Below are 55,324 nucleotides of genomic sequence, written 5' to 3' on the forward strand. Positions count from 1 at the left end.
CGGCAAAGGAATGACTGATTTCTATCAGGATCCATTGCAAAGCCGCTTGGCATAAGGCTTATGGCCCTTTTTTAGGCCTCACGCATACCCCAGGAAACACCGTATTCCCCCGCATTTTACCCCTCGTTTTGCCCCAAAAATGCCCCAAGAATTTCCCTCAGGATCTCGTATCACGCAGGCATAGAAAAGCCCGCACAGTGGCGGGCCAATCCGAATCCTTCCGCATCACGCTGACACGGTGGCTTCATCGCGTAGTTTTTCCAGAATGCGCGCGATCTTGCTCTCCTCCTCAGGCGCCAGGTCCAGCGTCTCAACAAACTCTTCCAGTTCGCTTAGTAGTGATTCCATCCGATCTCCCCCTTGCTCTCCCAGTCTCTCGACTGTGAAACACTGTATACCCATACAGTAACCGCATGAATTTACCACTTTTTGCGGGCTCACGGGAGTACAATTTTGCCCTCCTACTCCTATCATCTTGTTTGCTGAAGAAAAATCCCGTTCTCTGTGACTCGTCATACAACCGAACACTCCGTCGCTTCTGGTGGTGATGGTGTTGACTTCACTGTGCGTTCGACTTCATTTTTTAACCTACAATTTATCTGACTCTTATGTGCCAATACTGAGCATTTGAACCGTAGGAGTCCCAAATTTGAGACAGATAACAAAGCCATGATCTAGAGCACGGGTTGGCGCCAAACAAGGAACACCCATGAAACGCTACTTGACGAGCTCTAGCCTTGCCTATGTCCATCGCACGAAGCAGAAAGTCCGCCTTCTACTGGCGGAACGGAAGCTGACGCAAACCCACATCAGCAAGATAACGACGATCCCTAGGTCGAGCATTTCACGATGGCTTTCCCCCCACCATGACGACTTCATGGGCTTGGCTGAGGCAGTGATGGTATCGACAGCTATGGGCATCTCGGTTCAAGCCATCTTGGCCGATCCCGACTGGCACGTGTCAGATGATGAGCACATGGGACTGATCAACCGGGCGGCGATGCTGCCAAAGCCTCACCTGGCATCAATGCTGAACTGCTACGCGGAAATTTTGGGGGTCAGGGTGGGGTAAAGGGGCCGCAGCCCCTGAGTGTCAATCTGCCTGGATCAGCATCATCCGTCGGATATGCTCGGTGAGCACCCATCGATCCTGTGGGGCCAGATCGATGGACTCCAATAACGCTAGCAAGGCTACCAACCCTACTTGAATTTGAGCAACACTCATTGTCACCGCCCACTGCCAAGATAATGGCTGTTCGTGTGAGGTTCGGTAGCGCATTGCTTAAATGGCCCTGTCAAAACTTTGGTTTGCTGATACCGTTGTTGTATAGTCATCAAGTAACTCCAATCATTAGCGTGCTTGGTTTACATCCATCGGCCTTTGCGGGTGCAACCGCTTGGGCCGATTTTTTTATGCTAGTGGTTTTCATCTTGCTTGCCTTTAATGCCCACATCAATTCCTTTTGTGACTTTCGTTTAATTACTATTAAATAAACACGCAAGGGAGGAAATAATTTCCTGCGGCACGGAGAATATTTCCAATTTATCCATTGCTCCCCCTGCACCCACTAATTCTCCTGCAACAAGGTATGCAGATTCCTTGCCCTAGTCAATAGCAACAAGGGGTTTTGCGGCATAATGGCGGCTCGCAAGTGGCTGTTTTTTATTAACAAATACTTACTGAACGCATCTCTTATCATGCGGAGTTTTATTTAAAACCTCGTGAACGCCATGGCCAACAATCTATAAGCTCATGTTTACACATTGAATTTCACCATAGATATCCGGTGGGGATAGTTGAATGTATTTTTAATAACTCAAGATGGCCGCCAATGAGACCTGGCAAGCATTTTGATTAGCCACAAGCGCACACCTTGACTTAGGGGGTTGGAACTACTGCCAATCGAAAAACGGGGGGCTATCAGAGAGCTCCCTTACATTCCATCACCAGATACTAATGAGAAAGTTCAACGCAAACCCTATCAAGACAGCGAAGAAACTGAACGCCATGAAGGTGTCCAGGTCATCGCGACTGGACTTACTGAAGCACCAACAACCGGCCGCAAAGGGTATCAGTGCCAGGGTGAAGCTGAAACTGAACGCTTTCAGCGCCACCACCATCATTATCAGAGCAAGCAGTATCCACATGGTCAGGGCCCTCAGCGGTTAAGGCCCCAGATTACCCCTATCACAGAGGCTCAGCCAGGGCCGCAATTCCCACTTACTCCCAGTTCGCCTTGTTCTTGTTGACTGCCTGATACACCAAGTCGTTACGGCGGGCCAGCATCTCATCAATGCGCCGGCGCTTCTCTTCTGCGGCCAGTGTGCGGTCGCGCTGGATCAGCTCGATCTTGTTGCGCACCACCCGGACCTGCTGTTGAGTGCGGCTCAGGCTGCGGCGCGACTTCAAGATCCCGCCCTGATCCTCCAGTAGCTCGTTGGCCTTATCGGTTAGCCCCTCACTGCGGTACTGGTCAATGGTGCGCTTGAGCTGGTTCACCTCGTTCAGCATCCGGTAGAACTCCTCCATGTGCTGAGTGGACTTTGCAGGGCCAGTGCCGCGGTACACCGCTTTCACCAGCGGGATCTCGTCGGCACGCCAGCTTGCTGACTCTCCTGGCCTGGCGGCCCGGATCAGACCGTCAGCAGCAGCCATCACATAGCTGCCCATGGTACCGGTGTAACCGATAACCAGGTGCTCAAGCTGCTTGGGCGAGAAGCCAGTGAGCTCCCCCAGCTCGCGCATCAGCAGACTGGTCTGCTCGTTGTAACGCGCCTCTGCCTGGACGTTCAGGTCTTGCGGACCGTCAATGGGGCCACCTCGGAAGCTGTCATAGTTGAATGCAGCCTCCACCATCGGCTTGACGAGCTGGGGGGTCGGGTTGAGGGCGAAGGTATCACCTATCGCCCTGGCTACAGCCTTCCCGAACTGGGCCCCGGTGTCCTTGTCACCCAGGGCCCGGACCATGCGCTCGGGGATGGTACCGAACAGCACGCCAATCTCGAACGGCTTGGGGATCCGCCAATGGTGCTCACCAAACCAGAAGTGCCAGTTGGCGTCTTTATCCCAGTCCGGCAACCCCTCATAGCGCTCATCGTCCCAGTTGTGGGCCAGCAGCGCCAGGCTCGCAGCCGTGATCATGCCTGCACGTTTGGCTATGGCTCGCGGGTTGTCTCGCAGTTCGCGGGTCAGCTTGCCAAGACCCTGCACCCGGGCATTGAAGAACGGCAGAACCTGGGTCATGACCTGCATGGTGCGTGATGCCCCCAGCATGGAGAAATCCATCAGGTCCTTCGACTCGAACGCCGCCTGGGCGTGGCTCTTTCCGGCCTTGATGGCGGCGTCATAAACGGCCTCACGGTTTCCGTTTTCAATCGCCTCACCCACCCTGCTGTATTTTTCCCATGCGTCAGCCACCACGCCCTTGGCATGCGCCGTATTGCGGATGATGCTCTTCTCGTAGCGGGCGATTTGCTCCGGGGTCATCCCCTTGCGTCGCAGCGACTTACGCACGGTATCGGCCATCGCCTCTGGGTCATTGCCATTCACGTAGCCGCCCAGGAAGGAGGCTCCGCTGAACATTACGTCAATGGTGCTGCCGTCCATGCGCCAGGTTTTCCTCACCCCCTTGATGGAATCAATCATCGGCTTGAAGCCATCCTTGCTGATGGCCCAGCTGGAGAGGGAGTCGCGCAGGAAGTTGCGCAGCATGAATTCGGGGGATGCGGTGATGCCAGCCGTTAAGATGCGCTTGGCCTTGGCAGCCACATTGACCATGGCGCCGAACGGCTTGCGATCAAAGAAGGTCATAGCCCGGTAGAGGTCCGGATCCTCAACCCGGATCATGTAGTCCTCCCCCTCCAGCTTGACCATGATCCTGTCTTTGCTGTTGGCAAGGGCCTGGTAATCCATTTTGTTTGGCTTCGGGATGACCTCGATGATGCCAGTGTCGGCCAGGTTCCAAACCGTCTTTTGAGCCGCCATGTTCTTCATGGAGGCGTCGATCAGCTTGGAGGTCGAGGTGAAGATGTTCTCGAGCAGGTCGTTGGTGTTGGCCTCCCCTCCCTTGAGCTTCTTGATGCCGGCGTTCTGGTTGGCAATGCCCCTCGGCTTGAAGGGGGCGATCACATCGCCGTCGTCGGATTCACGGAAGAAGGGGATATACCACTCGCTTTCGAACTCCGCCCTCGCATCTGCGGTGAATAGCCCCGCCTCTTGCGCCAGATCCAAAGTGGCGGCGTTGAGGCGGTTCCAGCGCGCTTTGGCATCAAGGAACTTGGCCTCTTTGCCTTTACCCTGAGCCTTGAGGGCCGCGATGTCCTGGGCGTCGAGCAGGTTCTCACGCCCCTGTGCCAGCAGGATCTCGGCCCGGTTGCCAGCCATCCAGCCCAGCCAACTGTGCAGATCGGCCCCCAAGTCAGCAAAGATGCCCAGCAGCGCGTCCTTTTCCCCAGTGCCGGCCTTGCGCTGAATCACCCCTTCCTTCCACTCCGGCAGACCGTAGAGCATGGTCGCCTGCATGGTGGAGGCGGCCCCCGTCGCCATCCGTGCCGCCACATAGCCGGAGTCGGCAGCATCCGTAATGCCGGCAGCCTCCTCGGCGTACTTGATGGGGGCCAGCGCGTCGAGCACCTCGGTGTTGGCCTTCTTGATGACGCGATCAACCCAGGACTCCACCACGCCACGATCCAGCGCACGCAGCTTGTCCAGATTGGCCTTGGACTTGTCGATGATGTCGGGCTTTGCGCCGAGATTCAGCTTTCCCATGGCCTTGTCTGCGGCGGTGGCCGTCTGGCTCATCCTGACACCACCTTTCTTGATCGGCGCCTGAGCATCCTCCTGACTGAACTTCTTACCACCATCAGGGCCGTTGTCATCTGGGCCAGTCCGCTGCAACTTTTTACCCAGCCCCTCGATAAGAGAGCGGGTCTCCGCAGCCGTGATGCCATCCGACACGAAGCCGACAGCCCGCAGCGCCTTGGTGATCATGGCAACCACCCGATCCCAACCACGGCCCCAGGCCCCCTGCTCCAATTCCGCCAGATGAGCCACCACTTCCTCGGCTTTGGTGCCGATGTCCTCGTCGGCGTAATGGGTGTTTACCCAGTCCCACACCGGCTTCATGCTGGGGTCCTTCTGCGACTGGATGAGGCGGCTCATCAGCTTGGTGTATTCCCCGTCGCCCAGAACGTTGGCAAGGCCGTAGTGGGCCAGCACCTCATGGCGCAGGATCTCGCGCATCCGCTTGGGGTCGGAGATGGTGTCGGCAGCCACATGGAGAGTGCCGGCATCGTCGTCAAACGCCGCGCGACGGATCAATCCGTCCTTGGCATCCAGCCCCAGGGCCCCTTCAAGCTCCCCCTGAGTGGAGTGGATCTGCACCTTGATGCCGCTCGCCCCCCGGTACTGCTTGAACCAACCATGGGAAACCAACTCAGCCTCTTTACGGGTCAGGTGCTTGGCCGGCTTGTCCCCTTGTGCCATCGCCTGCTTTGAGAAGCGGACCGACTTCGCAGCAATGCCAGCAGGCTGGACAGCAATCGGAGACTTCGTATCCCCCTCGCTCACCCAGCGCTTGAACGACTCCACCGGCATCGCTTTGATGGCACCCAGTCCTTTCCAGCCCGCCTCGTAGTTGCCAAGGTAGCCTTCCTGGGCGGCCTGCTCATCGGCAAAGCCCATCATCACCTTGTGTTCGTCAAACTTGCCGGTTTTGGGGTCAACCTGGTCAACCACATAGACCGTCTCGCTATCTGGCTTGTCACCGATGAACACATCGACATGATCACCGTCCGCCCCCAGGGTGCGTTTGATGTAGCCGTAGTCATGGGCCATGGTTGACTGCCACACTTTGCCATCCTGATCGGTACCGGATCTGGTGGAGCCTTTGGGGTTCTCGAGCGCAATGTCCAGCCCCTGCAGCTTGAGGTGACCCTTCTTGTAGTTCCCAGCCTCTCTCTGTGCCTTGGTGGGCTCCGGCGCTACCTCGGCGCGGGCCGCTTCAATCTGCCGCACCGGTTCACTGGTGGCAGGCGTGGTGAGCTGTCGCACCTTCGCTACCGATGTCATGGACACTACCAGTCCACCCTTGCCCGGGATCGCCTTCACGCCGTTATCCTTCGCCCACGACTTGAGGGCCGCCACTTCCCCTTCCAGGGTGATGGTGCCGTCAGGGTTATCGATCATCCCCGACCAGGGTGTCGGCGCCGCCGCTGGCCCAGCAGTCGCGCGGGCTTGCTCAGGTTGCCCCCCTTCAGATACAGCAACCCCGGCAGGTGCCGGGGCTGTCAGTGCATTTTCCTCTCCTGGTTGGGTGACAGGTACAGGTGCAAGAGAAGCGCCATCTGCCGGATCTCCGGGTCCAGCTCGCTCCGCGAGTTCGGCAGGGGTTGGTCCAACACCTGTTGCAACCGGATCGCCTGCGCCAGGCTGATCACCTGGTCGCTTACTGCTGATTGCAGGTATCGGGGTAGGCTGGCCATGGGTCACCTCGGATTGTTCGCTGGAAGGGATAACATCGCGGTAGCCGGTATCGACGGCCGGTGCGAGTTGTTGGGGCTGGCTAGGGGTGGGCTGTTCGGCCTTCACCTGCTCTACCTCGGCAATCTCTGCCACGCCGAAACCACCGCCATTGAGGGGAACCGGGGTTTCCTTGCCCTTGCGGCTGGCCATGGCGGCCTCTTTCTCGCTGGCGAACGGCTTGCCTTTGCGGGTAATGCGAAGGGTCTTGAGCGGGCCAAAGATAGAGTCGGTCTCCGCGCCGGCAGGCACATCCTCCTTGATCGGCGTTGCATCCGGCTGGCGCTGATCGCCGCCATAGATCACATCGCGGTGAGGGAGCTCGGTGCCGACCTCACGCCCCTCCCCCTCAATGGTCGCCCCAGGCAACGCGATACTGGCTTGCTCCGTAACCACCTCAGGCGGGAGCAGATCACCCTCCTGCCCGCTCTGCCACCGGGTGCGCTCGCTGCCACGAAACTGCGGGCCTGGGCCGGACTGGCGATCATCGTGATCTCCCGGCGCGGCCACCCCGTCCCCTTTGTGCTTGGCATTGGCGTTACCGGCAAAGATCACATCCTTGAGCGGCAAGGCGGGGCGCTGCCCTTCCGTCGCCACCTGCAACGCGCTCTTGTTGCCAGCGAACGGATCAGCCCCCAGCTCACCACCCTGCACGCGCTCATAGAGACTCTTCCCCTGATCTCCCCCCTGGATCTGGGTAATTACCAGCTCCTGCACTGAGGGGCCAAATTCCCCCGCCAGTGCTCGCTGCACCTCGCTATCCTGGGCCATCCCCTTGAATCGCTCGGTGGTATCGTCGTGACGCAGATAGGCAGGCACGTCACGCAGTTCGTCGAACTGGCTGGGGCTTGGCCCGAGCGGGTTCTGCTCCCCGCCGCCCTGCAATGGCATCTCCAGAACATCAACATCAGCAGCCAGTTCTGATTCTTGCTCGGTCATTTGAGCCGGGCCGGAAGTAGGCACCGGATCCACTGAAGGGTCTCCCACCGCCTCCATCACCGGCGTGGTGGCGTCGATAACTGGGTCTGCTGCGGTTTCGTCCTGTTGGTTGGCATGCTTGCCGCCCCGCATTCCGCCAACTGCCCCTACGGCACCACCGGTGCCCATCCCGATCAATCCCCCCTCGAGTGCGCTCGACACAACCCCCTTCATCGGGTCGATGTCTGCTGCGGCCACCTCGTTCAGCGCCTCATTCACGGCATACTGCTGAACCCCTTCTTCCAAGGTTTCACCTACGCCCTCACCCATGGCTCCTTTGGCCGCACCTTTCAGCACACCACCTGCAGCAGCCTTGCCCGCCAGCATCTTGAACAACATGGCATCGCCCATCATGGATCCCATGGCGGCGGCGCCCCAGGTCTTGGCATCACTCATGGTGGCACGACTGGCCAGGTTGGCCGTCTCCTCCCGGGCCAGCGCCAGCTTTTCCTCATCGGAGAGGAGTTCAGTCTGCTGATCCTGGTCGATGCGAGTGAAGGCCTGGCGGAAGGTGTCGCTGGCCGCCAGCTCGTCAAAGCTCATGCCCAGCACTGTGTCACGAGTGTTCATCCCCGCACTGCCGACTGACCCGGTCGCACCAGTGGTGACGGCGGCGCCGGTGGCAATTTTGGACACGGCCTTGGCGGCAACCGCTTCGGCTATCTCCTGGGTCGCGCCACGCTTGACCATGGATGCGGTGACAGCGCGGCCAATAGAGGCTTTGGCGGCCACCCCTGTCACCCCGCCTGCCGCCAGTGTCGGCAGCAAGGAGCCAACCCCCTGCGCCATCTTCATGGCCCAGACATCGATATCCCCCGCGCCATCCCCCAGGGTCAAGCGTCCCTCCGGCGTTTCATCGACCAGTCGGCGGCTCATGGCCTCTTTGGCATCAGGGCTCATGCCTTCGGAAAGCGACTCGGCGCCAGACTTTGCCAGATCACCCGCTCCCGCAACGAAGTCCAGCACAGGACTGAGTTTGCTCGCCAAGTTGGCGCGGGACTGATCCAGGTAGTCGCCACCCTGCTTCCCGGCATTCTCCTTGCCGAAGTTGCTGGCCTGCCGTGCCAGCTCGCCAATGCCGCCCACGAGATCCAGTGCGCCGGCACCCACCCCGCGGGCGACATCGCCTAGGCCTACATCAAGATCACGTTTGGCTACAGGCTCGGCTGGCTGGGGTGGTGCAGCCGCTGCGGCAGACAGGCTGCTATCGAGCGTGCTCCAGAAGGGGTCATTTCGGGTGTCAGATTGTCGCGGTTGCGGCAGGGCGTCACGCAGTCCAGGCTTGTCCATGGTGTCCTCGGCTTTCGGGCAAAAGAAAAGCCCTGAGCGGCGAACCGATCAGGGCTTTTGAGATGGGGCGATCAGCATGCAGACTGACCGACGATGGAGAGATGCTAACGCTGGGGTAGGTGAAAGGCAACTATCGGCGGGCCTGGGCTAGGCTCATTGCCTGATAGGCGTTGGTCTCCGTGTCGCGGAGTCGATTGGCCGTGACGGCTGCCTGCTCAGCCTGCCTCTGTTTGGCTGCCTGCTGGCGCCAAAGCTCAAAGGCCGTGTTCATCCTAGTTGGGTTATCCAGCAGGCTGCTCAGCTTGCCATGTTGGTTTGCCTCTTTGACGAACTGTAGGCGCTCGGGATCGCCGCCAGTCCACTCTTTGATAGGGGCCCCCGCCTTCTGCTCCTCAGCTTTGGAGGTCATGCTGAAAGTGTCGGCCAGTGCCGCCTTACTCTGCTCCAGCTGGGCATCCAGCGCTTCCAGCTGCATATCCTTGTCCTCGGCGTTGCTGGCGGATATGCGCGCCCGGTTCTGGCCGTGTTGCTTCTCCAGCTCGGTGACCGCCTTCTTGTAGCCAGCCTGGTCTGGACCAGCCGTTAAACCGAGGGAAGTCCGCAACTGGTCGGCATTGCCGATCATGTGTTTGGCCAGTGCCGCCCGCTGGTATGCCGGCTTCAAGAAGTCGTTGATGGGGATGACCTTGGGGTGATCGTCAGGCGCGGAAGTGCGGTTGTTGGTGATGGGACGGACATCCTTGCTGCCATCGTCATAGGTGACCTCCACCCCCAACACTACGCCACGCCCATCCGGGGTGATCATGATGTTGTTGAGCTGCTTGCCTGTAATGGCCTTGCCGCTGTCCGGGTCGATATCGCCCACCCCTTTGCTGACTTCATCCTGGTAGAGGGTGCCGGCCGCCTTGATAAATTGCGGGTTGTTGACCGCGGCGTGCCCTTCCGGCGTGCTGGGGTCCAGTTTTCCTTCCTGCGCCTGGCGCACCAGGTTGCCAGCGTAAGTGACGAAGGTCTTGCCGGCCTCGGCATAATCCTGCTGCAGATAACGCTCAGGATTGAACGAGCCTGCACGCGGATCACGCACTACCCCCCAAAATTGCTGGCCTGGGTCTTTGCCCTCGGATACAGCCTGCCAGCCAGACTGGATGATCGGCAGGTTCTCCTGCTGGAACACCTGCTTGTCTCGCAGATCTTTTTGCCACTCGTACTCCTGTTGCTGGCGAGCCTCCTGTGCCGTGGCACGCCGCTCAGCAGCGCCAGCTCGCGCCTCGGCAGATTTCACCTGGCGCTCGGTGAGGGCGAACTGTCGATCAAGTCGCGCATCAGCCAACTTATCGCGCCCCTTGCTGTACTCCAGCTCCCCCTTATAGCGCTCGTCTGCCACCTTCTGCCGCTCCTGCTCGTTCTGCCACATGGCATCTCGCAGGCCCATGGACTTCTCCATCCGCTCATCTTCTTTCTGACCACGTAGATATCTGTCCGTGGTGCTGAACCCTGCCAGATAACCTTCTGCCAATCCTGATATGCCCATCACGCCCCCCTTAAAACAGACTGTCCGCCAGAAAACCAATCCCTGCTCCTGCCAATGCGCCCAGTGGACCACCGAGTGAACCCGCCATGCCCAGCACGGCGCCCATAGAGGCGCCGGTACCAATCGCACTCATGGTCTGCCCCTGGCGGGCGGACTTGAGGCTCTTGTTGGCAGCCTCCATCTCCGACTCTCGATTGGCCGCATCGCGCAGACCTGCCAGACCCTGCTGGCGAGTCTGACCGCCGATATCCAAAATTCCGTACCCCATCACACACCTCCCCCGGTTTTGATTGCTTCACGCAGCCCAGCATCCGCGCCGGTCAGGATCCCCATTTGCCGGGTCTGCTCCTGTTCACGCAGGCCGTTCTCGGTACCCGCAGTCATCAACGCCATGCGCAGCCCCTGGCTGTTATCGTTGGCGTTGCTGTTGGTACCAAGCCCCATCCGCGCATTGCGATTGGCCGTGGCCTGCTGAGCAGAGCGCAAGGCGTTGGTGTTGTTCTCGTCCACCCGGCCCAGTTGTTCCCGCAGCAACTGGCCGTTGGTGGCCAGCTCCATCAGCTCCTGCTGCTTGGGATAGAAGCGAGTCTTCCAGTCCTGGTACTGCTCTCGGGTGATTTTGGCGTAAGTGTCTGCGGCGTAACCCATGGATCCCCCTTAGTAACCCCTGCCCTGCAGCACCGATGCTGTAGGGCTTATTTTCTTGATCTCCGTTGCAGCCGGCGCTTTCAGACTGGCCAGCCCATACGAGGTGGCGGCTCCTGCCAGGGTCCCCACCAAACCAGCCGTCGCCTGCTGACTTTGGAACGAGCTCTGTGCATCACTGGTTGCCTTGCGCAAGCTGGTTGTGGCCACATCGCCCATACCAGCCATGGATTCAGCCTTCTGCCCTGCGCCAATGCTCACCACATCCTTGAGGCCTGCCACATGCTTGTCTTGCTGGCTGGACTGCGCCCGGTTGGCGGTATCGGTCTGGCTCAATGCCTGGTCAGTTGCCAGGCCTTCCATTGCCTCCTGGTACCGGCCACTGGTCGGGTCTGCCCCGCTGGCAGCCATTGAATCATCCAAGCCAGCTCGGGCCTCGCCAAAAGTTTTCGCGGTGCCAAGCGCTGCGGTGCCCGCCAGTTTGTCGAACTCCCCCTCGCTGTTGAGGTCATTCACCTTCTCGATGAAGATGTCCTCGTACTTCTGCAGGACGTTCTTGTAGAGATCCCACTGCTCCATGGCCACACTGGCCGCGGCCTTCTGGGCCTCGGTCTCCTGAATTTCGTTCGAGCCACCCTTTCCCATCGCTCACCTCACAAGTTGATCTGAAACACATAGAGCCCATCAGCATCATCCGGCTGACGTACCCATCCGATTCTTGGTGCGACCTTGAGCCAACCCTTGCGCGCTGAGTGGAAGCGCAGCCAGCGTGCTCCTATCAGGCGCGCCAGGCGCTTCACTTCCGGCAAGTGCCGCTCAGGCGCCCTGCTATCTCCCCACCCCACCCAGACCAGGACGCCGATCACGCCTTCTTCGGCCAGCGGCTTGAGCACGAAGCCGTCATCACCACGCACAAACAAAAACGCCACCCGGTTTCGGATGGCGTCTTGCAGTTCAGTCGATAGATTTGGATTGCCGGTATCGAGGGCAATACGGTGCAAAGGATTGCCCATCAGAACAACCCCATAAGCCAGATACTGCCGCCTTCGATTTGCTGATTAGTAATGTCACTGACACTACCAAACGGCACGACTTCGAAAGTGATGCTGGCGCCGGTATAGGCCGGAATCACAAAAGCTTCCTGCAGCGATACCCGCATAGTGATTCGGTTAATCCCTGTTGGATAACTTGCCTGAGCGGTCGCCCTACCCTGTTCTACACCATTCATCCTGCAGATCAGCGTAACCCCGATGGTGCCATAACCAGACACAGCAGCACTGCCCGACACCGGCCTGATACACACGATGTTGCGGGCACGCTTGTAGGCAGGAATGCTGAAATTTCCTGATGACTTAATCAGCGTTGTCACATCACCAACAATCCGATCGGCCTCAAGGGTACCCAGAATGGTGCAGTTCTGATCTATGGTGCAATTGCCAAGCGTCATGTTTCTGACGTAGCCACCTTCGGCATAGAGCCTGTTGGTATAGATCCCGCCATCTGCATAGATGATGGTGTGCCAACCCCACCCCCACCCCCCGTATGGCCCACCCTTACCAAAACCTGCAGCACCGCCAGCCATGAAGGCATTGCCCATGTCAATCTGACCTCCGTTGATCAACGGCGAGCTGATGCTGACCCCGGCCTTCACATAATCAGCGGTGATCTTCTCAGAGTTCAGGATCTGAATGGTGGCCTTGCGGATGATGGCCTCTGCAATCACGGCCTGGCCATTGTCGATAGCGAAAAGTGGCGCCATCGGTGTTGAGCTGTTCGGGTCGAATACAAAAACCTGACTGGCAGAGATTGCCACCTGACTAGTGCCGTCAGACTTGGCAATCAGGCCGATCCCGGCGGTGATCTGGCCTGCGCTGGCTTTCGCCGTCCACATTGCCTGGGCCCCACTTTGCAGGTCGGCAATAGCCTGACTCTGGAGCTGCACGGCCGCAGCATTGGCGGCAATCCTCTGGTCGTCTGTGGCAATCCAGGCAGTACCGCTGTAACGGTATGGCCGGTTATTGCTGGCAGTATCAAACCACAGGTCGCCGGTGCCCATCCCAGATCCAGGAGCTGTGGCCTGGAAGAACGTTTTATTTTTGCTACCCGCAACAGCGGACACCGTATTTATCTGACTGCCAAGGGCTTGAACCGCATCGGCACGAGCGACTGACTCTGCCGTGATCTGGCCTTGGAGTTGCTGATCTCCCTGCTGATAGTTTGCCGTTACCTGCTGGATCTGCTGGGCCATGGCCGAATCTGCATCAGCCCGCGCCTTCGCTTCTTCATTGATTGCGGCACTGTTCTGGGCTACGCCCTGATTCGCCAGGTTCGCACTGTCCTGTGCCCCGGCAGCTGAGTGACCAGCAGACTCAGCAGTTGCCTTCACCTGACTCAACTGCTCAGAAAGGGCCTGGTTTGCCTCGGCACTGACCCTGGAAACCTCGTCGATACTGGCAGCCAGCTCCTGCTCTGCCCCCTTGAACTCTGCATCCAGGGTGAACAACTGTTCAGCCAACGCGATATCGGCATCGCTCCTCGATCTCACTTCAGCAGCAACGGCGGCATTCGTCGCGGCGTCTGCCGCTTTGAACTCGCTATCAACAACACTGATCCGCTGTGACAGCGCCTCATCAGCCGTCGCCCTGGTCAACTGCTCATTGGTGATCTGCGCCCTGATCTCCGCATTCTCGGCATCAAACTCAGCGGTCAGTTGCTCAACAGTCCTGGCCTGCGCCTCCTGTTGATTCGCCAGCGTGCTCTGCTGCTGGAGAATGACACCTCGAGCCTTTCGGTTCTCCCGGTCGCGTTCATCCCCGGCCAGGGCACCTTCAACCTGGCTGACGGCACCGATACCTATCTCCGACTCCATCTTGTCCTGGCGTTGGCTGAGCGACTCCTCATTGCTCACCACGGCCTGCCGGAGCTCGGTGATGCTGGCCGAGTTCTCTCCGACCGTCACATCAAGGGTGCTGATCCGCTCACCAAGCGCTCGGTCGGCATCTGCCAGGGCCTTGTTCGACTCGGAGAGGGAGGCTGACAGCGCCGTATCGGCGGCCTTGAACGCAGCATCCACAGTGCTGATCTGCTGGGCAAGCGCCTCATCTTTTGTTGCCCGAGCCAGCTCCTCGGCCTCAACCCTCGCATTCGCATCCTCGAGGTCGCTGCTGAACTGCGCCTCCACTTCGGCAACTCGCCTCGAAATGGCCTCATCGGCGGTGACCCTGGACGACTCCTCCTGAGTGATGTTTGCAGCAAGCTCTGCCATCGTGCTCGAGAACGTCGCAGCCAACTGGTCCTGGCGCAAGGACAGGGCCTCGTCCGCGGTGGCACTCGACTGTGCCAGCGACCTGATATCGGCATTGGCCTGAGCATCAGCCGCCTTGAACTCCGTTGTGACGTTATCAATGCGCTGTGCCAGTGCCGAATCTGCATCAGAGGTCACCTTCTCAACCGATGAGATCCTGGCCTGGGTTGCGGCATCCTTCGCCTCAAACTTCACTTCCATGTCTGTTGTGCGCTGAGCCTGGGCCTGCTGCTCCGTCAGGATGACCCTCTGCTCTGTACGGATGGCACCGAATGCCTTCCTGGTCTCCCGGTCGCGCTCATCCACGGCCAGGGCACCATCGATAGCGGCAGAAGCGTTGTCATCATCCTGTCCACGCTGCAGCTCCAGCTCCGCAGTGATCGCGTCGAGGCGGCCAGCAGTGATGCCCCCGTCATCTTCGATGACTTCCTCGAGCGCCTGGATCTTGGCTTCGGAAGTCCCCGCCCTCACTTCGAGCCCGCTGACCCGCTGCGCTGTCACCTGATCGCTTTCCGCCGAGACCCGTGCCAGCTCAGTGATGCTGGCCTGAAGAGTCTCGTCGCCCTGGGTGACCTGGGCCGCCAGCCCATCAAGGCGCTGCGCCTGGGAACTCAGCTCATCGGTATGCACCGTCAGTTTGCTTTCTGCATTGGCAAGTCGCACACCCTGGGCATCCACCTCCTGCTTGGTCGCTTTCTGAGTCAGCTCCCCTTTTGTCGCATCAAGCTCCTGACCGATCTGGGTAACCCGCTGCTGTTCGCCTGTGAACTCCCCCCGGGTGACGGTTTGGCTCAGGCTGGCGTCCAAGCCGTTGATGCGCTGCTCTGCCTCAGTAATCCGCGACCCCTGACCGTCAACGGTGACATTGTCTGCCTTGCTGCTGATCTGGCCGGCAACGGCATCAAGCCCTAGATGGACTTCAGTGATAGAAGTTCGCATCTCCTCGCGCACAGCATTGACCGCATCCATGGTCATGTTGCCGTTTTCAGGATCGATCTTGAAAACCACATCTCGGAATGAGTCAAAATCCCCCTTGTATCTATCGAGCTTCGCATTCATGCGATCCTGCACCAGCCCGATTTCGATGCTCGACATCCCCAACTGCTGCTGGGCATCATCCAGCAGCTCTTGAGCTACCTTCTGGCGCTCATCCAGCCCAGCCAGCTCCTGCTCAATACTGGGGATCTTGTCCTCGATGGCGGCGACCTTGGGACGAATGACCTCGATCTCATCAACCTTTGGCTTCAGGATCGTAATATCCAGCTGCAGTTGGGGGACTTGCTCTATTGGCCCCAGCAGCGCCTGGGCCAGGTGGCTCTCCTCTATCTTCCCATGCAGTTCGTCGAGAATGTCCTGCACATCCCGGCTGGTTTCAGCCTTAACGCCCTGCATACCCTGGAAGGGACCCTTGTCATCCTTGCCGTTGACGAAGCGCACCCAGTAGTAAAACGCGGCGCCCTTGCCAATGGCGTCAGAGAAGAGATTGGCCGAAGAGGTCCCCACCAGGGTGGCCTCGGCTTGGTTGTCGCTCTCAGCTCGCCATATCTCGGCGTGAGCATGCCCCCGGTACTGAGGCGGATCCCACTCAACTAGGACCGTGTGAAACGCGCCATTGGCGATCACGTTGACCGGGGCGTGGGGAAACTCCATTTGGCCTGCAGGGAATAGGTCTGGGTTCTTGCCGGTAACATAAACACCGCCAGCACCAGGGCGCAGCGTAGACAACCCCAATGCCGCCAGCTCCCGGAACGTGACTGCCTTATCAAGGCGATCGCCACGCTGCCCAGTGAGCAATTCCACGTTCTCGGCTGTTGCAGCCTGGTCTCGGCCTGCTCGATATGCGGGTTTCTTGGCCATCAGATCACCATCTCCGCCATGCTGCTCGCGAGAGTGATGCGGCTCACCACCGAGGTACCGAAGACCTCTATCTGCCAGAACCGGCCACGCACAGGGGGCAACCTGAACGCCCCGGGCACCAGGTTGCCAGGGGACAGCTCCATCACCTGCTCCCCGTCAACGAACAACTTGATCCCGACCAAGCCAACATCCTGAGCCAACACCCGGCAGCAATTGAACGACGTACCCTCTGGCACCATAAAGCGCTTGGACCGCCAGACAAGCTGGCCATTACTGGCGCTCCCGCCCCGCCAAATCTGCAAGCTGCGACCCTTGGCAATGTAGAGGGAATCGCTCTCCATATCGGAGACAGCCGCATCCCACCGGTTCGTCAGCTCACGCAAGTCGCCACTTTTCGGGTCAAAGATGAATGCGTGGGTGTCGGTCATGGCCACATATTTGCCCTCGTGGTGCCATGCCCGCATGGTCTCGGGCTTCATGGCGCGCCACTGCTTGCGGGTGATGATCTGCTCGGTCACCACCTGCCCACCGCTGGCGCCGATGCCGACCAACCCGTCCGGGGAGGCATAGAGCACCACCCCATCCATGGCGACCATAGAGCGACCGCTGACACAGGACTGCGGCAGTTGGCTCAGCTTCTGGGTGGTCACGGATGCCGGGCTCACGCCCTGGGCAAGATAGGGGTATCCCTTGGTCCCGATCACCAAGGTGGTATCGATGGCAGCGATCGCCACGATGTCGTGCTCAGTGGTCAGCCGGTACTTCTCCGGCCAGGCGTAGGGAAGGTAGGGTTCGCACAGGTAGAGGGAGTTGCCAGCAAACCCCGCACACATGCCATTCGCCATTTGACACATGCCGCGCATGCCATCCGGCGGCATGGTGTAGTCGTAGGTCTCCAGCACGGCGCCCAGCTCCCCATCCTCCCGAGTATCGACAAACGAAGCTTGGGCAATGGGCAGCTCGGCGACCAACAGGTAATCAGCAAGGCCACCACCGGACACCGACCGATATATCCGGCGCTTGGTGATGTTACTGTTCTGGGCTGTCGGCGGGCTCAGCATCAAGGTGACGGATGACCCTGGGATCCCGATATTCACCTTTCCACTGGCCGGGCCCGGGGGCCCCTCCTCTCCCATCGCAGTGACGAAGGTATCCACGTAGAAGCGGGTTTCGTCATCGGTCAGATCATCATCCACTCCACCAACAGGCGGGGTGATGGCGCCAATCCCGACCGGAACACCTGGGACTGGAATGCCTAACCGATACCACGCCGTCGGCTTGTTGCTGCCGCCAGTGGCGATCTGGGCATGAGTCACCTTGGGATATTCGCCGTCCGTGTAGTAAACCCGGCCATAAGGGTCCTGAGCGATTGGGGAACGAATAACCTCCACCACCTTGTTCCAGGCGAACCAGTGCTGGCCATAGTGAAAAAGGGTGGTAGGCACGATGTGCAATTCCACACCAGCACTGGCGTCATCCTCCAGCGGGGAGATAACGCCATGGTCAAAATGGCAGTCACGCGCAATCACCGCGACTTCATCCGACAAGAGGTGTGGCTCCACGCGCGGCATAGTCCCTCGCATGGTGACGATATCGAGTACGGGCATGGGGATCTCGGAGAGGCAGAAACGAAAAAGCCCCACTCGGGAGAGCGGGGCCATGATGGGTAAATCCTAACGCTGGGCGCGTCAGGAGGCAAGGCTCACTTCCCGATACCTTCTATGCCCAGACATACTGGGGGGTTTCAACAACCACTGTCACCGGTGCCAGGGCGGCGGCCAGGGTAGCGTCGGTGGTGCGCACGTTGGCGTGATAGCCGGGAACGGGCTCACGCAGCTCCAGCTCGATGCCAGCGACGGTCTGCACCTCGCCAGTGGGGCGAGTGACCATGCCGGGCGGCAGAAGCTGCAACGATGCGGTGTGGTGATAGAGGGTGCCGGTCTCTGGGTCTTTGATAAAGCCAGCGCCGAGCAGGGCCTTGGTCATGGCGGCCTTATCGGCCGCCTTGAGGTTGAGGTCGATAAAGTCGGTCATTTGATTGCCTTGTGCTGGTCGTCAGATAATGGAACAAACCACGCTCTGATATTTCGAACATGGCCATAAAAGGCCCGACCTGGGTTGGTGGTTCCGAATAGATAGATATTTCCGGTATAGATCTGATTGAGATACCCATTCCACTGAGATGGTCTCTTGGCGCCAGCAGCCCAGTGTGAACGGTCTGAAAACCTGAGTGCGACAGTGGTTTTTCTACCGACCAAATCAGCGCCATCCCATGACCCTGACGCCATCACAATATGGCCACCCTTGTTCTCTGAGTCGCTCAATTCGTAGGGGCGAGGCCAACTCGACAAACCCTTTCCTAGCAAATCCACCTCGGTCGCGATACTCATCACCAGCCCAAACGGCTCGTTCCCATACGCTGGCAACCACGCCAAATCCTGCGCACGAGTCACCGCTGCGCCAGCTGTCGGGATGTAGGAGCTGGCGAACGGCAGCACTTCCAACTGCGAACCGTAGACAACAAAAGACATTGTGGCGCTATCTGCCTGAATGATAAAAGCGGCATTAGCCCCAGCGACTCTAGTTTGAGTTACCTGATATCTTTTCCATTCAGTAGTTAGAGTAACTGGAACACCAACAGATCCGTTATGAACGCCGAGCCTTACAACCTCACCACCAACTACACCTTTAAGCCAAACCGAGGTTGTATAAACAGCGCCATCAGTTAGGGATGAAGCAAGTTCCGGGTTGGTTCCGCCATAGCGAGTTGTGACATCAAAGCGAGTTGCATCATTCAGCCCAAAAGGCCCAGGCTGGGCATCGACTTTTGAAGACCCACTGCCAAACGGTATGAATAAATTTGAGTTTTTAACGATGTTCTGACTCTGACCCTCAAGAAGTAACCCCTCTTTCTCAAAGCGCGGCTCATTAGCTGCAGCGGTTTTAAGTTGGCCATCCTTGCCGATGTATGTCGCAGTGGAGTTACGGCTGAAATTCACCATCCGCGCCACTACATCCGACCCGACCAGCACATCCCGCCCATAGCCGGTTATCATCCGCAGGCTGTCAGAGAGCGGCGCCCACACATCCGGCAGCGGGAGGGCAGACGCTGCGACAATATCGCCAGCCAGGGCCGCGCTTGCTGCTGCCTTGTCCGCCTCCGTCTTGGCGCGGGCAGCCTGCCCTTCCCCCTCGCTGGTCACGCGCTTCCAGGGTATCAGCGTTTGCTTGGTACCATCCGGCGCAGTCACCTCGATAGTGGCTGCATTGCTCGTCAGCAGCGCCTGGAAGGCATCACTTTGTTGCTGATAGGCACTCAGGGTGGCCGTCAGGCGACGGGCGAACTCAGGGACGGAATCTGAAAAGGTCGTGACGATCTCATAGGCTTTGCCTGTAGCAGTGACGCCGCGATAGGCCTGCACCAGATAGAGCTCGGTGTTCGACACCACGTAGTCCACCTCATAGAAATCCACCGAGGTGCCACTGGTGATACAAAAAAGGTGGCCCTTGGCCACCCCGTTCTTGGTGTCTGCGAAGGTTGTCCCAGTGCCGGTCACCTTCTTGTTGCCGTTGGTGACAGCAACCGTGCCGTCACGCTTCCACACTCCAGCCATGCTGCCCCCCTTACTGCCCGGTCACGCGGGAGAAGCCTTCGGTCTTGCGCTGCTCCATATTGGTATCAACCTGGGTCTTTTCACCCAACTGCTGCAGGTAGGCGTTGTAGTGGCCGACAGCCCGATTGGAGTTGGCGCTGTATTCGGAGTCCTTCGAGAAGGCCCGGTACATGATGAAGTCGATCAGTGGGTTGATGTAGATGTCATCCAGATCGGCCAGCGCCGGCGTGCCCACGTTTTCCACGTCCGTCAGCACCTTGGATTGCGGCGCCACGGAGTAGATCACATCCACCTTCACTGCGGCGGCGGGACCGGGGTAGAGATAGAAGTTCTTGGGATCGCGGTCGTCGTAGGTATAGGCCGCCACACTGGTGCCATCCTTGCCGGCATGCCAGTCCGGGTAACTGTCATCGAGGGCGCGGCGCGGTACGAAGCGGATCACTTTGCCGTCGGCATTGCGCAGCACCTCGATCAGCCGCAGGGCATCTGCAGGCAGGCTCTGCTTGGTGCCGGCTGCGCAGTTGAACTGCACGTTCTTGGTGTGGGCGTCAGGACGCATCAACACGATCGCCTTGGCAGCATCGTTGTAGTAGTCCAGCAGCTCCTGCTTGGGCCAGCGAACCCAGGTGCGATCGTTGAGCAGGGTATTTACCCGCTTCAAGATCGAGTCAACGGTAACTGTTGCCATGTGTGTAGTCCTTTAGAAAAAAGAGTGCTTGCGGGGCGGGTTGTGGAATTCAACTTGGGTCGGGGCACTGTGCTCTTTGCGGAACCGGCCAGCGCGGCGCCATCCCTCGACAAACTCGGAGCGGTGGTAGTTGGCTCGCTTGGGGTCAGACCAGGGGCGGTCTGGCTGGGCGTAGAGCAAAGCAGCGACGCCATGGGCAATGGCATCGGCGTGATCGTGGTAGAGCTGGGCTGGGAGGTCGGCCGCGCCTTTAACCGGGGCAGCCACATACCAGATCCGCGCATCACTGAGATCAGTCAGGATGCTCAACTCATTGGCCGACATGGCGAAGTAGTCTCGCCCGCTGACAAATGGCGCGCCCCCTTCTCCGGTCAGGTGCAGCACATTGCACGATGTCATCCCGCTGATGTTGCAGACCTCCACCAGGCTGCCGGCTGAAGCGCTGGGCAGTAGTCGGTCAAGGGTCAGCAAGGCCGACTCCCGGCAGAACGTGATGGCCGCCTCTGTGACGGCCTCACCCAGCATGACTTCGAGCGGGCCGGTGATGTGCAGCCTGACTGTGGGCAGGAACTGCTCACGCGACACCATCTGCATGTTATTCCCCCTGCTCTGCCAGCTTGGCCTTCAGGGCATCACGCACGCGCACCCGGTATTCGGGCACCTTCTCTTGCGGGCCCTGCGGCTCGATATCCAGATCTTCCCCTTCCACCAGGGTGGCCAGTTGGGCAGAGGTCATCTTGGCCAGATCGCGATCACCGACCACCATGCTCTGCTCTTCCGCCAGGCGGGCCTGCTCTGCAGCAAGGCGCTCCAGCTCCTCGGCTGCCGCCTGGGAAATAGACTCCTGCCGCTCCAGCTCACCAGCCAGTGCCTCATGGCGGATCCAGACGGTCGGGAACTCCAGCAGTTGCATGGCGATGTGGCTCTCCACATCCACCGCGGTATGGCGCGGGAACACCAGGCGGCTGCCGGTGACGGTATCCTTCTTGCTCGGCTTGTCGCCGATGTAAACCACGGCAATCTTGTCGCTCATGGCGATGACTCCTATTCAGAAACGAAAAAGCCCGGCACATGGCCGGGCGCGTAGTGATCGGCTTCCTTACAGGTTGCCGACTACCTCGTAATGCAACTTGAGTTTGACGGTGCCCGTTGCCGCCCCGCCGCCAACAGTGAGGGTGAGCTCCTGGTCAGGCTCGGTCATCAGGTCATCGACCGGGTAATACTTTGCCACCGCCCCCACAGTGCTCTCGGCATTGATGATGGTGGTCGTGCCGATCTTGGCTGTGATGGTGGTACTCGCGCCCAGCGCAGTGCTGAACATCGTCGCCCCCACCACTTTCAGATTGGGCTCCACTTTGTCGCCGTATGCGACAACATCACCAGCGGGTACGGCAGCCAGCTTGGCCACCAGGGTCGGGGAGATAGAGAGGTTGCCGAACGCGCCGACAAACCAGCGGTACGCTCGTGCGATCAGGGTAGTCTTGGCCATGATATGGCTCCTTGTCTGGTCAGATAGTGTTGGGATGGGGCCGTTCCGCCCCATTTGTCAGCGGCTTAGCGAGCGATGGCGCTCACCGCGGTATCCAGCACCATGCAGCCATGGTCCTGGATGTTGCCGTTGCGCTGCTTGAATCGGATCTTCTGCAGGCCGGAGACCCAACGGATAGAGATCTCGTTCGCGTTGCCATGGTCAGTTGGCTCTTGGTGCATGCCAAAGGAGCCCCCCTGCTCACCGGAACCAAAGGCATTGGCCAGCGCCTGGCCACCCAGCAGCACGGCGCGGTCGATCAAGGTGCCTGCAACCTTGTCCACTTCCATCCCGGTCGTGGAGTTGGCGGCACACACTTTGACGGTGCTGCCCTGGTTGAAGCGGATCGGCATGCCCTTGTACTGCTTGACCAGGATGCCGCGCCACATCGCCCCTTCCCCACGGAAGATGGGGTGGTTCCAGCCTTTGGCTCGCTCTGCCACTGCAGCCAGCATGGCGTTCCAGTCCTTGCCGGAGCTGGAAGTGTAAAAGTCGTGCCACTGGCGTGGGGTCACGTAGAGCACGAAGAGCGGCTCACCGCCCGACGGGTCAGCCACCATGCGAATAGGCTGGATGGGGTTGGCCATCTCGGACAGGTAGAGTGCCATGTTGTCCACGCAGCCGAGGTTGAAACGATCCGCCGCGTCGATGGCTTCAAAAGTAGTGGCATCACCACCGAAGAAGTGACGTTCGTAGGTTGGTGCCGTCAGCGGGTTGATCATGATCTCAGCAAACTCAGGATCATCCGCCAGCGGCAGAATGATGTCTTGGGCAGCGTAGTCGCCACGGGCACCGGCCAACTGAGCAAAGCCTCGCTGATCTACCAGACGACCATAGTAGCCGTCTGCCAGCAGGGCGCGAGCGGTCTTGATCAGGTCGTGCTTGGTGCGCTTCTGGCTCATCTTGCCGCCAGCATCCACGCCGTGGCGAGTCTGGCTGATCTTGAGAGAGAAGTCCGCGAAGGACATGCTCTCGAGACGCCCTGCCAGCTTCTTGTCGCCCATAGTCGGACGGCCAGACAGTTGGTGGAACAGCTGCATATCCACTTCATCGCCCGCCCCCTTGGCGAGATCGGTAATGCGGACAACGGGGGCGCCATGGTGGGTCTGCTTACCGTCATTAATTTTCACACCTTTCGGCGCCTCTTCGGTCAGCATGTTCACCAGCGACTGGGAACGGTTGGCAGACGTAAACAACGCCGCCTGCAAAATCTTGTTGGCTTGCGCCGAGGTGACTTGGGTCATGGTCCTCTCCTACATGAAAACAAAAACCCCGACACAGTGGTCGGGGTTGGCTTATTGAAATGGGTGGTGGGTTAGTACCCGGCCTGCTCCAGCAGAGCCTCCATCTGGGCGTCCGTCATGGCGCCCATCTCGCCGATAAGCTCGGTCTGAGACATGGCGCCAAAACGCTCCACTCCAGTGGGGGCTGCATGATGGGTCTGGCCGAGTGCCGAAGGGCTGGACGGGATGAAATCGGCAGGCTTATCCGCCTCCTTGCTGGGGGCCTTGGCGGGAGGGATGACCTCGTCACCAAAGGCCAGCTTGGTGCGGCGCGCCGCCTCTGCGAATCGCTCATCCAGCGACTTGCCTTGCCACGCGGGATCAGCCTGGAGCTTTTCATCGACGATGATGGCGAAGTCGAAGCGGTCCTGGTCCTTCTCCCGCCAGTTCATCAGGTCAGGTACCGCCTGCAGTGCGGCCTGTACCGGATTGGTGGCGGGGGTAACCTGCTGCGGGGCTGCTTGTGGCTCCAGCTTTTGGAGCTTGCGAGCGATGGCTGCGATGGACTTACCCAGATCCGGGTAGTCCTGCGCCAGCTGCTCGAGCTCCTCCTGACTGATGTCATCGGGGTCCACATCGGGGTTGATCCCGTGCTTTTCCATCAGCGCCTGCAGCTTGTCCCGCTCGACCTGGGCCTGCTGCGACTGAGCCAACTGCTCACGCAGCTGCTTGGCTTCATTGCGCGCCTGCTCCAGCACTTCATACGGGATGGTGTGTTGACCGTTCTTGGCCAGGATCACCTTCTCAGGCTCCGTGGCCCCTTCACCGCCCTGCTCGGTGTTGGCTTGTTCGTTACCGGCTGCCACCTCACCCGCCGACGGCGCGGGTTGTACGTCCGTTTGCTTGGTGCCAGTGCCATCATCCAGCTCGCTATCGGGCTCACGCTCGATCGCCTCCAGCATGGCTTCCAGTTCGTCCAGGCTTTCAGTCCCGGTCAGGTTGTCGATGCTCGTATCCATGGTTGTCCTCGTGGGTTTTCAGTGGGTGGTATCGCTGCCCAAGCGGGGGAAGGCTCTCGGTGAAAGCCCTTCCCGGCTGGAGCTGGGCACAAAAAAACCCGCACAAGGTGGGTTCATTCATCGTCGCATTCGAGCTCTGTCGCGGCACGGCACTGGGCTCAGAAATGAAAAAGGCCCAATCTCGAGAGACTGGGCCATGTTGGGGAAATCGTAACGCTGGCAGGTCAGGAAAGCAACTGTCAGAGCGCGATGGCGTCGATCTGCTGCTGGATGGTGTCCAACAGCTGGGCCTGCAGCACGGCCTGCTCCCCCTGAATGCTTTGCTGCTCGGCGGCCAGTCGCTCCATCTCCTGCAATGTCTTGCCGGTCTGGGCCTGCTTGAGGGCGTCCTCGAACCGAATGGAGTCGGTCAGCTTGGCGATGCGCTGGGCCTCAGCCTGCCACTTGGCGGCCTTGCCCTCCAGCTCTGCCAGCTTGGCCTGCATTTCGCGCATAGCCAGCTCCTGCTGCATCTGGGCCTGCTGGGCTTGCTGCTCGGCGGCTGCGCGCTCCTCATCGCTCATCTCGTCCGGGTCTTTCGGGATGTTCAGGGCATTGCGGATCCGCTCCACGAACTCGGCCTTGCGCGGTACATCCATCAGCTCGACCAGCAGGTCAAAGCAAGCACCTGCCGCCGCGGGCGGAAGTTGTGACATGGCCTGGGTCATCCGCTCGGCCAGTTGCTGCTTGTAGGCGGCAGTCTGCTGGATCGGCGCCAGTGCGATATGGGCCCGCAGCCGGGTCACATCATTGGTGAGTTTGCCATCCTCCTGCTCCACGTTGACCACCACGGCTTTGCGGCGGCGGGGGTCATCCCGGTTCACAGTCACCTTGTAGTTGCGCTTGTTGGCCATATCCTCCAGCAGGTATGCCAGAGCCAACTGTCCCACCTGCTGACAGCCCATCCGGTAGTTGTCGTTGATCTCGGAAAGCGTGGTCGCCCCCTGCTCCACCAGGTTGCTGATGGCCACGCCGGACTGCCCGGTGGAGCCCTGCCCTAGGAAGGCGGCATAAACCCCCATGGTGTCCTGAATCAACTTGACTGAATCCTGCATCACCTGGAACTGCTGGGCCGCCACGTTGAAGTCCTGCTCCACCTTGAAGGCATCGCTCACGCTGGTCTTGTTGGCGCGATCCGGGTTGAGCTCGATGTAGCCATCAGGGCGCTCGACCTGCTCCAGCACCTGACTCTGGCTCATGTTGGTAGCGTCCTTGTCCATGATGACGCGCTTGGCCTGCAGCAGGAACGTCAGCTTGATGCGCCGCAGGTTCACCTCGTCCTGCGCCGGCATGGCTCGAACAATCAACCCATAGGGCTCACCGGTGCGGTCTTTGCGGTAACCCCAGAACGGCACCAGCGGATACATGTTGTGGGGCGTAGAGCAGGGTCGATCAACCAGATGATGGGGGCCGACGAACCAGGACTCCCGGATCACGGCCACCGGGCAGCGCTCCAGCTTGGCGCGCCCCATGGCCACAGCAGCCAGGTGCAGTTGATTGGCCTTGTCGTACTCCAGTGCCCGACCGGAGTCCAGCATCAGCACCTGACGCATGGTGTAGGTGCGGTAGTAGACCACCTGCAGAAGCACCCGATCCCGCTCCCGGCTGCACCACTCGATCTCCTTGCCGCTGAACTGGCTCCACTCGTCATAGGCGCTGACCAGATTGGGGTCCAGCCCCTCGATGGAGGTCAGGCTCACGACCCCCTCCCAGTCGTTGACGCCCCACTGCAGCACCTGTGCCTTGCTCGGGAACATGGTCTTGGCCTCATCCAGATCAACCCAGCGGCGTCGCATCAGCCAGCGGCAGTCGCTCAGGTCAGGCTCCCGGCTGTGCCAGTCCCAATAGACCTCGTCTCGGTGGACGTTGCTGAACTTGTATCGTGGGCCGAACGGGTCATCACGGCGACACACCTCAACCCAGCCCAGGCCGGTCTTGATTTGGCCGCCGTAGGCCTCGCCCCGGGCGCGGTCCAGTCCGCCAAGGCGGCACATATCGGCGTATTCGGCGTTGACGGCCTCGGCCAGTTGCTCCAGCTCGTCGTCGTGGTCATCGGCGATCACCATCAGATCGGTTCGGCTCTTGGCCTCCATACCCAGCACGCCGTCAATGGTCGGTGCGATCAGGTTGTGAATGGTGATGGGCTGGCCCCGTGCCTTGAGCACACTCACTACCTCGGGAGGCAGCTGATCGCCGTCGTAGTAGGCGCACGCCCGATTGGCGATAGAGCGCCAGTCCGGCTGGCCGTTGATATCGCTCATCAGTTTGAGCAGGCGCGGGGTATCGAGGCCGCCTTTTTCAGGGGCCTTGGGTTGGGCGTTGATCATCAGTTGGCCATCCAGTGCTTGGGTTTGCGGGAGGATTCAGGTTTGACGATGCGAGCCGGCATCCGGGCACGCATCTCTTGGGCAATCATGTAGCTCATGAGCTGGTCGTCGTAGCAGCCGTCCTGGGCGTTCATGCTGCCGCTCTTGTCGTAGACGTAGGTGGTTGCCTCGTGAATGGTGCCTATCCAGCGGATCCCGGACTGCCCGGCACGCAGCAGGGCCTTGAGGCCATCAACCAGGATCGGCTTGGACTGCCGAGTGGTGAGCCAGCCGAGGCGCGGCGTCTCGTCGTCGCGGTCCCGGTCGATGTGCTCCTGGGTGTAGATGCGTCGGGTCGGGTAGATTTCACGGAGCTTGAGCAGCACAGCGTGGCCGTGGTTGTTGCGCTCCGGGCCGATGTAGGCCGGGCCATGCTCTGCGGTGCCGTAGAACCTGCCAACGTGGGCAAGCAGTTGGGCAAACAGCCCCGGGTCGAGATGCCCGAACCAGTGGGCAACCTGCCGGCCGTCGCTCTTGGCCGTGACATCCAGGCTTGAACGGTCGCCGTGCTCCAGCCCTTCCGCCACGTCGGCGCCGATGGCGTAATCCTCGTCTGGGTCTGGCAGCTCCCAGACCAGCAGCATGTTCTCGAGCGAGCGCTGTCCCTGCTCGTCCAGCTTCTCCGGCTTGCGAGCCTTCTCGCGCTTGCCGGTCACCGGGTCGATGTCGTAGACGATGAGCGGGGCCATGCAATCGCCCTCGGCATCCATGGTATGGATGGGGTCGAACACCCGGCGCCCTGAGGTCAAGAACGCTTCCAGCGGCGTGCTGGGGAACTCCTGCTTCATCTCGGCACCCAGTGTGGCTTCCTTCAGCACGTACCATTGCCGCTGTTCGTCGGTAATGGTGCAACCCATCGACTTCTCCACCGCGGTGAAGTATTCAGCCTGGGTCTTGCTCATCACTACGCCGGATGCCGGCACGTCGGCGCGATACTTGGGGTCCTGCCACCAGGCGAAGAAGTGGAACTTCCAGTCGAGCTGGCTGAGCTCACCGGAGGCCCGGGCCAGCTCGAGGGACTTCATGCTCATGGCGTGGAAGTCGCCGCCCACCCCTTCGGCTGTGCTCTCGATGAAGGCCACCGCGCCAGGGTGGATTGCCTGTAGGGTACCGGTTCGCACCTCCTTGGCCTTCTCCGGGTACTTGGCGCAGATCTTCCCGTGCTCGGAGACATGCAGGCGCTGGACGGTACCGGAGCGGAACGAGGTGGCCACCTGGATGCTGGAGCCGTGCCGGAACAGGATGTGACCGCCATTCGCCCCGCCGCGCCGGGTCACCACCTTGAATTGGGCCTTGAGCCAGCTGGGCAGGTTATCGAACGGGACTTCAATCTTGGTGCGGTAGATCTCGCCGGCGGCCGTCAGGTCCTGGGCGATGATCCCGCACTTGAGGTTCTTGTTGAACAGCGCCTCGTCCAGCAGATAGATGTCGATGGCCGTGGAGAACCCAAGCTGGCGCGCCTTGAGGATGATGTTCAGCCACCACATGGTCTTGAACAGCAGCTCCTGCGCTGGGCGCAGCCGGAAGCGCACCAGCTGGCCCTGCTCGTTCTCGATCATGTAGAGGTTGTTCATCCGCCACCACTTATCGCTGAGCTTCGAACGGATGTAGGCCATCTGCTCCTGCTCAGTCATGGCGGAGGTTTCGAGTTCGGTCATCAGTGGATCTCAGGCAATAAAAAACCCGCCGAAGCGGGTTGGTTGATAGTCACTTGCTGGTCAAACGAATGCGTTGACTATATACAGTGTGAAACTTGTTATAGCTAACCATGATGGTAACTTGGCGTGACAAAATTCCGGATACTTATAGGCGCACTTTAAATATGAAAATATATACGCAGCATAGAACTGTAGATGTTCAGCAACGCCTTTTATCTCATCAATCTGCCACCCAATGGATTTATTCTGACCACCACCAACTGAAGTCATGCATATCACTATTCTAAATGGCGATAGCATATTAACACTTGCTGAATAAGAATGTCGGCCATCAGTATCTGAGGGGCACCACTCGTAATCTTTAGCTACGAAGAATTTCACGCGTCTAAAATGGCCTTCATAGTCACCTGGGCCGTGGTAATGTGTGACTTCAGCTCTACGCACCCTTTCTGTCGCTGTGCGGCATATGCTAATTCCATTAAAAATTTGATTTTTAAGATCGCTACGCACTTCAGAAGAAAATTGCTGATGCCTTAACCAAAAATACCACATCACGGCAATACCTGCCCACTCTAGAAACTTTGCATTTTTAAATAGAAGCCTAACTCCGAATATGGTTATTTCTGTTGAGTTCTGTGCTGGAGCTACAGAGCTCAACGATCCACCTGCGATGACAAAAATTAGTATTCCAGTCGCCACAACCATTAGTCGTTTTCGGTACAGCTCTTCCATTTCCGCGTTAGAAGCCACCATTACACTCCAATTATACCGGTTGCTATATTTTGTATGCTATCACGACATAAGCCCCCCGGTCCCCATCCCCTGCAGCTCGGTGACCATCTCGCTGACCGGGGTGGACTCGCTGCCTCCATCCTTCTCTAGCCGGTCCGCTTCGGCGGTCAGCTTGCGGGCCGCAGCCCGGATGCGCCGAGTATCTTCCTCAATCTTCGGCACGCTCACCTCGTCGATGCGAAGGGCGCTCAGGGTCCGCTCGATGGACTCAATCCGCTGGATATTGCGGTCGAGGGCCTGTTCGGCTTTCAGGATCTTGTCGTAGAGCGCAATCCGGTCAGTCATCTCGCTGGCCGTGACCAGGTCCTGCTGCAGACCCTTGAGCAGCTTGGTGACGGAGATGACGCGAGCCCGAGTAAAGTCCAGCTCGTCGCGTAGTTGCAGCTCGCGAGCCTGGTCGAACAGCTCCTCGGCATCGAGGAACTTGGCATAACCGCCGTGGGTCTTGGCAATCTGCATGCCGGGCTTGATATTGGCGGGCGGGTTCGGGTTGCCCTCGTACTCGCCCCGGACGAAGCGGCCAGCACCGTCACGCCCTTTGTTTTTCGAGGTCTGTTCAGGCTCGGGCTGGGATTCTGTCGATGAGGATGACCTATCCCCTCTTCGCTCTCCCCCTTTGGCCTTGGCCTCATTCCCTTTGGCTTGCGCACTTTGCGCAGATTGCGCAGTTTTGCGCACTTCGGAATGCGCAGATTGCGCAGCTACGCGAGATTTGTCAGGTTGCGCAGGGGATTGCCCCCGAGATTTCAAATAGCGACGCGCCGAGTTGTAGTTCAGGCCGCGGCTGTCACACCAGTCTTTCGCACTGATGCCGGTCGCTTCATGCTCCTGCAGGAACTCTGCATTGAGCTGTGCCCAGTCGGTCTTTGCCATTTAGAGAGATAGCTCGCCTTCAACGATGGTATCGCCGGGTACCGGCTTGTGGGCTGCAGCCACTACCACAGAAACACCGGAGGAAAGGACAACCACCGCCTCGGCTCCATCGTAGTGCTCAACGCAGGTGATGACCCCAGTCACATCGATACCGCTTTCCACTTCACTGCTCCAGTTCAACTGCATCACCTTCTCCACTTCCCCAGAAAGACAAACCCCGCCGTTACTGGCGGGGTTTCATGGTCACGGTGCGCAGAGAGTCATAGGCCCGCTCGCAGGCTAGTCCTGACGCTCGAGCTCGGTCATACGCTGCTGCCAGCTCACCCGCTCTTTCGTCAGCCCGGCTGAGCAGGTCGGCGAGCACCATGGCAGGTTGTCCGGCTGCCGGGCCTCCCTGGGGAGCGCCGGAACCGCTGGCGCACTGACTTGCTCGGGCTGCCAGGCGACGGGCTTGCTCGCGCAACCGGCCAGACTCAAGGTCAGCAGCAGTGGCATCAGCTTGTGCTTGGGCGATTTGTTCTTGTGCATGGTCTCTCACCTCATCGATTTCAGACTGGCGGCGCTGTTCTTCCTCCCGGGCCTCCAGCTCTGCCTTGGCCCTGGCTGTGGCCAGACGGGTAGCCTCTTCATTCCACTTCGCCTGCCAGGTCTTGCGCTCCCCCTCCTCCCCAGCCGCATGACCGGAGCGATAGAGCGCCACCCCACCGCCTGCCAGGGCGGCTATCACCAAGGCGCCGGCCAGGAACGGCACAGCCTTGCTCTGCGGAGTCATCCCCATCACGCCCCCTTGCACTTCGCATTGAGGCGCAGCCGGTCTTTCCAGAGCCCGGGGCATACCCGGTTCCCCGGCGCCGAGCAATCCTGATTGCCGGCACGCTTGAACAGCAGGATCGCCTCACAGGCCCCGGGGTAGTCGCCAGCGTTCAGGCGCTTCACGATGGTGGAGCGGCAGAAGGCGCCGGGGCCAATGTTGTGGGAGAGCTCGACATAGGCGTCGAACTCATACTGATGGAGCGGCACCTTGATGCAGGCCTTGAGGGAATCCTCGAACACCCTCACCTCTCGCAAGCTCCTGTTCACCGCGGCGACGGGCGTAATGGTGTCACCCATCCTGACACCTTCGGTGCTCCCAAAGCCGATAGTGGGGAGCTTGGTACCGTGTACCGGGTCGGGGTAAGCCGTCGGCTCAAACCCCTCCCGATTCAGGAGCCCCACAAAGCCCGCTGCACTCAGGCTGAGCGCGGCAATGGCAATGCGGACCTTGTTCATTTTGCACCTCCCTGCTGGCGGCGCGGCTTGATGATGTTCGACCAGATAAACCAGCCCATCTGAACCGCTATCCACATCAACGTGGCAGCCAGCACCCAGTCATTGAGCGAGTACCCGGCCAGCGTCATACCGGACACCACCACCGGCGGTGCGCTCTTTGCCACCCCCGCGGCAGCGGCAGCCGTCGCAAGATCTTCTTCTTTCCCCATGCATCGCCCCTCCAGAAACGACAAAGCCCGCACGAGGCGGGCCAGAAATGAAAAAGGCCAGGGTCACGGGGACTCTGGCCATCTTTGAGCAATACTAACGCCGGGGCGGTTGGGATTCAACTTCTCACACTACGGTAAATCCTGCAGGCGACCCTTCAACTAGATACCCATTAGCATTCGCGATGATTTTCACCAACTGCCAATCCTCCTTGATCCCCGATTCTTCGGCTAAATCAACTCTACCAAGAGCCCACCCCAACAAGTTACCCGCATCAATTCCCAATGCCCTAATACACTGGGCTATATCGGCATACACAATTGTTTTAATTTCCACCTTCCCATCGGGACGCTCTCGCATTACCCCTGCACTCTTCAACCAGAGATAATCTGAGATACCGAACTCATGTATAGAGCCTTTATGAACGATGCGAACGGAGGGCGTAATTGACAGTCTGCCCCCATTAATCATCAAGCACAGCATTGCCTCCATTTCGGGAGTAATGTCGTAGTAGTCCATGATTAATGGCGTCATTTCACCTTCCGGTACCGCTCTACCTGCTGCAGGAAGTAGGCCTGCATCTCCCCCTTGTAGTTCCCGGCCTCGCTCTCGGCGGGCTGCTTGATCTCGGGGTTCCTTTCCTTCCAAACCGCATAGGCTGCCGCCTTCTCAACTTCCACCCGTTCCTGTTGCTCGGGTGGCAGACTGCAAAGATTGTGGCTCATTGTACCCTCCTGCTGCCGATGATACCCGCAGCACGCAGACAAATAGGCTCGGCAATGGAGCCAGTATTGGACATTATCATCATCGTGTTTTATGTATCCGAGTTGGTCTTTGTCTTGGCGCTTGCACCCCTGTTGAGCAGTTGTTTCGCCTTTGCCTTCGCCATCGGAGACCCTGTTATAGACTCAAATTTAAAGGTGAGTTCGCCTTCATAATTCGTAGCCGAATAGTTGGCACGGGCCCCTTCAAGGACCTCGGATATATTGCTATTAAACTCCTTGCTGTTTTCTGTAGATAAGTTCAGTGACGTCAATCCCTTGACGATCCCAGTGATCTCACTCGCAGCCGAGAAATTACGCGAACCAGCATTGGATTGGGCATAGTTTGCCTTTGATGTTGCAAAACCGGTTGCACTGGATGCTGCAGTTATTTTGATTGAAACCTCTGGTTTGGTGATGTCGCATCCTTCAAGGGCTAGCTTGTGGACAACATCATTGATGTTCTGCTGGGCTGATACGGCTACCTTGGCGTGTGCAATCTCCTCGATACGCTGTTCCAGATTTGCAATCCTTACTTCTTGATGTGCAATCACGCCGAGTAGATCTTGAATGATGTGGGGAATTTGCTCTTGGTCCCTCACTATATCTGGCAGGCAACGCAATATTTTAACGAAAGAGGTAACATGGTCCTCATTTGCCACTGTAAGGTGATAGTGCTTTCGATCAGCCTTATCAACGTACGATGGCGTGTTGTTATAATGTACTGTCACAATGCCATGCAGTTGCTCACAGGCCTCTTTGAGTGCTTTTTTATCATGTGAATTCATACGCATCCCCTAGCTAATCATCACCACTTTCCCCTGTTATAGTTATTTATTCTTTCGATGGTCAAGGCCCAATCTCGCTTGGCCTCACCCATGCCATAACAACTTAATGGCTTCCCCTGTACGGGATAAGCATCTGCATTCCCGTCAGTTTTTCATCGCTCTGCTGCACTAGGTAGGCTCGAGCCAGCTCAGGATCCCGGCACCCCAACCAAGCGTCGTAGTCTTCCGGCGGCACAATGACCAAGCTCCGCTTCTCGTCCCCAGTCTTGTGCATTCGCCGCAGCAGCGGGTGCGTGTCGGCGTTGATCGTGAGCTGGGAGAAACTGAAGGTGTAGCCCTGCTCCTCCTGCCATGCCCGCCAGATGCCGGCAACCGCGAAGGGCATGCCGTCGGCCATGCTGATCCGCCAGCGCTCGGCCTTGCCGCTTTCGTAGCAGGGCTCGAAGAAGCCAAGCATCGGAACCAGACAGAGATGGCCCTGCTGCCAATCTCGTCGGTAGGTCGGCTTTTCGTCCACAGTCTCAGCCCTGGCGTTCATAGTGGCGTAGTGTTTGCCGCCGGGCTGCACCTTCCTTTTCGGCACCAGTCCATAGTTGGCGACCAAAGCCTGCCGACGGCCATCGCGCAGGGTCAGGATCGGGGCCTGATAATCTTGCCACACCTCCCCTTTCCACTCGAACCCAGGGTCATCGACCCCAAAGTATTCCACCAGTACGGCCTTTGTCGGCGGGATGTAGTTGATGCACATGAGCTGCGCCCCATAGCTTGAAGTGGTCGAGGCCTGCTGGCCGACCTTTGCCCAGCATAATCCGTCACGGCGAGCCTCGCCCTGCCAAGACCCGATCGCCAACCGATGATCTTTCTGAGTTCCCCGTATAGAATTACTGTATCTTTATACAGTGACATTAACCATGATCCGCCACAACACCGACGCACCGATTACCGAGATCCCCCTGTTCCTCACCCCTGCCGCCTGCGGGTTCCCCTCCCCGGCCCAGGACTATGTGGAACAGACCATTGACCTCAACCAGCACTGTGTTTCCCACCCGGCGGCCACCTTCTATGTGAAAGCCAGTGGTCACAGCATGGTGGAAGAAGGTATCAATGACGGCGACATGCTGGTCATCGACCGCGCCATCACGGCCCGCCACGGTGATATCGTCCTGGCCTGCTTGGATGGCGAGTTCACAGTCAAGAAGCTGCAGGTGCAGCCCGTCCCCGCCCTGCTGCCGGGTAGCCCTGATTTTCCGCCGATCTATCCGCAAGAAGGGCAGGAGCTGGATATCTTCGGCGTCGTCACCTTCGTCCTGCACAAAACCTGGCGAGGGTAGCCATGCCAATCGCCATTGCCCTGGTCGATGTGAACAACTTCTACGCCTCCTGCGAGCGGCTGTTTCGGCCTGATTTGAAGGGGCGGCCCATCGTCGTGCTCTCCAACAACGACGGCTGCGTAGTTGCCCGTTCTGCAGAGGCCAAGGCGCTCGGCATCAAGATGGGCGTGCCCTACTTCCAGATCCGCCAGTTCTTCGAGGCCATGGGTGGGGTATGGTTCAGCTCCAACTACGCCCTCTACGGTGACATGTCGAGCCGTGTGATGAGCATTCTGGAGGGGATGGCCCCGGCTGTGGAGGTATACAGCATCGACGAGGCCTTCATCGAGCTCAGCGAACGCTGGGCGGGCGACCTGGTGGCTTATGGCCGCCAAGTTCGTGAGAGAGTGCAGCAGTGGACCGGGCTGACCGTGGGGGTCGGCATCGGCCCCACAAAGACCCTGGCCAAGCTGGCAAACTACGCCGCCAAGAAGTGGGCGGCAACAGGCGGCGTGGTGGATCTGCGCGATGAAGTGCGACGCGCCAAGCTCATGGCGATCACCCCGGTGGACGAGATATGGGGCATCGGCCGGCGGCTGTCGGCCAAGCTGGAGGCGCAGGGCATCAAGACTGTGGCGGAACTGGTCGCCGCAGACCCCAAGAGCCTCCGGCGCCGTTATGGCGTGGTCGTGGAGCGCACCGTGCAGGAGCTGCGGGGGGTCCCCTGCGCCGAGCTTGAGCAGGAGGCCCAGGCCAAGCAGCAGATCATCTGCAGCCGGAGCTTCGGCGAGCGCATCACCCAGATCGGCCCCATGCACCAGGCGCTGGCCGGCTACATGGAGCGGGCGGCCGAGAAGCTCAGGGGGGAAGGGATGTGCTGCCGCCACGTCACCCTGTTCATCCGCACCAGCCCGTTCAGCGACCGCGAACCCTACTACGGCAACCAGGTGAGCACCAAGCTGGCGATGCCCACCAATGACACCCGGGTGCTGCTGGCCCTGATCCCCCAACTACTCCCCCTCATCTGGCGCGATGAGCAGCGTTATCAGAAGGGCGGTGTCATGCTGAGTGATTTCACCCCCGCCAACATGCAGCAGGGTGACCTGTTCGCCGGTGAGCAGCAGGATCCCCGCAGTGAGGCGCTGATGCAGGTGATTGACCAGATCAACCAAGGCCGGTTGGGCAAGGTGTACTTCGCGGCCCGGGGCCGGGATACGCGGGAGTGGATGATGAAACGGGAGCAACTCAGCCCGCGTTACACCACCTGTATCAGCGAGCTCCCCGAGGTTAAGGCATAGCCCTACTCAATGCTTTCAACTTTATGGCTCAAGTGGGACTATTTTTTCTTAAGGAAAGCGCATCCTGGCCGACATAAGAAGCAGCAAGACGAAGGCATCCTGGTGCAGGTTCTGTAGGAAAAGTGCCGGATAAGTCGGAACGTCTGACAAAAACAAAATAAATAATAAAAGCTCGGGAGATACAAATAAGCCATGTTTATCAACAGCAATGGCTCATCGCTTAACGCGCAGCGAAACCTTAGTAGCATTACTAAGTCGCTGGATACGTCATACACTCGTCTTGCCTCAGGGCTACGTATCAATAGCGCAAAAGATGACGCTGCAGGTCTGCAAATCTCAAACCGCCTGACTTCCCAAGTCAATGGCTTGGATCAGGGTATCCGTAATGCCAATGATGGCATTTCGGTAGCTCAGACCGCCGAAGGCGCGATGGAAGAGATTGGCAACATGTTGCAGCGCATGCGCACCTTGGCACAGCAGTCAATCAATAGTACCAACAGTGCCGAGGATCTCTACACCTTACAAGCGGAGTATGGTGCACTGAGGACTGAGATTGATCGGATAGCGCAAGACACCACCTTTGGAGGCCAGAAATTATTAAGTGGCGGGTACTCAGCCAGTTTCCAAGTAGGTGCTGATGCGGGCCAGACAATCACCTTAGATATAGGCAATGCATTTACCATATCTGGAATATCGTTTGCGACTACCGGTCGTGCGGGCGTTGCGTACAATGCCGCCGATGGTACTTATAAGGTCATCCATTTGAGTGGTCCTGCCGGACCTGGCGCTACAAGCACCATTGTCTCCAAAGTGGGGGCCATTAGTGCGATGGCCAACCTGGATTATTACATCGAGGTAGTTGACAGCAAACGCGCTGAACTTGGTGCTATACAAAACCGTTTCGACTCAGTCATCCGAAACCAATCAAACGTGTCGGAAAACGTAAACTCTGCTCGTTCCCGTATCAGAGACGCTGACTTCGCGGTGGAAACCGCAAATCTGACCAAGCAGAACATTTTGCAACAGGCCGCCTCGTCTATCCTGTCCCAGGCTAATAAGCGGCCCCAATCTGCACTCTCCCTGCTACAGAGTTAATAGAAAGAGAAATCGGCCATAAAAGCCTACACCTCCCCAAAATGCCCAGTTGTTCATGGAACCCGCTCACACCTCCGGCACGATTTGGTCGAGTGGGAACAATCCACGCACCCACTCACTCTCGCTCAGGCTACTTAGAAAAAAGACTCGATATCCGTTAGCAGTCCCACACCCCACATGCTTCAGCGAACCCCCCGAGGTGAAGGCATAGCCTTGGAAAGGCGGGCCAGCTTTGAGCGCAGGACATTGAGCTTGAAAGATTGTGAACCTTGAGGCGGCTCGGGGTGGATCGCCAGGACCTTGATAAACACTCGCTTTGAGCTTCTCTTGCCCACCTCACGCTTGCAGCTTCTCGACTCCGCCAGCGTGTCCACATAGCGGAGTGACCGGAGATAGACGACCGCCTCGCGAGCAACCTCAGCAGGGATGCCCAGCCATTCAGCCACCTCATGAAAATCAAAGAAATCGCCGTGGAGCAGTCCCCAGCCGGCGACTTGGAGAGCCATGGGTTTCAGCTTGCTTTCCATGCCTCCTCCTTGGTGAAAAGCGGATGTCAAGGCATCGAAATTAGCCAAAACCCCGAGATGCCACTCGACTCACAAATTGCATGTTAGCAGAACATGGACTCACTTTGCCCTACAACCCTTACTGCGTAAGGGGTTCAGGGGTTATTTGCTACGAAAAACACAACCTTTTCGCAAGCAAAAAAAGATATTTAAATTTTTCATGCTAGATCATAAAACTTGCATCTATCGGAGCGGACGAATGAAAACCCACTCGCTGTGAGCACCCACTAACTACAGCCCCAATACCCACAATTTATCCACAGCTAATGCGTTACCCACAGATTGCAATGCCGTGCCGACCTCACTATCTTGTAGTTCGAAGTTAAAACAACACTATATCTTGAAATTCAAGAGCCTGATGTTGTCCATCCAGCACCAGAAAGGAGACATGCAAATGCAGCTAAACAAGAAGTTTTATCCACCGCCTAGGGAGAACCGACATGGCGAAATCAAGACGCTCGAAAGGGCGACGAAGTACGGCTGCGGCCGAAAATGCGAAGACCCCACAGTTACAAGCTGCAGGGCCTTCTGAAGATAGAGTGGGAATGTTACAAGCATTTTCCTCTATCGGTAGAGCGCTTCCGGAAATCATCAAGGTTTTGAGTGCAATCAAAATCCTGATAGAAGTTCTCAAATCACTTAACATACCAGTGTAAACACCAAGGGCCTTCGGGCCCTTTTTTCACGAAAGAACTCGCGAAAATCTCAACCAAAAGTTGACCGTTTTGGTTGCTCAATAATGATCAATTCACTAGCGAAAATCAACCGCGGTTGATGTTTAAATCGTACCTGAAAACGATGCAGTTTGAGCTGCCAACATCAGCGCTCACTTTACGCATCGATTTTTGTGTCTATTTTTCAACGGCTTTCGAACGCCACGTTCGTCGGTTACAACGTGATTTTTTCCACGTAACTGCGATAAAAATCTTCTCATGCAGCCCGCATTTCCCTCACCTGCCGGTCCATGACCTTGGCTAGATCTGACGCTTGGTGAATCACTTCATCAACGGCGCGCTCTACAGCCTGCCGCATCTGCTCGCCGAGTCGCCAGGACACCATACTCATGTCCGTTATGATACCCCCGGAGCCTTGGCACTTCGGGCAGTCGTCACCCTTACGGGGGCGGACCCCGGTTCCCTTGCAATGAGGACAACGACCAGACCGCAGCATCTCGGCGACACAGTGGTCGCGTGCCAACTGCAGGATTTCGTTCCGCTCGGCCAGCAGGCGCTGGTACTCGTGGTCATTGCCACCGCGGTGAGCTCGTTTGGCCTTCTCCATCACCACGGCGGCCCGGCGGCGCTCCTTGTCATAGTGCGGGTGAGACAGCACCAGTTGATCAAGCTGCTCTGGCAGTGGACGGCGCAGCAGGATAGCCATGGCCATGCCACCGGCCTCGTCGCTGTCCAGCGTGGCGCTGAAGTGGGCCAGCAGCGACGCCAGGGCCTGCTCGTCCCCCAGGTGGTCAGCCATGAGAAACTGGAGTCCTTGCGGGTTGCTCTTTGCGGCCACCTGCAGGGCTCCCAGAAACTCCTCTCTCCCCAGGGTGCTGGAGCGACCAGACGAGGGTTCATGTAGTGCACCTTTCGGCGAGAAAAGGCGCAGAGCCATTTCGATAGCGTGGGTCATGGTTTGGTCCTCTGGTCTGGGTCCTGATTGAAAGCGGCGAGTAGCCAGGCGCGCAACTGGCCTGATTTGATGTGTTCCGGGGTAACCTCCAGCACGGTCCACCCGAGCAAGATGGCCTCGTTCATCTTGGCCCGGTCCTCTACGAACCCCCTCCCCCTGGTATGCCGGCCGCCGGAATGGATCCCGCCGTGGATCTCGAGGGCGATCATGCTGGCCGGCCAGGCGTAGTCGAATCGCCATTTGCGCTTTGGGTGGAACAGCTGCTCGGTGACCGGGTCAGGTAAGCCGGCCAGCTGGGCCAGCACCTTGTCGCGCAGAGTGGTGACTTGTTGAGCCTTGCGCACTTGGTTAGCTGCGCTCCTAACCTTGGGGCTGTTACCCAGCAGCCGGGCCGCATCCAGAGCGGAGAGGTGGATCATGCCGCCCTCCCGATGGTGTTCTTGCGCAGTTCGGCTACTTCTCTGGCCACCTGCTCGAGCAGGGCCTCCTCGCAGCCGTGCTCCTGTTGCCAGGAACGTGGGGCGGCGTGGAAGCCGGTGGGGTAGCAGGCGCGATGGTGCCGCGGACAAAGTGGGAGCACCTGAGTGTGCTCAGCGCGCTGGGCCATGCCAGACCCGGAGCGCACATGATGAATTTCCGCAGGCGTGCCGCCATACCCGGCATTGCGGCAGGCGATGCAGCCAAGAGAGCTCACATCGTCCAACCACTGCTTATCAGCCTTGGTCTTGCTCATGCAGCCCTCCCGTATGCCGCCACCCAGTCAAAGCCGCGGCGGGATTCATCCCCGAACTTCACGCCCTGCTGGGCACCAAAGGCCTGGGCCAGCTCGATGAGATCGCGCATTTCACGAACGCTCATTTTGGAAGTGGATTTGCCCAGCACCACGAAGCCATTGCCGTTGAGGTTCGGCACAACGTCCTGCTGGTACAGGGCGGCGGAGAGGACGTGCTTCCAGTCCTCCTTGGCGAGCTTGCGGCCGTGCCAGACCACCTGCTCGGCGATGTCGGTCATGACAGCCCAGAACAGGGCGTTCTGGGCCAGGCTCCGGGTCATCTCCTTGATCTCGATGACCAGCGGCTTGTCCTGGTCAACCGGCAGGCCTGCGACCAACTGACTGGCCCGGGAGCGGATGTCGGGATTGCGCAGGAAATACTTGGGATAACTCATGCTCACCCCCGCTTGGCTTTGTTGCGGCGCTTGGTGGCGGCACGCTGACGCTGTGCGGCCCGGTCATTGCGCGGGTTTGATACTGGGCAGCTTCGGTTTTTCATAGCAATGGCCGAGCGAGAGGGGCCAACCCAGGCGCGCATGCCAGCCAGCATGGCAAGGCGAACTTGCAAGCGCAGTGTGGTGCCGAGCTGGCGCGCCATGTAGAACGTGGTGGAGAACAGGCTCATGCAGCCACCGCCTTGGCCGCAACAGCCTCGGTGGTGGGGAACGGGGTCAGGTGGTAATGCCACACCTGCTTACCGTCGATGTTCTGGCAGTCGGCGTGTTTCACCCAGCCGTGGCAGCAGACTTCGCGCAGGCGTGCGCTGATGGCTGCCTGGGTGTCGGCGTGGCCGTAGCGGCTCCAGCACTCGCGCTCGATGTCACGCAGGGTGCGGGCCTTGCCGTCGCTCATTACGGCGATAACGCGCCCCAACTGGGTCGCGATGGATAGATCTCGGGTATGCGGTTTGGTCATGGTCTGGGTCCTTTGGTCAAACTGCCGGGTGGTCTAGGTCCGGCACTGGCAATGGTACGGGGCGCTACCCCCTGTGTCACTGGTTGGCAAGGCCCTCCCCTTCTAAGTTATCCACAGCTCCAAACGCAACACCATGCCGCAACACCAGCACTGGCGCGGCTCTCAGCCGTGCAGCTTCCTCCGCCACTCGCTCCGGCGTCATGCTCTGCACCAGCCAATGCCCTGCGCCACGCTGCTGATCGGTGCGCCCCAGCGCATCGATCTCGTCGGCCACCTCGAGCTGCACCCGCTCCCCGCACCAGCCCCGCACGGCGGGGTAGATCACCACCCGGCAGAACTTCGCAGCCACGACCGCGGCACTCACATCAGGATTGAACATTGGCCAGCCCTCCCCGCTTGAACAGCGCCTTCAGGCTTTCCACGCCGCGCTGGCCGGTCTGTTGGTAAAACTCTGGGCTGTGCTGGATCTGCTCTCTGGTCGGCAGCCCCTTGCGCACCTGGGCCCCCAGATCCTCCCCGGCGACAACCCGGCGCAGCAGCTGGGCGTATGCCTGCTCGAACACTGGCCGGTAGGCATCCAGCCCCAGGGTCTGGCGCTCCCAGCTCGTCGCCTTGGCCGCGAGCTCCACCGCGGGATGGGTAAACCGGCGGGTGCGCACCTCGACCAGCGCCGTCTCCAGCGTCGGCAGTCCCAGCGACTCTGGCGTTATCTCGCACCACTTGATGAACATCCCAGGGCTCGGAAAAAACGGGATCCCCTGAGATCGGGCAACCCGCATACCCTGAGCCAGCTGATCACGACTGGTGCAATTGGCCTCAACCAGCGCAACCGTCCACTCCCGAAGCGCTCGTTCCTGCACCTGCGGGGTGGGAAACGAACGCAGCCAGGCAGGAAAGATCACCTTGAGCTGCTCGAGCAACTTGCTCACCACCTGGGTATCCCGGTCGGTCACGGAGGCGGCAACAGGGCGAACTGGCACGGCCTGGATCTCGCTCGGCATGCTGGCCAGGACCTCGCTCAACGGTTTCATGGTCATCAGTACCCCTCCTGGATCAGCTGATTGAGCTTGTCGGCGGTCATGGTCTTGGTCAGATCCCACTCGTCGCCGCGCACCGGTTGGCGCACCACCCCGGCACGCTTGGCGGTGAGCTTGTCCCACTGCTTGCGCAGGGTCTTGGGGCACAGCACGTTGGCTGACCAGAAGGGATCGAGGTTGGTCCATTTGAACAGCGAGCAGATTTCGTGATGGGTTCGCCCGTCCTGCACCCGCATCAGGCGGATCTCGTTCGCCCACTGCGCCCAGTTGGGGGCCTTGGCAGTCGGGTTCACCACCAAGACCTTACCGTGAATGAACTCGGCTGCCGTCAGGTCATCCTGGGTACCCCAGAACTTTCCACTCGGGGTCTGCACGGCGGCATCGGGTCGGACCTTCTCGGCGGGAGGAGAAACCGACTCATCGCCCCCGGCGTCGAGGAGCGCGTCAGCGTTCTTCGACGAAGAGGGTTTAAGATCTTTGTTTTTATTGTCTTTGGTAAGACTGTCTTGGGTGTTGGGTGTTTTCGCCTGGTTTGAAAGGTCAAAATACCCAGAAATCTGGGTGATTTTACCCGGATTTTTTTGGGTGTTTTTACCCGGATTTTTCTCTTGGGCGGTAGGCGTTTTCGCCTGTTTTTCTCTGGAATATTCCCACTCACTCACCACTTTGTTCACGCCCACGATCTTCATGTGGCCGTGCTTTTCGAGGGTGATGATGTGACGACGGGACAACACCTGAAGAGCCTTGTTCACATCCGACGGGTCCATGTCGCACAGCTCGGCCAGATACGTATTCGTGAGCCGGTCCTGCTTCTTGTTCCAGCCATAGGTGGAGTAGATCACCGCATCAAGCACGTTGAGCTCGCGACCAGCCATGCGCAGCCTGCACTTGGCCTTCTGGATCTCGTTTGCCGTGCGGGTGAACCCATCATCAAGATCTGCGACCACGCGGGCCTCCTTCTGAGGGGGGGTATGTGGGGCACTGGGCCCCGGGAATTTGATAACGGCGCTCATGCGGCCACCTCCTGCGCATCTGCGCACATCTCTGGTAGGTTGGCGCGCACCAGGGCAGCCGCAACGGGCGGGCATACTGCATTGCCGCAGCGGGCAACCTGAGCGGCCTTGGTGAACTTCTTGCCGCTGGCGTCTCGATCGATGACATAGGTATCCAAGAACCCCTGAGCAGGGAAAAGCTCATGGGGCTCCAGCATCCGCATGCCTATATCGACGATCTGGTAATCCTCGCCGCGCACGGTGACCAGACCGAAGCGATCCCGGGTGGTCACGGTGTGGAGAGGCTCAGAGCAGGGGATAGTCGAATCTGTCCCGTAATACTTGAGCAGGAAGGCTCGAACCTCACCGACATGCAGCCCGCCAGCAGTAATGGTGGGCATGGGCTCGATCACTGGCTGGCCGTCTTGGCAGGTACCACGCAGTTTTACAAGGTGGCTGGTCACCAGCGCATTGTGGTCAACCGTGGTCACGGTAGGCAGCGGCTGGGTCAGTTCTGCGCCCACCACGCCTGTGTAGTGTTTGGCAAGGGAAGCGAGCACAAGCTGGCTTTTGTCAGCCTTGGCCATGACTGTGCCCAGGGGGCCTTCCACTGATTGGCCGACCGAGTTACCGAACTGGCGAGCAATAACCGGCGCCACGAGAGCGAAGTGGCCCCCTTTCACTTCTGCGCAGATGGTGCGCAGTGGCTCATCAGCCAGCATGTTGCGCTGGTTACTGGCGTTGGCATGTTCGGTGATGAAGGGGGAAAGTGCTGAAGCGTGGTCTACAGGCACGATGAACGGCTCGGCGGCATTGATGACGAACCGCTCCACCCCCTTGGCAATCCTGCGCATCGTGGCTTCTGCCAAGGGGCGCTTTACCTTGAGCCCTTGGGCTTTGGCCTCTGCCTGAGTGAGGAAAATGCTGGGGCATGGGATCGACCAGTCGATGATGTCGGCAGCAGTGCGCCATGGCAGCAGCTTGCCTGATTTCACCTCTGTACTGGCTGGGTCGCCATGGGTCGGCTTGGGCCACACGATGGGTGCGCCATCCCGGCGTGCGATCAGGAACAGGCGCTTGCGGATGGTGGGGGTGCCATAGTCACAGGCGCGCAGCTCACGCCACTCCACTTTGTAGCCTTGGCGGCGCAGGGCATTGATGAAGCTGTTGAAGGTGCGCCCCTTCTTGGCCGGGTCCGGACGAGCGTTGCCCTCAGCATCGATCAGCAGCGGCCCCCAGGTCTGAAACTCTTCCACGTTTTCCAACATAATCACCCGAGGGCGAACAGTCGCGGCCCAGCGCAGGGTGACCCACGCCAGCCCCCGGATCTTCTTGCTGACCGGGGTCGAGCCCTTGGCCTTGGAGAAGTGCTTGCAGTCGGGAGACAGCCAGACCAGCCCAACCGGGCGGCCGGCAACCACATCGCGCGGAACGATATCCCAAACCGATTCGCAGTAGTGCTCCGTGCCTGGATGATTGACCGTGTGCATGGAGATCGCGTCGGGGTCGTGGTTGATGGCGATCTCCGGGCTGCGGCCCAGCGCCATCTCGATCCCGGTAGACGCCCCGCCGCCACCGGCGAAGTTGTCCACGACGATCTCGTCGAACAGGTTGAAGGTGTGGCGGCAGATTGAGGCGACTTGTGACTTACGCATGGAGCACCTCCTGCTCGGCGTACTCGCAAGCGGGGCACTCATAGGTGTAACCGTCAGTGCCGGATCGCAGCTCACAGCCGCACAGCGGGCAGTGGTTGAGGTCATGCGGCAAAGAGTGGCCCCCATGGGCCATGGTTGAATTGGTCATTGCTGGGTCCTGTTGTATTGCTGCCCGGTGGTGAGACGGGCCAAAGAGGGTTATGCGCTGGGTTGTGCTTCGGCACGCTCCAGGGTGCGGGCTTCCAGCTCGCGGGCAAGGCGAACGGCTTGGCGATCGGTTCCTGCGGCGTGCGCGGTCGAGATCAGCGGCTCGTCGAGGGCTAGGGCCAGCTCGTGCATGACCGACTTCAGGATGATGTTGTCGCGATCGCTGACGTGCTGGGATGCCGGGCGCGGCGGACGGTGTTGCATGGTCATGGGTTACCTCCCGAGGACAAAGTTGATGAGTTTTTGCAGGGGGCGCAGCGGGCGCTCCTCGTTGTAGGCGGCCTCGTCTTCTTGGCTGAACTGGAGCAGGCCGCGCTCGGGCAGGCCGGAGCCCTCCAGGATCTCCTCGACGGTCACGGGCGGAAAACCCTGCTCCAGCAAGCTCCGATTGGCCCGTTTAACGGCCCTCGCCAATATGGTGGGCTCGTGCTGAGATATGGCCTGGAGCAGGATCAGCAGCGAGGTGCGGGCAAATGCGGTTTCGGTCATGCCACACTCGGCGCCTACTTCCTGCCATACCTGGCGCTGAGCTGGGGTGCCGCGCACCCGCAGCGGGGAGCGGGTGCTCATATTTTCATGATCGGGGAGCGATACTCTTCCCATGGGGTTGGTCCTCTATGTTGGGTGGAAAAGCTGGCCGGTGGTCAGGCGGCCTGCTGGGTAGAATGGTCTTGCTCCTTGAGCAGGGGGTAATCCTCCAGGCCCAGCCGCAGCTCGCCGTTGCTGGCGATGACAAAGCTGACTGCATGCTGGGCAGGGATCACCTCCCCCCACTTCACGGCAAGACTGCGGGAAATACCGATCGCTTTCATGGCGCGGGCCATATTGCCGAAATAGCCGATTACTTCATGTTTCTTCATTGGTCTGGGTCCTGTGCATGGTGACATGCAAATGATGTCCTCTATAGAGAACGATGTCAATCTTCAACGTCTCCCAAAGTGATCAGTCAAGGAATTACAATTTAGTCTCTAAAGAGAACAAGAGGTTATTGATGAAAACTTTCGGGCAACGCCTTGAGGAAAAGCTGCAAGAGTTGGGCATCAGCATGTCTGAGCTTGCGCGCCGTACCGGCTTATCCAAGAGCGTGATTAGCAACACCATCAATAACCCGAATCGTGAAATGCGAGTGTCATCCCTGATTTCCATTGCCAGGGTGCTGAAGGTTGATCCCATATGGCTATACACCGGCCGCAGCAGTGGTGATCTGCTGAACGACATTCAGTTCAATTCGGATAAAGTGCCGGTCTGGACCTTGGATGACGTGGGGAACCTGGCAACAGATATGCTGCCGAACATGAATAGCGGGCGGTATGTGGTGGCAGAGAACCAAAGCCACAGCATTGCCATCGAGGCCACAAACGATCACCTATCAAAATCAGGCATTGTGGCCGGTGACATCTGCATCTTCAGCTTGGCTGACCGCACTCCAGAGGAGGGTGCTGTAATGCTGATCAGGCTCGAAAAGAATGATCAAGCGCGGCTGCTAAGGGCAATGTCGGGGATTGATGGATGGGTTTACGGTGTAGACGATCCAAGGCTTGGCACGGTCACATCCAGTGAGGCTATCGTGCTTGGCAAGTTGTCAGAACTGAGGCGCAACGAGATCAAGTAACCCCCCTCTCCTCTCCCTCCCCTTAACCCGCTTCGGCGGGTTTTTTGTTGTTCAAAAAAAATATCGTTTATTTTAGAGATCGGTATTGACCAATCGTTCTCTAAAGAATACAGTTTGCACATCGTCCTCTTGAGAGAACGACCAAGGCCGGGAGCAACAAGGGGCAGCGTGGAAGGCGGCCAATCGTGGTGAAGGTCTTGGGTAATGCCACACGAACGGTGAGAGCCCGGGCCGGAGACGTAACCGGCAAACCTCCGGATCTGGCGGAGTAAAAAGCCAGCAAAGAATTGAGTGCCACCCGGCAACAGGACCCAGCCCCAACCAGGGCAGTAGTGAAGCGCCTGACCAGCGCGGAAGAACGACAAAGCCCCGCACAGGGCGGGGCTTTGACGGACCAGGGAACCACCCCCAGTCATTGCGCCGGGGGACCAACCCCAGCAACAGGACCCAGCATGAATATGAATAGTCAGGTGGGTATTAGCGAGGACCAACTCGCCAACAGGAGTGAATGTACCATGACCAAGCGCATTTTTTCCAGGGCCGCAAAACGCGCCGACCAGATCGTTGCCTCCATCGCCGACCGCCTGAACGGCAACGCCGCTCGCCGCCGGGCCATCAAGCAGCGCCTGCACCTGGCCATGATGGCCACCGAGCAGCACCACATCGTCGCCGCCCGTGCTGCCCAGAAGCGCACCGCCGGCATCACCAAGCACAGCGCCCTCCTCCACTGGCGGGCCGAGTTCCACCGCAACGCCATCTGATAACAGGGTCGAGCCCTCCCCCGCATAGGGCTCAAGCCAAGACGCATTTAATAGACACCGCGAGTGTGTCTTGGCTTCTTGCAGCCTGAATTCAGGATTGCACCGCTCTTTAACAACTCGGAACCGGCTCACAACCACGAATCCCGATGCCGGTAGGGATGCGCCGATACCCCGTTCAATCCGGAAGGCGGTGCGTGAACGTGAATGGTGGCCACTGGCAACAGTGGCCAGCCTGGAGCCCCTTGCATCAGGGGGTTGCAGGCTGACAGCCGCCCCAAACAGATCCATAATGCCCCCTTCGAAACAAGGAGGGGTTATGAATCGAGTAGGGGGTTGGATAGGAGCGGTGTTGCTGGGGTTGACGTTGCTGGTTATGCCAGTAGCGCAGGCAGAGCCAGATAATACTGACATCGCCAAGATTATGAAGCTAGCCGAGGCTGGCAGTAGGGACGACCAATATCGCCTTGGGTTTAGCTATGACATTGGTGACGGTGTACCTCAGGATGATAAGCAAGCAGTATTTTGGTACCAAAAAGCAGCCGAACAAAACCATGCAACTTCACAGTTCTTTTTAGGCGGTATGTATGAAGATGGCCGAGGCGTTCCGCAAAATAACAAAACCGCCGTGTTCTGGTTCAAAAAAGCAGCCGACCTTGGTTTGATTGCCGCACAAAACCAGCTTGGTTGGATGTATGCCAGTGGCACTACTGTGGTGCAGGATAAAAAACTGGCGTTCGACTGGTATAACAAGGCGGCCCAGCAAGGCTTTCCTTCAGCGCAATACAACATTGGCGTAATGTACGATCAGGGCCAAGGAGTAAAACAGGATTTTAGCAAAGCCTTGATGTGGTACAGCAAGGCCGCCGAACAAGGTGTTGCCGAAGCGCAGTACAATCTCGGGGTGATACATTACCAAGGTCGAGGTGTGCGGCAAGACTTCAAAAAGGCTTTCTCTTGGTATCGAAAAGCCGCAGAGCAAGGTTTACCAGATGCGCAATACAACTTAGGTGCAGGATATGCGCGAGGTGAAGGGGTACCGCAGGATTATGTGAAGTCATACGCTTGGTATTCTGTTGCTGCAGCAAATGGCGAGCGGAGCTCCCACGATGCACGTGATAATGCCGCGAAGCGACTCACCCCAGATCAACTAGCCAAAGGCCAAGAGTTGGCGGCAAGCTACTTCGAGAAATACCAACCCAAGTAGTCACCACTTAGACCATCCGACCAAGCCCAGCAACTGCTGGGCTTTTTCGTTTTTACAACCACAGGACCCAGACCATGAAACCACTGACCGAAGCCCAGCTGATGGGCTTTCGCGGCGCAATGGTGCCACCCACCCGCCGCAAGTACCACGTAGACGCCGCCCCATCCGCCGAACAGGCGCGAATGGCCCGCAACAAAGCCACTACCCGCCGCGCCATCGAGAAGTATCACGAAGCGCTCGCCCTCCGTCGTGAAATGGAGATGTAGCCATGGCCAACGAAACCGCCCTGCTCGCCCTCCTGGAGAGCCAGGAAGCCGAGGCCAGCGCCAAGGCCGAGTGGATCGCCGAGTGGACCGCAGCAAACCGCCCCCTGCTGCTGGCCGGCCAGCTCGAAACTGACTTATCGACCCTGCTGGCCGAGGTGAACCACGACCAGGGCCTGCAGCTCAACCAGGCGATGTTCCTGCTGATGACCGAGGGCGAGCCCGCCCCGCTGATGCAGCTCACCAAGCAGTTGATGGACGCCGCCCTGGCCGCCCTGGCCAAGGAAGCATGGGGTTATCACCTCGCCGCCCTGCACGACGCCATGAGCGAGGAGCAATGGGAGCAATACCAAGACAGGAGGAATGCAGCGTGAGTAAAAAACGAGTTTTACCAGTTCCATATACTGACTGCCTTCTGCTTCACAGGGATGGCTGTCAGCGCATAGGTCGCCTGAATCACAGCGGAAGTCACTTTCAGTTGGCATCTTATCAAACAAGAAAAACAGAGGTGGTATGGCTGCCTGTTGATGTTGTGATGTGGCGAGAGATTGAGCCTTTCAGTGTTGGCGGTGAAGGAGGTCCAGCATGAACGCACCCGCCAACACACTGACAATGCGCCAGCAACACCAAGCCTACTGCGAGAAGCTGCTGGCAGACATCGACCAAGCGGCCCTGAGTCCAGACGAGCAGTGGCACCTGCGTCGCCGGCTCGGCATCGGAGGTTCCGAGATCGGAACCATCCTTGGCCTGAACAAGTATCAGACACCATTCGACCTCTGGCTGATCAAGACCGGTCGCAAAACCCCGGATGACTTGTCCGACAAGCCCGCCATTCACTGGGGGCACAAACTGGAAGCGGTGGTTGCCGATGAATACGCCGAGCGTACCGGGCAGCTGGTGACAGTCGATGACACCCACTACCAAGCAGAAGTGGCCCCCTGGATGGTAGGCAACGTTGATCGGATGGTCGGTGAGCACAAGGTACTGGAGTGCAAGACCGCCAGCGGGTTCGCCGCCAAGAAGGCTGGTTTCGGCCCCGGCAACGTCTACGACGAGCGCGGTAACCTCATCACCGAGTGCGATGAAGTGCCAGAGAGCTATCTGCTCCAGTGCCAGCACTACATGCTGGTGACAGGAAGGCAAGAGTCTGATTTGGCCGTGCTCATCGATGGGCGTGACTACCGGATTTACACCATTCCGCGCAATGAGGATCTGATCGCCGCAATGGTTGAAGCAGCAACCAACTTCTGGTTCGACTGCGTGATCGCCGACCTGCCGCCGGAGGGGGCAGCTCAGCTTGAGGCTGTGGATCAAGATGCCACTGCGGAAGTGGTTGAGGCTGACAGCGAGGTGATATCGCTCATCATCGAGCGCAAGGAGCTCAGCGAGGCGATTACCGAGCTGGAAAGCCAGAAGAAGGAGGTGGATAGCCAGATCCAGAGCTTTATGGGTTCGGCACAGGTGCTCAGTCGCAACGGCGCCACCATGGCCACCTGGAAGCCGGTCACCACCAATCGTTTTGACTCCACAGCGTTCAAAAAAGCAGCCCCGGCCACTTATGCCGCATACACCAAGCCATCCACTTCCCGCACGTTCCGGGTCAATTAAGGGGTTACCATGAACAACATTGCCACCATCACTCAAAACAAGGGCGGATTCCTCATGGAGCCGCAGAACCTGCAAGAGGCCATGCAGCTTGCAGATATGCTGGCCAACTCCAACCTCGTGCCAAAGTCCTATCAGGGGAAAGCCGGGGATGTGCTGGTCGCCTGCCAGTGGGGATCTGAAATTGGCCTGAAGCCGCTGCAAGCCCTGCAAAATATCGCCGTCATCAACAACGTGCCTGCGGTATGGGGTGACGCCCTGGTAGCACTGGTGCGCGGCTCCGGCCTTTGCGAGTACATCAAGCAGGACTGGGACGCTGCCACCAAGACAGCCATCTGCAGCGTCAAACGCCGTGGCGAACCGGAAGAGACCCGCACTTTCTCGGAAGAGGATGCGCGCCTCGCTGGCCACCTCAACAAGGACACCTACAAGAAGAACCTGCAGCGGATGCTCTCCATCCGCGCCCGAGCCTTTGCGCTGCGCGATGTGTTTGCCGACGTGCTCAAGGGTCTCAAGGTGGCCGAAGAGGTCGAAGATTACCCGGTGGAGAAAGAACTCAATTCTGCGCCTACCGGCGTCCCAGCAGCCAAACCAGCCAGCCGCACCAGCGCCGTACTGGATCGCATCAAGTCAGCCCGCCAAACAGCTCCCACCGAGCAGCAGGAATCCCCGGCCGTTATTGACGCTGAACCACAGTCAAACGGGGTAGACCACTCAAACGCCTACGCCGATCACTGCGCCGCCATCGAGGGGTCCTGTGATACTGCTGAGTGGCAACAGGCCTACACCACCGCCTGGACCTGGGCCAACGAAACCGGCGACCAGAACATCATCGCAGGTATCAAGCAGATCGCCGGCGAGCGCAAGAAGCAGCTCAGTACCGGGCACAGCGCCCAGCAATAACCTACAAGGCCCGCTCACAGCGGGCCTTTTCAATCCTAAGGACCCGCCATGACCGAACAAGCCAAAACAGAGACAACCCAGGCCCAACTGGTTGTCATCGAACCCACCTCCGCCGTCGCCCTGTTCACCGAGGGCCAGGGCGTGGCTGAACTGCTGGCCGACATTCGCCAGAAGGCAACCAGCCTGGTGCCCGACATCACCACCGCCAAGGGCCGCAAGGAGGTCGCCAGCATCGCCCATGCCATCGCCCGCACCAAGACCTACCTGGACGGGCTCGGCAAAGAGCAAACGGACAAGTTCAAGGAGATCCCCAAGCGCATCGACGCCAACCGCAAGCAGATCCGCGACACCCTGGACGCCCTGAAAGACGAGGTGCGCGCCCCGCTCACCCAGTACGAAGCGGCAGAGGAAGCCCGAGTGGCAGCACTGCAATCCCGACTGGCCCGCCTCAATGAACTGGGATCCTCTGCCAGCATCGAGATCGCCGCCGCCGACCTGCAGGTCATGCTGCAGGAGGTCGAGCAGAACGCCCTGGACGACTCCTGGAAAGAGCTGCTGCCCCAGGCGACCGTCGCCAAGGAGCTCGCAACCAAGCGCCTCGGCGAGGCCATGGCAGCCCGCCAGAAGTACGAAGCCGAGCAGGCAGAGCTGGAGCAACTGCGCCAGAAGCAGGCCGAACAGGATCGCATCGACCGCGAGCGCCTGATAGCCGAGCAGGCGGCGGAGCAAGCCCGCCGGGAGGAAGAGAATCGCCAGCGCCTGGAGCGTGAAGCCGCCCAGCACCGCGAGCAAGAGGCCCAACGCCAAGCCCAGGTGGCACAGCAGGCTGCAGAGCAGGCCCGGCGTGATTCCGAAGCCGCCGAGCTGGCCCGCCAGCAGGCCGAAGCCAACGCTGCACGCCAGGCGGAAGAGGCTGCCACCCGCGCCGCCGAGCAGGAGCGTCAGCGCATCGCCGACGAACAGCGCCTGAAAGACGAAGAAGATGCCCGTCGCATGGCCGACCGCGCCCACCAGGGGCGCATCAACAGTGCCATCTTGATGGACCTGATTGGTATGGGCATTGAAGAGGATAAAGCAGTCACCCTCATCAAGCACATCGCCAACAACAAGATCGCCCACCTGACCATCAACTACTGACCACCTCGCCCCACCACCAACGGGGCTTTTGTACTCCCAAAGGACCAACCATGACCACGCTGAACCCCAGCGAGGCGACCAGTCTCGCGCTGAACACCCTCACCAGCCAGATCCGCAACATCCTGCTGATGCCGGATGGCCCGGCCAAGGCCGCCATTGGCAGCTTCGAAAGCCTGCTCACTGCCAACCTGACCATGATCAGCGAGGCCGCCAACGCCCACATCAACGAGTTCAACACCCTAGTCGGTGAGCTGGAGGCGCGGGATAGCGAGCTGCTCACCAAGGCCATCCTGGTCAGCGAGCTGCGCCAGCAGGTTGCCGAAGCCGAGCAGCGCATTACTACCGCACGACAAGAAGGCGCCACCGGGTTGGAAGCCAAGGCCGACGAGCTCTACAAGGCCCAGCGCATCCTGAACGATGTCCAGACCAAGTACGGCGCCCTGCAGTACGCCACCCGCCAGCTCGAGCGTCAACTGGCCGACCTCAACGCCATGGATCCGGCAGGCATGAAACGCCGCATCAAGGAGAAGAACGAGCTGCTGGAGGAGCAGCGCACTGCGATCGCCAAGCACAAGAGCAACGAAGCCGCCTACCGCGCGGAGGTATTGAAGCTGGAGCGCCGCATCAAGGAGCTGCTGGGCGCCATCAACGAGCAGGATCGCGAGCTTGAGCGCCGCCACACCGTCATCATGGAGCTGGAGAGCAGTCGCGCCGCCAAGCTGGTCTGGCACAAGCACCTCGCCAACACCTACAAGGGCGAGGATGGCACACTCTGGAACGTCTACCTGGTAGATCACGGCCTGAAATCCAACCTCCCCTACCTCATCAACGACCTCAACTGGAAGCTGCACGCCATGAAATCCGATGGCTCCGGCTGCTCGGTCATGTTGAGCCAGTGGATGAACCCCATCTACCCGACACCCTATGGTGCAGGGGCCCCGGACGACATGACCCAGGATATCTTCGCCTTCATGCAGGAGGCCCTGGAGCAGAGCCACCCCCACCTGCAGCCGCGCGCCGAATGGGCCAAGACGGTCAGCATCCATGAATGCGGCCTGCCACCGCGCACCATCAAGCCGCTGGAGGAGGCCGGGATCGACACCCTCTACAAGGTGATGAGCCACCAGGGGAACAAGCTGGACAAGGTGAAGGGGATCGGCCAGAAGCTGGTCGGCCAGATCGTCTATGCCTGCGAGCTCAAGGTGAAGCTGTGGGAGGAGCAGTTTGCAGCCAGTCGGCAACCGGAACAGCACAAGGAGGCGGCATGAGCCTCTACCGCCACCGCGGCATGGTGCAAGACCGCAAGACGAAACCGCTACTCCAACAACGCCAGCGAAAACGCGACGAGATAGAGCGCCGCCAGCTGGCCAGCCAACTTGGCATCGACCCCAAGGAGGTGCGCTGATGGCGATCCTGATTGATAGCGGCACACCGGCCAGCGACAAGAACTTTTGGGCCACAACATGGGAGTGCTTCGCAGATGCCCAAGCACTCTATGGTCGGCGTTTCGAGTGCGATGTTGCCGCTGAACCACTCACTGCCAAGTGCAGCCGCTACTTCACCAGCCACCTGCTGCTTGATAAATTGCTGGACTACCGCACCCGGGAAGATGTACGAGCCCAGATTCGTGAGGCCGAGCAGGCTGGCACGGTCTGTATCGGCATCGACAGCCTCAACCTTGACTGGCCAGAGCACTGGTGGTGTAACCCGCCGTTCGACCTGAAACCTGAGTTCATCACTCAGGCCCGCCAGCAGCAAGCCAATGGCAGGCCCGGGATGATGCTGCTGCCATACGAGCCACTGACAACATGGTGGCGCCGCTTGCTGGCCGAGGATGTGATCATCTACGAGCCGGATGGCCGTTATCAGTTCTACGAGCGAGATGGCGCAACCAGAAAGAGCGGAGCCAACTTCGGTTGCGCCCTGATTGCCTTCCCCACCATGAAGGTTGGTGCATCCCCTCGCATCCCCTTTGTGCGCGGCATTGGCTCTAAGCGCGCGGCCTGATACCCCCAACCAATCCACCGCCCGCCACACAGAAACGGTGGATAAGTCGAGGACCCCCATGAAAGCCACGGAAAACCCCTACTGCGGTGCAGTAGTCATCGGGTTGGGCGTCGTCATGCCTGATCCCAAGCAGCCCGGCAAGTTCATCCTGCCCGGCGGCATCACCTGCGACCGGCAAACCGCCGAGGCCGCAGCCAAGAAGATCCACGACCTGCAGGCCAAGAAAGCCCGCAACTAACCAACAACAGGACCCAGACCATGTGGTTTAAAAACCTTCAAGTTTACCGTTTCACCCGCCCGTTCGAGTTGACCGCCGAACAGCTGGAAACCCAACTGGAGGCATGCGCCTTCACCCCCTGCGGCAGCCAGGAGCTGTCTCGCTTCGGTTGGACCCGCCCGCTCGGCAAGTTCGGCAGCACCCTGACCCATGCCGCCGACGGACAGATCCTCATCTGCGCTCGCAAGGAGGAGAAAATTATCCCGCCAGCCGTCATCAAGGAACAACTGGCAGAGAAAGTCGGGGCAATCGAGTTCGAGCAGGGGCGCACCCTCAAGAAGAAAGAGAAGGAGGCTCTCAAGGAGGAGCTGCTTCACACCCTGCTGCCCCGGGCATTCAGCCGTACCGCCAACACCTTCGCCTGGATCAACCCGGCCAACGGCCTGCTGATGGTCGATGCCTCCTCCGCCAAGAAGGCGGACGATGTGCTGGCTCTGCTTCGCAAGTCAATCGGCAGCCTGCCGGTGGTGCCGGTGGCGCTCAAGAACCCACCCGAGATCACCATGACCGAGTGGCTGCAAGAGGGAAACCTGCCGGCAGCTTTCACCCTGGAGGATGAATCCGAGCTACGCAGCGCCATGGAGCACGGCGGGATCGCCCGCTTCAAACAGCAAGACCTGATGACCGACGAGGTGAAAAATCACCTGGCCAACGACAAGCTGGTCACCAAGTTGGCCCTGAACTGGGGTGAGCGCCTCAGCTTTGTGCTGGGCGACGACCTCTCCATCAAGCGCCTCAAGTTCAGCGAGGACATGCGCGAGCAGAACGACGACATCACCAGCGAAGATCCGGCCGCCCGCCTGGACGCCGACTTCGCCCTGGTGACCGCCGAGCTCTCCCAGTTCATCCCGGCCCTGTTCAATGCCCTGGGTGGTGAGGAGGCGTGTGACGGCCGGTCGGTTAGCAAATCCCTGCCTGAGACAGAGCGGCAAGGTGAAGAAGACGCCCTATACCAACCAGCGGTTGAGTTCGTGACGGAATCCGGCAGGGCTTCTGTCAGTGCAATCCAGCGTCATTTCAGGATTGGATACAACCGCGCAGCGTGGCTTGTTGAAGCCATGGAGACCAGGGGCATCATCAGTACGCCCGACTCGCAGGGTCTCCGGAAAGTCATTGCCGGAGGTGCCGC

At 59.2% G+C, this 55,324-nt stretch carries 61 protein-coding genes and 1 pseudogene (1 of these 62 cut by a window edge); 18 read left to right on the forward strand and 44 right to left on the reverse strand.

The features are described from left to right. Positions 1-225: 225 nt before the first annotated feature. A complete protein-coding gene (locus G4923_RS21350; protein WP_258039730.1) occupies positions 226-348 on the reverse strand; it encodes a hypothetical protein in 123 nt (40 codons plus the stop codon). A gap of 361 nt (positions 349-709) precedes the next feature. Between G4923_RS21350 and G4923_RS06255 the strand changes: the two genes are divergently transcribed. Then, complete coding sequence (locus G4923_RS06255) at positions 710-1,072, forward strand: helix-turn-helix domain-containing protein (protein ID WP_163136123.1); 363 nt, start codon at positions 710-712, stop codon at positions 1,070-1,072. Between the two features lie 1,149 nt (positions 1,073-2,221). Here the strand turns inward: G4923_RS06255 and G4923_RS06260 are convergent. The 28 genes from G4923_RS06260 to G4923_RS06395 all read right to left on the reverse strand — a co-directional run bounded on the left by G4923_RS06260 (position 2,222) and on the right by G4923_RS06395 (position 33,698). After that, positions 2,222-8,788 carry an LPD38 domain-containing protein gene (locus G4923_RS06260; RefSeq protein ID WP_163136125.1) on the reverse strand — a complete coding sequence of 2,189 codons (6,567 nt, stop codon included), beginning with the start codon at positions 8,786-8,788 and terminating at the stop codon, positions 2,222-2,224. A 130-nt stretch (positions 8,789-8,918) separates the two neighbouring features. Further along, positions 8,919-10,319: a hypothetical protein gene (locus G4923_RS06265; protein ID WP_163136127.1), complete on the reverse strand. Its 1,401-nt coding sequence runs from the start codon at positions 10,317-10,319 to the stop codon at positions 8,919-8,921. A 10-nt stretch (positions 10,320-10,329) separates the two neighbouring features. Continuing rightward, on the reverse strand, positions 10,330-10,587 hold the full coding sequence (locus tag G4923_RS06270) for a bacteriocin (RefSeq protein WP_163136129.1): 258 nt from the start codon (positions 10,585-10,587) through the stop codon (positions 10,330-10,332). Beyond that, positions 10,587-10,967 carry a hypothetical protein gene (locus G4923_RS06275; protein ID WP_163136131.1) on the reverse strand — a complete coding sequence of 127 codons (381 nt, stop codon included), beginning with the start codon at positions 10,965-10,967 and terminating at the stop codon, positions 10,587-10,589. Before G4923_RS06275 ends, G4923_RS06270 begins: the two co-directional genes overlap by 1 nt. A gap of 9 nt (positions 10,968-10,976) precedes the next feature. Beyond that, on the reverse strand, positions 10,977-11,609 hold the full coding sequence (locus G4923_RS06280) for a hypothetical protein (protein ID WP_163136133.1): 633 nt from the start codon (positions 11,607-11,609) through the stop codon (positions 10,977-10,979). Between the two features lie 8 nt (positions 11,610-11,617). Next, on the reverse strand, positions 11,618-11,977 hold the full coding sequence (locus G4923_RS06285; protein WP_163136135.1) for a hypothetical protein: 360 nt from the start codon (positions 11,975-11,977) through the stop codon (positions 11,618-11,620). After that, positions 11,977-16,125 (reverse strand): phage tail tip fiber protein, encoded by a 4,149-nt coding sequence (locus G4923_RS06290; protein WP_163136137.1) that lies wholly within the window; start codon positions 16,123-16,125, stop codon positions 11,977-11,979. Before G4923_RS06290 ends, G4923_RS06285 begins: the two co-directional genes overlap by 1 nt. Continuing rightward, the gene (locus G4923_RS06295) at positions 16,125-17,786 is read right to left on the reverse strand and encodes a hypothetical protein (protein ID WP_205597058.1); all 1,662 of its coding nucleotides are present in this window, start codon (positions 17,784-17,786) and stop codon (positions 16,125-16,127) included. Before G4923_RS06295 ends, G4923_RS06290 begins: the two co-directional genes overlap by 1 nt. 58 nt (positions 17,787-17,844) lie before the next feature. Next, on the reverse strand, positions 17,845-18,159 hold the full coding sequence (locus G4923_RS06300; protein WP_163136139.1) for a hypothetical protein: 315 nt from the start codon (positions 18,157-18,159) through the stop codon (positions 17,845-17,847). After that, positions 18,156-19,739, reverse strand: coding sequence for a phage head spike fiber domain-containing protein (locus tag G4923_RS06305; RefSeq protein WP_163136141.1), 1,584 nt, complete (start codon positions 19,737-19,739; stop codon positions 18,156-18,158). The genes G4923_RS06300 and G4923_RS06305 overlap by 4 nt, the downstream gene beginning before the upstream one ends. 10 nt (positions 19,740-19,749) lie before the next feature. Next, positions 19,750-20,427 (reverse strand): phage adaptor protein, encoded by a 678-nt coding sequence (locus G4923_RS06310; RefSeq protein ID WP_163136143.1) that lies wholly within the window; start codon positions 20,425-20,427, stop codon positions 19,750-19,752. A gap of 12 nt (positions 20,428-20,439) precedes the next feature. Continuing rightward, complete coding sequence (locus tag G4923_RS06315; RefSeq protein WP_163136145.1) at positions 20,440-21,021, reverse strand: hypothetical protein; 582 nt, start codon at positions 21,019-21,021, stop codon at positions 20,440-20,442. Between the two features lies 1 nt (position 21,022). Next, a complete protein-coding gene (locus G4923_RS06320; protein WP_163136147.1) occupies positions 21,023-21,460 on the reverse strand; it encodes a hypothetical protein in 438 nt (145 codons plus the stop codon). 66 nt (positions 21,461-21,526) lie between these two features. Then, positions 21,527-21,916, reverse strand: coding sequence for a hypothetical protein (locus G4923_RS06325; protein WP_163136149.1), 390 nt, complete (start codon positions 21,914-21,916; stop codon positions 21,527-21,529). Positions 21,917-21,981: 65 nt separating this feature from the next. After that, the gene (locus tag G4923_RS06330; protein ID WP_163136150.1) at positions 21,982-23,199 is read right to left on the reverse strand and encodes a phage capsid family protein; all 1,218 of its coding nucleotides are present in this window, start codon (positions 23,197-23,199) and stop codon (positions 21,982-21,984) included. A gap of 71 nt (positions 23,200-23,270) precedes the next feature. Continuing rightward, complete coding sequence (locus G4923_RS06335) at positions 23,271-24,197, reverse strand: hypothetical protein (RefSeq protein WP_163136153.1); 927 nt, start codon at positions 24,195-24,197, stop codon at positions 23,271-23,273. 239 nt (positions 24,198-24,436) lie between these two features. Further along, a complete protein-coding gene (locus G4923_RS06340; protein WP_163136155.1) occupies positions 24,437-26,563 on the reverse strand; it encodes a portal protein in 2,127 nt (708 codons plus the stop codon). Further along, positions 26,563-28,260: a terminase large subunit gene (locus G4923_RS06345; RefSeq protein ID WP_163136157.1), complete on the reverse strand. Its 1,698-nt coding sequence runs from the start codon at positions 28,258-28,260 to the stop codon at positions 26,563-26,565. The genes G4923_RS06340 and G4923_RS06345 overlap by 1 nt, the downstream gene beginning before the upstream one ends. A 60-nt stretch (positions 28,261-28,320) precedes the next feature. Then, positions 28,321-29,013, reverse strand: coding sequence for a hypothetical protein (locus G4923_RS06350; protein WP_163136159.1), 693 nt, complete (start codon positions 29,011-29,013; stop codon positions 28,321-28,323). A gap of 39 nt (positions 29,014-29,052) precedes the next feature. After that, positions 29,053-29,511, reverse strand: coding sequence for a hypothetical protein (locus tag G4923_RS21225; protein WP_240455265.1), 459 nt, complete (start codon positions 29,509-29,511; stop codon positions 29,053-29,055). Positions 29,512-29,925: 414 nt separating this feature from the next. Next, positions 29,926-30,111 carry a hypothetical protein gene (locus tag G4923_RS06360; protein WP_106887142.1) on the reverse strand — a complete coding sequence of 62 codons (186 nt, stop codon included), beginning with the start codon at positions 30,109-30,111 and terminating at the stop codon, positions 29,926-29,928. 37 nt (positions 30,112-30,148) lie between these two features. Beyond that, positions 30,149-30,703 (reverse strand): DUF2514 domain-containing protein, encoded by a 555-nt coding sequence (locus tag G4923_RS06365; RefSeq protein WP_163136163.1) that lies wholly within the window; start codon positions 30,701-30,703, stop codon positions 30,149-30,151. After that, positions 30,703-31,194 carry a lysozyme gene (locus tag G4923_RS06370; RefSeq protein ID WP_163136166.1) on the reverse strand — a complete coding sequence of 164 codons (492 nt, stop codon included), beginning with the start codon at positions 31,192-31,194 and terminating at the stop codon, positions 30,703-30,705. The genes G4923_RS06365 and G4923_RS06370 overlap by 1 nt, the downstream gene beginning before the upstream one ends. Then, a complete protein-coding gene (locus G4923_RS06375; RefSeq protein ID WP_041215975.1) occupies positions 31,191-31,403 on the reverse strand; it encodes a hypothetical protein in 213 nt (70 codons plus the stop codon). The genes G4923_RS06370 and G4923_RS06375 overlap by 4 nt, the downstream gene beginning before the upstream one ends. A 124-nt stretch (positions 31,404-31,527) precedes the next feature. After that, on the reverse strand, positions 31,528-31,920 hold the full coding sequence (locus tag G4923_RS06380; protein WP_163136168.1) for a hypothetical protein: 393 nt from the start codon (positions 31,918-31,920) through the stop codon (positions 31,528-31,530). A gap of 11 nt (positions 31,921-31,931) precedes the next feature. Next, positions 31,932-32,126 (reverse strand): DUF3283 family protein, encoded by a 195-nt coding sequence (locus G4923_RS06385; protein ID WP_163136170.1) that lies wholly within the window; start codon positions 32,124-32,126, stop codon positions 31,932-31,934. Between the two features lie 89 nt (positions 32,127-32,215). Beyond that, entirely contained in the window at positions 32,216-32,950 is a 735-nt protein-coding gene (locus G4923_RS06390) for a hypothetical protein (RefSeq protein ID WP_163136172.1), read from the reverse strand. A gap of 103 nt (positions 32,951-33,053) precedes the next feature. Further along, positions 33,054-33,698: an SOS response-associated peptidase gene (locus G4923_RS06395; protein WP_163136174.1), complete on the reverse strand. Its 645-nt coding sequence runs from the start codon at positions 33,696-33,698 to the stop codon at positions 33,054-33,056. Between the two features lie 163 nt (positions 33,699-33,861). Between G4923_RS06395 and umuD the strand changes: the two genes are divergently transcribed. The 3 genes from umuD (at position 33,862) to G4923_RS06410 (ending at position 36,653) form a co-directional block, all read left to right on the forward strand. Further along, a complete protein-coding gene (gene umuD, locus G4923_RS06400) occupies positions 33,862-34,281 on the forward strand; it encodes a translesion error-prone DNA polymerase V autoproteolytic subunit (protein ID WP_163136176.1) in 420 nt (139 codons plus the stop codon). A 2-nt stretch (positions 34,282-34,283) separates the two neighbouring features. After that, entirely contained in the window at positions 34,284-35,558 is a 1,275-nt protein-coding gene (gene umuC, locus G4923_RS06405) for a translesion error-prone DNA polymerase V subunit UmuC (protein ID WP_163136185.1), read from the forward strand. Positions 35,559-35,750: 192 nt separating this feature from the next. Next, the gene (locus G4923_RS06410; protein ID WP_163136187.1) at positions 35,751-36,653 is read left to right on the forward strand and encodes a flagellin N-terminal helical domain-containing protein; all 903 of its coding nucleotides are present in this window, start codon (positions 35,751-35,753) and stop codon (positions 36,651-36,653) included. 182 nt (positions 36,654-36,835) lie between these two features. On the opposite strand, the gene G4923_RS06415 is transcribed toward G4923_RS06410, so the two are convergent. From G4923_RS06415 to G4923_RS06485, 15 genes are all read right to left on the reverse strand, one after another. Then, a complete protein-coding gene (locus G4923_RS06415; protein ID WP_205597059.1) occupies positions 36,836-37,180 on the reverse strand; it encodes a hypothetical protein in 345 nt (114 codons plus the stop codon). A 969-nt stretch (positions 37,181-38,149) separates the two neighbouring features. Next, entirely contained in the window at positions 38,150-38,848 is a 699-nt protein-coding gene (locus tag G4923_RS06420) for a TIGR02642 family protein (protein WP_163136189.1), read from the reverse strand. After that, entirely contained in the window at positions 38,845-39,267 is a 423-nt protein-coding gene (locus tag G4923_RS06425; RefSeq protein ID WP_163136191.1) for a hypothetical protein, read from the reverse strand. Before G4923_RS06425 ends, G4923_RS06420 begins: the two co-directional genes overlap by 4 nt. Continuing rightward, a complete protein-coding gene (locus G4923_RS06430) occupies positions 39,264-39,581 on the reverse strand; it encodes a Ref family recombination enhancement nuclease (RefSeq protein ID WP_163136193.1) in 318 nt (105 codons plus the stop codon). Before G4923_RS06430 ends, G4923_RS06425 begins: the two co-directional genes overlap by 4 nt. After that, on the reverse strand, positions 39,578-40,015 hold the full coding sequence (locus G4923_RS06435) for a recombination protein NinB (protein ID WP_163136196.1): 438 nt from the start codon (positions 40,013-40,015) through the stop codon (positions 39,578-39,580). Before G4923_RS06435 ends, G4923_RS06430 begins: the two co-directional genes overlap by 4 nt. 2 nt (positions 40,016-40,017) lie before the next feature. Further along, positions 40,018-40,245, reverse strand: a complete 228-nt coding sequence (locus G4923_RS06440; protein WP_163136198.1) for a hypothetical protein — start codon at positions 40,243-40,245, stop codon at positions 40,018-40,020. Then, entirely contained in the window at positions 40,242-40,535 is a 294-nt protein-coding gene (locus tag G4923_RS06445) for a hypothetical protein (RefSeq protein ID WP_163136200.1), read from the reverse strand. Before G4923_RS06445 ends, G4923_RS06440 begins: the two co-directional genes overlap by 4 nt. 76 nt (positions 40,536-40,611) lie before the next feature. Beyond that, a complete protein-coding gene (locus tag G4923_RS06450) occupies positions 40,612-40,914 on the reverse strand; it encodes a hypothetical protein (protein WP_163136202.1) in 303 nt (100 codons plus the stop codon). Then, a complete protein-coding gene (locus tag G4923_RS06455; RefSeq protein WP_163136204.1) occupies positions 40,901-41,572 on the reverse strand; it encodes a replication protein P in 672 nt (223 codons plus the stop codon). The genes G4923_RS06450 and G4923_RS06455 overlap by 14 nt, the downstream gene beginning before the upstream one ends. Then, complete coding sequence (locus G4923_RS06460) at positions 41,572-42,585, reverse strand: replication protein (RefSeq protein WP_163136206.1); 1,014 nt, start codon at positions 42,583-42,585, stop codon at positions 41,572-41,574. The genes G4923_RS06455 and G4923_RS06460 overlap by 1 nt, the downstream gene beginning before the upstream one ends. Beyond that, on the reverse strand, positions 42,582-44,219 hold the full coding sequence (locus G4923_RS06465) for a DNA cytosine methyltransferase (RefSeq protein ID WP_163136208.1): 1,638 nt from the start codon (positions 44,217-44,219) through the stop codon (positions 42,582-42,584). Before G4923_RS06465 ends, G4923_RS06460 begins: the two co-directional genes overlap by 4 nt. Continuing rightward, entirely contained in the window at positions 44,212-44,367 is a 156-nt protein-coding gene (locus tag G4923_RS06470) for a hypothetical protein (protein WP_163136210.1), read from the reverse strand. Before G4923_RS06470 ends, G4923_RS06465 begins: the two co-directional genes overlap by 8 nt. Positions 44,368-44,417: 50 nt before the next feature. Next, on the reverse strand, positions 44,418-44,636 hold the full coding sequence (locus tag G4923_RS06475) for a hypothetical protein (protein WP_043129254.1): 219 nt from the start codon (positions 44,634-44,636) through the stop codon (positions 44,418-44,420). A gap of 3 nt (positions 44,637-44,639) precedes the next feature. Beyond that, positions 44,640-45,029: a hypothetical protein gene (locus G4923_RS06480; protein WP_043129255.1), complete on the reverse strand. Its 390-nt coding sequence runs from the start codon at positions 45,027-45,029 to the stop codon at positions 44,640-44,642. Between the two features lie 41 nt (positions 45,030-45,070). Next, positions 45,071-45,286 (reverse strand): Cro/CI family transcriptional regulator, encoded by a 216-nt coding sequence (locus tag G4923_RS06485; protein WP_064339872.1) that lies wholly within the window; start codon positions 45,284-45,286, stop codon positions 45,071-45,073. A gap of 53 nt (positions 45,287-45,339) precedes the next feature. Between G4923_RS06485 and G4923_RS06490 the strand changes: the two genes are divergently transcribed. From G4923_RS06490 to G4923_RS21355, 14 genes and pseudogenes are all read left to right on the forward strand, one after another. Next, entirely contained in the window at positions 45,340-46,038 is a 699-nt protein-coding gene (locus G4923_RS06490) for a helix-turn-helix domain-containing protein (RefSeq protein WP_235680071.1), read from the forward strand. Positions 46,039-46,553: 515 nt separating this feature from the next. Then, positions 46,554-46,799, forward strand: coding sequence for a hypothetical protein (locus tag G4923_RS06495; RefSeq protein WP_163136212.1), 246 nt, complete (start codon positions 46,554-46,556; stop codon positions 46,797-46,799). A gap of 316 nt (positions 46,800-47,115) precedes the next feature. After that, positions 47,116-48,003 carry a tetratricopeptide repeat protein gene (locus G4923_RS06500; protein WP_163136214.1) on the forward strand — a complete coding sequence of 296 codons (888 nt, stop codon included), beginning with the start codon at positions 47,116-47,118 and terminating at the stop codon, positions 48,001-48,003. Between the two features lie 74 nt (positions 48,004-48,077). Next, entirely contained in the window at positions 48,078-48,269 is a 192-nt protein-coding gene (locus G4923_RS06505; protein ID WP_163136216.1) for a hypothetical protein, read from the forward strand. 2 nt (positions 48,270-48,271) lie between these two features. Further along, positions 48,272-48,640: a hypothetical protein gene (locus G4923_RS06510; RefSeq protein WP_163136218.1), complete on the forward strand. Its 369-nt coding sequence runs from the start codon at positions 48,272-48,274 to the stop codon at positions 48,638-48,640. Between the two features lie 211 nt (positions 48,641-48,851). Continuing rightward, positions 48,852-49,874, forward strand: coding sequence for a YqaJ viral recombinase family nuclease (locus G4923_RS06515; RefSeq protein WP_163136220.1), 1,023 nt, complete (start codon positions 48,852-48,854; stop codon positions 49,872-49,874). Positions 49,875-49,883: 9 nt separating this feature from the next. After that, positions 49,884-50,774 (forward strand): hypothetical protein, encoded by an 891-nt coding sequence (locus G4923_RS06520; RefSeq protein ID WP_163136222.1) that lies wholly within the window; start codon positions 49,884-49,886, stop codon positions 50,772-50,774. A gap of 48 nt (positions 50,775-50,822) precedes the next feature. After that, positions 50,823-51,911 carry a coiled-coil domain-containing protein gene (locus G4923_RS06525; protein ID WP_163136224.1) on the forward strand — a complete coding sequence of 363 codons (1,089 nt, stop codon included), beginning with the start codon at positions 50,823-50,825 and terminating at the stop codon, positions 51,909-51,911. A gap of 50 nt (positions 51,912-51,961) precedes the next feature. Beyond that, positions 51,962-53,179 carry a hypothetical protein gene (locus G4923_RS06530; RefSeq protein ID WP_163136121.1) on the forward strand — a complete coding sequence of 406 codons (1,218 nt, stop codon included), beginning with the start codon at positions 51,962-51,964 and terminating at the stop codon, positions 53,177-53,179. Next, positions 53,176-53,316 carry a hypothetical protein gene (locus G4923_RS06535; RefSeq protein WP_162901894.1) on the forward strand — a complete coding sequence of 47 codons (141 nt, stop codon included), beginning with the start codon at positions 53,176-53,178 and terminating at the stop codon, positions 53,314-53,316. The genes G4923_RS06530 and G4923_RS06535 overlap by 4 nt, the downstream gene beginning before the upstream one ends. Then, positions 53,316-53,918, forward strand: coding sequence for a DNA N-6-adenine-methyltransferase (locus tag G4923_RS06540; RefSeq protein ID WP_118880980.1), 603 nt, complete (start codon positions 53,316-53,318; stop codon positions 53,916-53,918). The genes G4923_RS06535 and G4923_RS06540 overlap by 1 nt, the downstream gene beginning before the upstream one ends. A 58-nt stretch (positions 53,919-53,976) precedes the next feature. Beyond that, positions 53,977-54,156, forward strand: a complete 180-nt coding sequence (locus G4923_RS06545) for a hypothetical protein (protein ID WP_109422291.1) — start codon at positions 53,977-53,979, stop codon at positions 54,154-54,156. A 20-nt stretch (positions 54,157-54,176) separates the two neighbouring features. Further along, positions 54,177-55,076, forward strand: a pseudogene (rdgC, locus tag G4923_RS06550) (recombination-associated protein RdgC); the annotation flags it as partial. Between the two features lie 30 nt (positions 55,077-55,106). Next, positions 55,107-55,324: the 5' portion of a DNA translocase FtsK gene (locus G4923_RS21355; protein ID WP_276208945.1), read on the forward strand. It continues 4 nt past the right edge of the window; the window shows 218 of its 222 coding nt (coding positions 1-218); the start codon lies at positions 55,107-55,109; the stop codon falls past the right edge of the window.

The sequence above is a fragment of the Aeromonas rivipollensis genome, from assembly GCF_010974825.1.
GTDB classification, from domain to species: Bacteria; Pseudomonadota; Gammaproteobacteria; order Enterobacterales; family Aeromonadaceae; genus Aeromonas; species Aeromonas rivipollensis.

Coding starts and splice junctions, on each gene's coding strand:
- G4923_RS06295 (WP_205597058.1), bottom strand. CDS start 17,786: ATGGCCCCGCTCTCCCGAGTGGGGCTTTTTCGTTTCTGCCTCTCCGAG.
- G4923_RS06475 (WP_043129254.1), bottom strand. CDS start 44,636: ATGACCATGCAACACCGTCCGCCGCGCCCGGCATCCCAGCACGTCAGC.
- G4923_RS06325 (WP_163136149.1), bottom strand. CDS start 21,916: ATGGCCAAGACTACCCTGATCGCACGAGCGTACCGCTGGTTTGTCGGC.
- G4923_RS06350 (WP_163136159.1), bottom strand. CDS start 29,013: ATGGTGGCTTCTAACGCGGAAATGGAAGAGCTGTACCGAAAACGACTA.
- G4923_RS06505 (WP_163136216.1), top strand. CDS start 48,078: ATGAAACCACTGACCGAAGCCCAGCTGATGGGCTTTCGCGGCGCAATG.
- G4923_RS06410 (WP_163136187.1), top strand. CDS start 35,751: ATGTTTATCAACAGCAATGGCTCATCGCTTAACGCGCAGCGAAACCTT.
- G4923_RS06380 (WP_163136168.1), bottom strand. CDS start 31,920: ATGGACTACTACGACATTACTCCCGAAATGGAGGCAATGCTGTGCTTG.
- G4923_RS06500 (WP_163136214.1), top strand. CDS start 47,116: ATGAATCGAGTAGGGGGTTGGATAGGAGCGGTGTTGCTGGGGTTGACG.
- G4923_RS06280 (WP_163136133.1), bottom strand. CDS start 11,609: ATGGGAAAGGGTGGCTCGAACGAAATTCAGGAGACCGAGGCCCAGAAG.
- G4923_RS06460 (WP_163136206.1), bottom strand. CDS start 42,585: ATGAGCGCCGTTATCAAATTCCCGGGGCCCAGTGCCCCACATACCCCC.
- G4923_RS06465 (WP_163136208.1), bottom strand. CDS start 44,219: ATGCGTAAGTCACAAGTCGCCTCAATCTGCCGCCACACCTTCAACCTG.
- G4923_RS06320 (WP_163136147.1), bottom strand. CDS start 21,460: ATGAGCGACAAGATTGCCGTGGTTTACATCGGCGACAAGCCGAGCAAG.
- G4923_RS06255 (WP_163136123.1), top strand. CDS start 710: ATGAAACGCTACTTGACGAGCTCTAGCCTTGCCTATGTCCATCGCACG.
- G4923_RS06375 (WP_041215975.1), bottom strand. CDS start 31,403: ATGGGGAAAGAAGAAGATCTTGCGACGGCTGCCGCTGCCGCGGGGGTG.
- G4923_RS06485 (WP_064339872.1), bottom strand. CDS start 45,286: ATGAAGAAACATGAAGTAATCGGCTATTTCGGCAATATGGCCCGCGCC.
- G4923_RS06385 (WP_163136170.1), bottom strand. CDS start 32,126: ATGAGCCACAATCTTTGCAGTCTGCCACCCGAGCAACAGGAACGGGTG.
- G4923_RS06480 (WP_043129255.1), bottom strand. CDS start 45,029: ATGGGAAGAGTATCGCTCCCCGATCATGAAAATATGAGCACCCGCTCC.
- G4923_RS06525 (WP_163136224.1), top strand. CDS start 50,823: ATGACCGAACAAGCCAAAACAGAGACAACCCAGGCCCAACTGGTTGTC.
- umuD (WP_163136176.1), top strand. CDS start 33,862: ATGATCCGCCACAACACCGACGCACCGATTACCGAGATCCCCCTGTTC.
- umuC (WP_163136185.1), top strand. CDS start 34,284: ATGCCAATCGCCATTGCCCTGGTCGATGTGAACAACTTCTACGCCTCC.
- G4923_RS06345 (WP_163136157.1), bottom strand. CDS start 28,260: ATGACCGAACTCGAAACCTCCGCCATGACTGAGCAGGAGCAGATGGCC.
- G4923_RS06415 (WP_205597059.1), bottom strand. CDS start 37,180: ATGGAAAGCAAGCTGAAACCCATGGCTCTCCAAGTCGCCGGCTGGGGA.
- G4923_RS06425 (WP_163136191.1), bottom strand. CDS start 39,267: ATGATCCACCTCTCCGCTCTGGATGCGGCCCGGCTGCTGGGTAACAGC.
- G4923_RS06285 (WP_163136135.1), bottom strand. CDS start 11,977: ATGGGCAATCCTTTGCACCGTATTGCCCTCGATACCGGCAATCCAAAT.
- G4923_RS06515 (WP_163136220.1), top strand. CDS start 48,852: ATGAACGCACCCGCCAACACACTGACAATGCGCCAGCAACACCAAGCC.
- G4923_RS06290 (WP_163136137.1), bottom strand. CDS start 16,125: ATGGCCAAGAAACCCGCATATCGAGCAGGCCGAGACCAGGCTGCAACA.
- G4923_RS06305 (WP_163136141.1), bottom strand. CDS start 19,739: ATGGCTGGAGTGTGGAAGCGTGACGGCACGGTTGCTGTCACCAACGGC.
- G4923_RS06360 (WP_106887142.1), bottom strand. CDS start 30,111: ATGCAGTTGAACTGGAGCAGTGAAGTGGAAAGCGGTATCGATGTGACT.
- G4923_RS06340 (WP_163136155.1), bottom strand. CDS start 26,563: ATGATCAACGCCCAACCCAAGGCCCCTGAAAAAGGCGGCCTCGATACC.
- G4923_RS06365 (WP_163136163.1), bottom strand. CDS start 30,703: ATGGGGATGACTCCGCAGAGCAAGGCTGTGCCGTTCCTGGCCGGCGCC.
- G4923_RS06330 (WP_163136150.1), bottom strand. CDS start 23,199: ATGACCCAAGTCACCTCGGCGCAAGCCAACAAGATTTTGCAGGCGGCG.
- G4923_RS21350 (WP_258039730.1), bottom strand. CDS start 348: ATGGAATCACTACTAAGCGAACTGGAAGAGTTTGTTGAGACGCTGGAC.
- G4923_RS06470 (WP_163136210.1), bottom strand. CDS start 44,367: ATGACCAATTCAACCATGGCCCATGGGGGCCACTCTTTGCCGCATGAC.
- G4923_RS06495 (WP_163136212.1), top strand. CDS start 46,554: ATGACCAAGCGCATTTTTTCCAGGGCCGCAAAACGCGCCGACCAGATC.
- G4923_RS06275 (WP_163136131.1), bottom strand. CDS start 10,967: ATGGGTTACGCCGCAGACACTTACGCCAAAATCACCCGAGAGCAGTAC.
- G4923_RS06445 (WP_163136200.1), bottom strand. CDS start 40,535: ATGACCAAACCGCATACCCGAGATCTATCCATCGCGACCCAGTTGGGG.
- G4923_RS06300 (WP_163136139.1), bottom strand. CDS start 18,159: ATGACCGACTTTATCGACCTCAACCTCAAGGCGGCCGATAAGGCCGCC.
- G4923_RS06455 (WP_163136204.1), bottom strand. CDS start 41,572: ATGACCATGAAACCGTTGAGCGAGGTCCTGGCCAGCATGCCGAGCGAG.
- G4923_RS06390 (WP_163136172.1), bottom strand. CDS start 32,950: ATGAATTCACATGATAAAAAAGCACTCAAAGAGGCCTGTGAGCAACTG.
- G4923_RS06510 (WP_163136218.1), top strand. CDS start 48,272: ATGGCCAACGAAACCGCCCTGCTCGCCCTCCTGGAGAGCCAGGAAGCC.
- G4923_RS06535 (WP_162901894.1), top strand. CDS start 53,176: ATGAGCCTCTACCGCCACCGCGGCATGGTGCAAGACCGCAAGACGAAA.
- G4923_RS06520 (WP_163136222.1), top strand. CDS start 49,884: ATGAACAACATTGCCACCATCACTCAAAACAAGGGCGGATTCCTCATG.
- G4923_RS21225 (WP_240455265.1), bottom strand. CDS start 29,511: ATGCAGATTGCCAAGACCCACGGCGGTTATGCCAAGTTCCTCGATGCC.
- G4923_RS06310 (WP_163136143.1), bottom strand. CDS start 20,427: ATGGCAACAGTTACCGTTGACTCGATCTTGAAGCGGGTAAATACCCTG.
- G4923_RS06395 (WP_163136174.1), bottom strand. CDS start 33,698: ATGTGCATCAACTACATCCCGCCGACAAAGGCCGTACTGGTGGAATAC.
- G4923_RS06435 (WP_163136196.1), bottom strand. CDS start 40,015: ATGAGTTATCCCAAGTATTTCCTGCGCAATCCCGACATCCGCTCCCGG.
- G4923_RS06260 (WP_163136125.1), bottom strand. CDS start 8,788: ATGGACAAGCCTGGACTGCGTGACGCCCTGCCGCAACCGCGACAATCT.
- G4923_RS06530 (WP_163136121.1), top strand. CDS start 51,962: ATGACCACGCTGAACCCCAGCGAGGCGACCAGTCTCGCGCTGAACACC.
- G4923_RS06490 (WP_235680071.1), top strand. CDS start 45,340: ATGTCAATCTTCAACGTCTCCCAAAGTGATCAGTCAAGGAATTACAAT.
- G4923_RS06540 (WP_118880980.1), top strand. CDS start 53,316: ATGGCGATCCTGATTGATAGCGGCACACCGGCCAGCGACAAGAACTTT.
- G4923_RS06315 (WP_163136145.1), bottom strand. CDS start 21,021: ATGCAGATGGTGTCGCGTGAGCAGTTCCTGCCCACAGTCAGGCTGCAC.
- G4923_RS06335 (WP_163136153.1), bottom strand. CDS start 24,197: ATGGATACGAGCATCGACAACCTGACCGGGACTGAAAGCCTGGACGAA.
- G4923_RS06440 (WP_163136198.1), bottom strand. CDS start 40,245: ATGAGCCTGTTCTCCACCACGTTCTACATGGCGCGCCAGCTCGGCACC.
- G4923_RS06265 (WP_163136127.1), bottom strand. CDS start 10,319: ATGGGCATATCAGGATTGGCAGAAGGTTATCTGGCAGGGTTCAGCACC.
- G4923_RS06545 (WP_109422291.1), top strand. CDS start 53,977: ATGAAAGCCACGGAAAACCCCTACTGCGGTGCAGTAGTCATCGGGTTG.
- G4923_RS06420 (WP_163136189.1), bottom strand. CDS start 38,848: ATGACCCACGCTATCGAAATGGCTCTGCGCCTTTTCTCGCCGAAAGGT.
- G4923_RS06430 (WP_163136193.1), bottom strand. CDS start 39,581: ATGAGCAAGACCAAGGCTGATAAGCAGTGGTTGGACGATGTGAGCTCT.
- G4923_RS06370 (WP_163136166.1), bottom strand. CDS start 31,194: ATGAACAAGGTCCGCATTGCCATTGCCGCGCTCAGCCTGAGTGCAGCG.
- G4923_RS06270 (WP_163136129.1), bottom strand. CDS start 10,587: ATGGGGTACGGAATTTTGGATATCGGCGGTCAGACTCGCCAGCAGGGT.
- G4923_RS06450 (WP_163136202.1), bottom strand. CDS start 40,914: ATGTTCAATCCTGATGTGAGTGCCGCGGTCGTGGCTGCGAAGTTCTGC.